At 62.3% G+C, this 57,671-nt stretch carries 50 protein-coding genes and 1 pseudogene (1 of these 51 running past the window's edge); 37 read left to right on the top strand and 14 right to left on the bottom strand.

Annotation, left to right across the window (positions count from 1 at the left end):
- On the top strand, positions 1-209 hold the final stretch of the coding sequence (locus GB927_RS00255) for a free L-methionine (R)-S-oxide reductase MsrC (protein ID WP_256114477.1). The gene continues 283 nt to the left of window position 1, outside the view; only the last 209 of its 492 coding nucleotides appear in the window; the start codon falls outside the window, past its left edge; it ends in the stop codon at positions 207-209.
- 9 nt (positions 210-218) lie between these two features.
- Here GB927_RS00255 and GB927_RS00250 read toward each other — a convergent pair whose 3' ends face one another.
- Genes GB927_RS00250 through GB927_RS00240 form a run of 3 tightly spaced genes read right to left on the bottom strand, consistent with a single transcriptional unit; the run spans position 219 to position 3,505 of the window.
- Positions 219-1,571: an aminotransferase class III-fold pyridoxal phosphate-dependent enzyme gene (locus GB927_RS00250; protein WP_256114475.1), complete on the bottom strand. Its 1,353-nt coding sequence runs from the start codon at positions 1,569-1,571 to the stop codon at positions 219-221.
- Between the two features lie 3 nt (positions 1,572-1,574).
- Positions 1,575-2,255, bottom strand: a complete 681-nt coding sequence (locus GB927_RS00245; RefSeq protein ID WP_256114474.1) for an HAD family hydrolase — start codon at positions 2,253-2,255, stop codon at positions 1,575-1,577.
- Positions 2,252-3,505, bottom strand: coding sequence for a Tm-1-like ATP-binding domain-containing protein (locus tag GB927_RS00240; RefSeq protein ID WP_256114473.1), 1,254 nt, complete (start codon positions 3,503-3,505; stop codon positions 2,252-2,254). Before GB927_RS00240 ends, GB927_RS00245 begins: the two co-directional genes overlap by 4 nt.
- Before the next feature lie 154 nt (positions 3,506-3,659).
- On the opposite strand from GB927_RS00240, the gene GB927_RS00235 reads away from it, so the two are divergent.
- From GB927_RS00235 to GB927_RS00220, 4 genes are read left to right on the top strand one after another with little or no spacing between them, the layout of a single operon-like run.
- A complete protein-coding gene (locus tag GB927_RS00235) occupies positions 3,660-4,598 on the top strand; it encodes a tripartite tricarboxylate transporter substrate binding protein (protein ID WP_256114472.1) in 939 nt (312 codons plus the stop codon).
- Positions 4,599-4,642: 44 nt separating this feature from the next.
- Positions 4,643-5,200 carry a tripartite tricarboxylate transporter TctB family protein gene (locus tag GB927_RS00230; protein WP_256114471.1) on the top strand — a complete coding sequence of 186 codons (558 nt, stop codon included), beginning with the start codon at positions 4,643-4,645 and terminating at the stop codon, positions 5,198-5,200.
- Positions 5,201-5,212: 12 nt separating this feature from the next.
- Positions 5,213-6,715 (top strand): tripartite tricarboxylate transporter permease, encoded by a 1,503-nt coding sequence (locus GB927_RS00225; RefSeq protein WP_256114470.1) that lies wholly within the window; start codon positions 5,213-5,215, stop codon positions 6,713-6,715.
- Between the two features lie 10 nt (positions 6,716-6,725).
- Complete coding sequence (locus GB927_RS00220; protein ID WP_256114469.1) at positions 6,726-8,213, top strand: aldehyde dehydrogenase; 1,488 nt, start codon at positions 6,726-6,728, stop codon at positions 8,211-8,213.
- Here GB927_RS00220 and GB927_RS00215 read toward each other — a convergent pair.
- Positions 8,185-8,958, bottom strand: coding sequence for an IclR family transcriptional regulator (locus GB927_RS00215; RefSeq protein WP_256114467.1), 774 nt, complete (start codon positions 8,956-8,958; stop codon positions 8,185-8,187). The two genes, GB927_RS00220 and GB927_RS00215, sit on opposite strands and share 29 nt — an antisense overlap.
- A 155-nt stretch (positions 8,959-9,113) precedes the next feature.
- Here GB927_RS00215 and GB927_RS00210 point away from each other — a divergent pair, with 155 nt between their 5' ends.
- The 3 genes from GB927_RS00210 to GB927_RS00200 are packed head-to-tail and all read left to right on the top strand — an operon-like array spanning position 9,114 to position 12,048.
- Entirely contained in the window at positions 9,114-10,478 is a 1,365-nt protein-coding gene (locus GB927_RS00210) for an aspartate aminotransferase family protein (protein ID WP_256114466.1), read from the top strand.
- 2 nt (positions 10,479-10,480) lie between these two features.
- On the top strand, positions 10,481-11,278 hold the full coding sequence (locus tag GB927_RS00205) for an SDR family NAD(P)-dependent oxidoreductase (RefSeq protein ID WP_256114465.1): 798 nt from the start codon (positions 10,481-10,483) through the stop codon (positions 11,276-11,278).
- A complete protein-coding gene (locus GB927_RS00200; RefSeq protein WP_256114463.1) occupies positions 11,275-12,048 on the top strand; it encodes an SDR family NAD(P)-dependent oxidoreductase in 774 nt (257 codons plus the stop codon). Before GB927_RS00205 ends, GB927_RS00200 begins: the two co-directional genes overlap by 4 nt.
- Positions 12,049-12,141: 93 nt before the next feature.
- On the opposite strand, the gene GB927_RS00195 is transcribed toward GB927_RS00200, so the two are convergent.
- The 4 genes from GB927_RS00195 to GB927_RS00180 all read right to left on the bottom strand — a co-directional run bounded on the left by GB927_RS00195 (position 12,142) and on the right by GB927_RS00180 (position 15,334).
- Positions 12,142-12,423 (bottom strand): amphi-Trp domain-containing protein, encoded by a 282-nt coding sequence (locus GB927_RS00195; protein WP_256114462.1) that lies wholly within the window; start codon positions 12,421-12,423, stop codon positions 12,142-12,144.
- A 133-nt stretch (positions 12,424-12,556) separates the two neighbouring features.
- Positions 12,557-13,729: a patatin-like phospholipase family protein gene (locus GB927_RS00190; protein ID WP_256114461.1), complete on the bottom strand. Its 1,173-nt coding sequence runs from the start codon at positions 13,727-13,729 to the stop codon at positions 12,557-12,559.
- An 11-nt stretch (positions 13,730-13,740) separates the two neighbouring features.
- Entirely contained in the window at positions 13,741-14,484 is a 744-nt protein-coding gene (locus GB927_RS00185; protein ID WP_256114460.1) for an acetoacetate decarboxylase, read from the bottom strand.
- 43 nt (positions 14,485-14,527) lie between these two features.
- On the bottom strand, positions 14,528-15,334 hold the full coding sequence (locus tag GB927_RS00180) for a 3-hydroxybutyrate dehydrogenase (RefSeq protein WP_256114458.1): 807 nt from the start codon (positions 15,332-15,334) through the stop codon (positions 14,528-14,530).
- 410 nt (positions 15,335-15,744) lie between these two features.
- Here GB927_RS00180 and pstS point away from each other — a divergent pair, with 410 nt between their 5' ends.
- From pstS to GB927_RS00120, 12 genes are all read left to right on the top strand, one after another.
- Complete coding sequence (pstS, locus tag GB927_RS00175; RefSeq protein WP_256114456.1) at positions 15,745-16,767, top strand: phosphate ABC transporter substrate-binding protein PstS; 1,023 nt, start codon at positions 15,745-15,747, stop codon at positions 16,765-16,767.
- A gap of 43 nt (positions 16,768-16,810) precedes the next feature.
- The gene (locus tag GB927_RS00170) at positions 16,811-18,541 is read left to right on the top strand and encodes a Na/Pi cotransporter family protein (RefSeq protein WP_256114454.1); all 1,731 of its coding nucleotides are present in this window, start codon (positions 16,811-16,813) and stop codon (positions 18,539-18,541) included.
- Positions 18,542-18,660: 119 nt separating this feature from the next.
- Positions 18,661-20,115: a CYTH and CHAD domain-containing protein gene (locus GB927_RS00165; RefSeq protein ID WP_256114453.1), complete on the top strand. Its 1,455-nt coding sequence runs from the start codon at positions 18,661-18,663 to the stop codon at positions 20,113-20,115.
- A gap of 32 nt (positions 20,116-20,147) precedes the next feature.
- Complete coding sequence (locus GB927_RS00160) at positions 20,148-21,113, top strand: magnesium and cobalt transport protein CorA (RefSeq protein WP_256114451.1); 966 nt, start codon at positions 20,148-20,150, stop codon at positions 21,111-21,113.
- 64 nt (positions 21,114-21,177) lie between these two features.
- On the top strand, positions 21,178-22,155 hold the full coding sequence (locus GB927_RS00155; RefSeq protein ID WP_256114450.1) for an ABC transporter substrate-binding protein: 978 nt from the start codon (positions 21,178-21,180) through the stop codon (positions 22,153-22,155).
- 19 nt (positions 22,156-22,174) lie between these two features.
- On the top strand, positions 22,175-23,869 hold the full coding sequence (locus GB927_RS00150; RefSeq protein ID WP_256114449.1) for an ABC transporter permease: 1,695 nt from the start codon (positions 22,175-22,177) through the stop codon (positions 23,867-23,869).
- Complete coding sequence (locus GB927_RS00145) at positions 23,857-24,882, top strand: ABC transporter ATP-binding protein (protein WP_256114448.1); 1,026 nt, start codon at positions 23,857-23,859, stop codon at positions 24,880-24,882. Before GB927_RS00150 ends, GB927_RS00145 begins: the two co-directional genes overlap by 13 nt.
- A 193-nt stretch (positions 24,883-25,075) precedes the next feature.
- Positions 25,076-27,763, top strand: coding sequence for an ATP-binding protein (locus tag GB927_RS00140; RefSeq protein WP_256115394.1), 2,688 nt, complete (start codon positions 25,076-25,078; stop codon positions 27,761-27,763).
- A gap of 81 nt (positions 27,764-27,844) precedes the next feature.
- The gene (locus GB927_RS00135; protein WP_256114447.1) at positions 27,845-28,387 is read left to right on the top strand and encodes a type 1 glutamine amidotransferase family protein; all 543 of its coding nucleotides are present in this window, start codon (positions 27,845-27,847) and stop codon (positions 28,385-28,387) included.
- A gap of 144 nt (positions 28,388-28,531) precedes the next feature.
- On the top strand, positions 28,532-29,512 hold the full coding sequence (locus tag GB927_RS00130) for an alpha/beta fold hydrolase (protein WP_439655460.1): 981 nt from the start codon (positions 28,532-28,534) through the stop codon (positions 29,510-29,512).
- Between the two features lie 77 nt (positions 29,513-29,589).
- Positions 29,590-30,390 carry an SDR family NAD(P)-dependent oxidoreductase gene (locus GB927_RS00125; protein ID WP_256114446.1) on the top strand — a complete coding sequence of 267 codons (801 nt, stop codon included), beginning with the start codon at positions 29,590-29,592 and terminating at the stop codon, positions 30,388-30,390.
- 43 nt (positions 30,391-30,433) lie between these two features.
- Entirely contained in the window at positions 30,434-31,375 is a 942-nt protein-coding gene (locus tag GB927_RS00120) for an MBL fold metallo-hydrolase (RefSeq protein ID WP_256114445.1), read from the top strand.
- Between the two features lie 10 nt (positions 31,376-31,385).
- On the opposite strand, the gene GB927_RS00115 is transcribed toward GB927_RS00120, so the two are convergent.
- The 3 genes from GB927_RS00115 to GB927_RS00105 form a co-directional block, all read right to left on the bottom strand.
- Positions 31,386-32,090 (bottom strand): DUF599 domain-containing protein, encoded by a 705-nt coding sequence (locus tag GB927_RS00115; RefSeq protein WP_256114444.1) that lies wholly within the window; start codon positions 32,088-32,090, stop codon positions 31,386-31,388.
- A gap of 110 nt (positions 32,091-32,200) precedes the next feature.
- Positions 32,201-32,920: a 2OG-Fe(II) oxygenase gene (locus tag GB927_RS00110; RefSeq protein ID WP_256114443.1), complete on the bottom strand. Its 720-nt coding sequence runs from the start codon at positions 32,918-32,920 to the stop codon at positions 32,201-32,203.
- Positions 32,917-33,471, bottom strand: coding sequence for a methylated-DNA--[protein]-cysteine S-methyltransferase (locus GB927_RS00105; protein ID WP_256114442.1), 555 nt, complete (start codon positions 33,469-33,471; stop codon positions 32,917-32,919). The genes GB927_RS00110 and GB927_RS00105 overlap by 4 nt, the downstream gene beginning before the upstream one ends.
- Before the next feature lie 273 nt (positions 33,472-33,744).
- On the opposite strand from GB927_RS00105, the gene GB927_RS00100 reads away from it, so the two are divergent.
- Positions 33,745-34,959 (top strand): MFS transporter, encoded by a 1,215-nt coding sequence (locus GB927_RS00100; protein ID WP_256114441.1) that lies wholly within the window; start codon positions 33,745-33,747, stop codon positions 34,957-34,959.
- Between the two features lie 54 nt (positions 34,960-35,013).
- Here the strand turns inward: GB927_RS00100 and GB927_RS00095 are convergent, their stop codons facing one another.
- Entirely contained in the window at positions 35,014-35,616 is a 603-nt protein-coding gene (locus GB927_RS00095) for a PAS and helix-turn-helix domain-containing protein (protein ID WP_256114440.1), read from the bottom strand.
- A gap of 77 nt (positions 35,617-35,693) precedes the next feature.
- Between GB927_RS00095 and GB927_RS00090 the strand changes: the two genes are divergently transcribed.
- The 8 genes from GB927_RS00090 to GB927_RS00055 all read left to right on the top strand — a co-directional run bounded on the left by GB927_RS00090 (position 35,694) and on the right by GB927_RS00055 (position 44,128).
- Positions 35,694-36,410 carry a CoA transferase subunit A gene (locus GB927_RS00090; protein ID WP_256114438.1) on the top strand — a complete coding sequence of 239 codons (717 nt, stop codon included), beginning with the start codon at positions 35,694-35,696 and terminating at the stop codon, positions 36,408-36,410.
- Complete coding sequence (locus GB927_RS00085; protein WP_256114437.1) at positions 36,410-37,057, top strand: 3-oxoacid CoA-transferase subunit B; 648 nt, start codon at positions 36,410-36,412, stop codon at positions 37,055-37,057. Before GB927_RS00090 ends, GB927_RS00085 begins: the two co-directional genes overlap by 1 nt.
- Before the next feature lie 695 nt (positions 37,058-37,752).
- Complete coding sequence (gene repA / locus GB927_RS00080; protein WP_256114436.1) at positions 37,753-38,976, top strand: plasmid partitioning protein RepA; 1,224 nt, start codon at positions 37,753-37,755, stop codon at positions 38,974-38,976.
- Complete coding sequence (repB, locus tag GB927_RS00075) at positions 38,973-40,001, top strand: plasmid partitioning protein RepB (protein ID WP_256114435.1); 1,029 nt, start codon at positions 38,973-38,975, stop codon at positions 39,999-40,001. The genes repA and repB overlap by 4 nt, the downstream gene beginning before the upstream one ends.
- 198 nt (positions 40,002-40,199) lie before the next feature.
- Entirely contained in the window at positions 40,200-41,414 is a 1,215-nt protein-coding gene (repC, locus tag GB927_RS00070) for a plasmid replication protein RepC (protein WP_256114434.1), read from the top strand.
- A 115-nt stretch (positions 41,415-41,529) separates the two neighbouring features.
- Positions 41,530-42,656 (top strand): IS3 family transposase gene (locus GB927_RS00065; protein ID WP_256114433.1). Its coding sequence is split into 2 segments (ribosomal slippage): positions 41,530-41,758 and positions 41,758-42,656, totalling 1,128 coding nucleotides; the frame shifts between segments, so codons are not numbered across the junction.
- 738 nt (positions 42,657-43,394) lie between these two features.
- On the top strand, positions 43,395-43,865 hold the full coding sequence (locus GB927_RS34350; RefSeq protein WP_256114432.1) for a hypothetical protein: 471 nt from the start codon (positions 43,395-43,397) through the stop codon (positions 43,863-43,865).
- The gene (locus GB927_RS00055; RefSeq protein ID WP_256114431.1) at positions 43,808-44,128 is read left to right on the top strand and encodes a hypothetical protein; all 321 of its coding nucleotides are present in this window, start codon (positions 43,808-43,810) and stop codon (positions 44,126-44,128) included. Before GB927_RS34350 ends, GB927_RS00055 begins: the two co-directional genes overlap by 58 nt.
- A 3,190-nt stretch (positions 44,129-47,318) precedes the next feature.
- Here GB927_RS00055 and GB927_RS00050 read toward each other — a convergent pair.
- Positions 47,319-47,501: a hypothetical protein gene (locus GB927_RS00050; RefSeq protein WP_256114430.1), complete on the bottom strand. Its 183-nt coding sequence runs from the start codon at positions 47,499-47,501 to the stop codon at positions 47,319-47,321.
- A gap of 205 nt (positions 47,502-47,706) precedes the next feature.
- Between GB927_RS00050 and GB927_RS00045 the strand changes: the two genes are divergently transcribed.
- The 5 genes from GB927_RS00045 (at position 47,707) to GB927_RS00025 (ending at position 54,503) form a co-directional block, all read left to right on the top strand.
- Entirely contained in the window at positions 47,707-48,807 is a 1,101-nt protein-coding gene (locus GB927_RS00045; RefSeq protein WP_256114429.1) for a Bug family tripartite tricarboxylate transporter substrate binding protein, read from the top strand.
- 83 nt (positions 48,808-48,890) lie between these two features.
- Positions 48,891-50,864, top strand: coding sequence for a tripartite tricarboxylate transporter permease (locus GB927_RS00040; protein WP_256114428.1), 1,974 nt, complete (start codon positions 48,891-48,893; stop codon positions 50,862-50,864).
- Positions 50,865-50,871: 7 nt separating this feature from the next.
- The gene (locus GB927_RS00035) at positions 50,872-51,912 is read left to right on the top strand and encodes an AbrB family transcriptional regulator (protein ID WP_256114426.1); all 1,041 of its coding nucleotides are present in this window, start codon (positions 50,872-50,874) and stop codon (positions 51,910-51,912) included.
- Between the two features lie 117 nt (positions 51,913-52,029).
- Positions 52,030-53,556 (top strand): FAD-dependent tricarballylate dehydrogenase TcuA, encoded by a 1,527-nt coding sequence (tcuA, locus tag GB927_RS00030; RefSeq protein WP_256114425.1) that lies wholly within the window; start codon positions 52,030-52,032, stop codon positions 53,554-53,556.
- Between the two features lie 62 nt (positions 53,557-53,618).
- Entirely contained in the window at positions 53,619-54,503 is an 885-nt protein-coding gene (locus tag GB927_RS00025; protein ID WP_256114424.1) for an IclR family transcriptional regulator, read from the top strand.
- Positions 54,504-54,548: 45 nt separating this feature from the next.
- Here the strand turns inward: GB927_RS00025 and GB927_RS00020 are convergent, their stop codons facing one another.
- Positions 54,549-55,541 carry an isocitrate lyase/PEP mutase family protein gene (locus tag GB927_RS00020; protein ID WP_256114423.1) on the bottom strand — a complete coding sequence of 331 codons (993 nt, stop codon included), beginning with the start codon at positions 55,539-55,541 and terminating at the stop codon, positions 54,549-54,551.
- A gap of 141 nt (positions 55,542-55,682) precedes the next feature.
- Between GB927_RS00020 and GB927_RS00015 the strand changes: the two genes are divergently transcribed.
- From GB927_RS00015 to GB927_RS00005, 3 genes and pseudogenes are all read left to right on the top strand, one after another.
- Complete coding sequence (locus tag GB927_RS00015) at positions 55,683-56,945, top strand: 3-isopropylmalate dehydratase large subunit (protein WP_256114422.1); 1,263 nt, start codon at positions 55,683-55,685, stop codon at positions 56,943-56,945.
- Complete coding sequence (locus tag GB927_RS00010; protein ID WP_256114421.1) at positions 56,942-57,457, top strand: LeuD/DmdB family oxidoreductase small subunit; 516 nt, start codon at positions 56,942-56,944, stop codon at positions 57,455-57,457. Before GB927_RS00015 ends, GB927_RS00010 begins: the two co-directional genes overlap by 4 nt.
- A 24-nt stretch (positions 57,458-57,481) precedes the next feature.
- Positions 57,482-57,671, top strand: a pseudogene (locus GB927_RS00005) (hypothetical protein); the annotation flags it as partial.

Genomic DNA, 57,671 nt, shown 5'->3' with positions numbered 1-57,671 from the left:
GCCAGCTCGTGCCGGACGTGCACGCCTTCCCCGGCCACATCGCCTGCGATGCCGCCTCGCGCGCCGAACTCGTCGTGCCGCTCGCCCGGGACGGTCGGGTTTTTGGCGTGCTCGATCTCGACAGCCCGCTGCCGGGCCGCTTCACAGAGGAAGACCAGGCTGGCTTCGAGGCGCTTGCCGCTATTTACGTCAACGCCAGCGATCTCTGACGGCAGGACTTAGCCCGCCGCCGCCAGCCCCGCATCCAGCCCCTCGGCGATTGTGGCGATGTCCTTCGCCGTCACGATCAGCGGCGGGGAGAGGATGATCATGTTGCCGGACACGCGCAGCATGACGCCGGCGTCGTAGGCGGCATCGGCGATCCTTGCCATGGTCTTCTTGTCGACCGGCCTTTTCGTCGCGCGGTCGGCGACGATTTCGAGCGCCGCCATCAGCCCTTTGCCGCGCACGTCGCCGACAGCCGCGTGTTTCGTCTTGAGGGCTTCCAGTGCCGTCGCCAGTTCCGCGCCACGCGCGGCGGCGTTTTCGTTCAGTGCGAGGCGCTTGGTTTCAGCGAGCGCGGCGAGGCCAGCGGCGCAGCCGACGGGGTGGCCGGAATAGGTGTAGCCGTGGCCGATCGCGCCAAAGCTGGTCTTGTCGGCCTCGAAGACCTCGGCCACCTTGGCGGAGATCAGCGTGGCGCCGAGCGGGAAATAGCCCGACGTGATGGCCTTGGCGATGGTCATGAAATCCGGCTTGACGCCCGTCAGCCGCGAACCCGACCAGGCGCCGGTACGCCCGAACCCGGTCACCACCTCGTCGGCGATCAGCAGGATCTCGTGGCGGTCGCATATGTCGCGCACCAACGGCATGAAGCCCTCATGCGGGACGATGACGCCGCCCGCGCCGAGGATGGGCTCCATGATGAAGGCGGCGATGGTGTCGGCGCCCTGGAAGGCGATCTCTTCCTCGATGGCGCGGGCGCAAAGGGCCGCGAGTTTTGCCGGGTCCGTTTCGTCAAAGGGATTGCGGTAGGTCCAGGGGGCGGGCGTGTGGAAAACGCCGGGCATCAAGGGCTCGTAGTTGCGGCGGAAATTGGCATTGCCGTTGACCGAGGCGCCGCCGAAATGCGTGCCGTGATAGCCCTTCTTCAACGCGAGGAATTTGGTGCGGTCGGCCTGGCCGCGGATCTTCCAATATTGCCGCGCGAGGCGCAGCGCCGTCTCCACCGAATCCGAGCCGCCCGACGTGAAGAAGCTGCGCACCATGCCCTCCGGCTCGAACCATTGCGCCAGTTCGTAGGCGAGCTCGATGGAAGGGCCGGTGGAGGTGCCGCGGAAGCCGGAATAATAGGGCAGGGCGTCGAGCTGCCTTGCGATCGCCTGCTTGATGGGGTCGCAGCTATAGCCGAGATTGACGTTCCACAGGCCGCCGACGGCATCGAGCACGGTGCGGCCGTCGATATCCGTCACCATCGCGCCTTCGCCCTGCATGATGACGCGCGGCGGCGAAGCGCGCATTTCTGCCGGATGTGCCATCGGGTGCCAGATCGGCTTTGCATTGTTCTCGCTGAGGAAATTGATGTCGCGCATGGCTCAGATACTCTCGTGGCGGATTTCGGGTGAAGGCAGGCCGAACGGGGCGAGCGCTGCGGCATAGGAACGGGCGGGCTCTGCGACGTCGAACCATACCGTGCGCATGCCGGCGGCGACAGCGCCGTCCACATTGCGCTTCTGGTCGTCGACGAAGACGCAGGCTTCGGCGGGGAGGTCTAGTGTCTCGCAGACGGCGGCATAGGCGCGCGGGTCCGGCTTGAGGATGCCGGTATAGGTGGCATCGACGATGGTTTCGAACAACGAGAGCAGCGGCAGGCGTTGCCGGAAATCCTCGCCGTAGAACAGGTCGAGTTCGTTGGAGAGGATGGCGAGGCGGATGCCGTTTTCGTGTGCCGTGCGGATGGCCTGCACGGCCTCCGGGCGTATGACGGCCTCAGGATCGGCACCGCGGGCGCGGCGCACGAAGGTCGACATGTCGTTCCAGTCCTCGCCGACCAGCCGGCCGACCTCGTTTGTGCGGGTCTTCCAATAGTCGCGCTCGCTGATCTCGTCGGCCTGCATGGCGCGCCAGAGCGGATCGGATGCCGGATCGAACGGTCCGCGCCAGGCGAGCGTGCCGGGCGGCAGGCCAAGCGCCTGTTCGCTGAGCGAATGTGTCTCGAACAGCGTCTTGGTGACGACGCCGCCGAAATCGAGCACCAGTGCGGCCGGTTTCGTCATCCGGCTACCCCCGGACGAATAATGCCCTCGGCCACCCAGCAGTCGAAGATTTCCAGCGCCTTGGCGCAGAAGGCATCGTCATTGATGTGGCCGGCGATCTCGTGCAGCTCGACGCTCTCGGGCATGGTTTCGCGCATCTCCTCGATAAAGGCGGCGAGCGCGTCGGGCTCGTGCAGCGGTTCGCCCTCCTGGTCCCATTGCTGGAGGCCGCCGGCAGGCAGGATGAAGGCGGTGGCGCCGCTCGCGGTCGCCAGCTTGCCGGCGATGGCGCGGGCGATTTCCCGGCGTGTCTCGCCGTCTGAGGTGACCGAGGCGAGCAGGCGGTTGTGCGCGTGGTATGGACGCTCGGCGAAACGCGCCGGCACCGGCTGCCAGGTCGGGAAGTCCACCATGTCGATGGCACCGGGCGCGACGATCTGCGGAATGCCGCTGCGGCCGGCATTTTCCAGGCGGTCGGGGCCGGAATTCACCACCGAGCCCATATGCTGGTTGGCGACTTCCTGCAGGGAGAAATCGAGCACCGCGGCAAAGCCGCGTTGTGCGGCGATCGCCTCTAAAGCTCGGCCGCCCATGCCAGTGGTGTGGAACACGACGACCTCATAGCCGCGCCGCTCCAGCGCCGGCTTCAGCGTCACCATGTATTTCAGGCAGCTTTTGCCGAGCGAACTCATGCCGACGATCGGCCGCTCCGCCTGCGGACGTACCACGGCCCTTGCGGCGCCAACCACCGCGCCGCAGGCCTGCGAGAGCACGGCCTTGCATGTGCTGTTCAGGCCGTAAAGGCCGCCCGCCCACAGGATCATCATCAGGTCGGTCGCGATGCGGTCAGGCGGCACCAGATGGGAGTAGGCGATGGTCGAGACGACGAATTTCGGCACGCCGAGCGGCAGGGCCAGCGCCACGTCAAGGGCGAGATCGGTGCCCATCGTGCCGCCGAGCGCGATGATGCCGTCGATCTCGCCGCGGTCGTATAGGCTGCGGGCGAGCTGCGAAGCGCCGAGCGCCATCAGCGTCATGGCGCTGTTCTCGTCGCCGCTCTTGGCAATGGCATCGATGGTCGTGCCGGCGGCTTCTGCGACGGCATGACGGTCATGTTCGGGCCGGTAGGGCGGGTCGCCGAGCACGCTGACATCCATCATGACCGCGCGGCCGTCGACGGCTTCGATGCGCTCGCGCATGAAGGTCAATTCGTCGGCCTTGGTGTCTCCGGTGCCGATCACCAGGATGCGTGGACGTCCCTCTCTGACCATGCCGATGCCTCCTCCAAGGCGCCACTTACTTCACATGTGAATTAACTTGACAGCAAGCCGGTTCGTTTGCAAGTCTATAGTCAAAATGATGGTTCAATAAATGAACCGATGGGAACGCGGATATCCTGTCCGCACTGTATGGGAGAAAAGCAGCATGACTCGATTTCTCACCCTCGCACTCGCCACGACGACACTCGCCGCCGCCCTGGCAATGCCGGCGTACGCGGAATATCCCGAGCGCCCGGTCACCTTCATCGTTCCCTGGCCTCCGGGCGACCTGGAAGATCAGTTGACCCGCATCATCGCCGACACGTTTACCGCCAGTGCCGGCGCGCCGGCCAAGGTTGTCAACCGGCCGGGCGGCGGTGCGGTCGAAGGCGCGACGGCCGTCGCCCAGTCGGATCCGGATGGTTACACGGTTGGCTCGCTGGTCATCGACGTGCCGACCATGCATGTCATCCAGGGCAACGCGCCCTATGGCCGCGACGCCTTCGAGCCGGTCGGCATCTTCCTGACCTATCCCTTCGCGCTCGTCGCCAAAAAGGATGCGCCCTATGACGATCTTGCCGGCCTTGCCGCCTATGCCAAGGCGAACCCGATCAAGCTCGGCCATTTCGGCTACGACCTGATCCCCACCATGGCGACCTTCGCAGCCGCCAAGAAGCTCGGTTTCACCTTCGGCGCCGACGCGTCGTTCAACTCGCTCGATTGCTCGACACTCGCCAATGGTGACGCCGACGTGATGAACACGACCATGGCGACGGTGCTGTCCTGCCTCGACGACGTCAAGGTGCTGGCGACCTATACGGACGCGCCGCTCTCCATCAAGCCGGAGGCGAAACTGCTGTCCGAGCAGGTGCCGGGCCTGAATATCACGCTGTGGAACGGCCTTTTCGTGCCGAAGGGCACGCCGCAGGAGATCAAGGACAAGATCGCGACCATCGCCGAAGAGGCGATGAAGAGCGACCGGGCCAAGGCCGTCTCCGAGGCCACGGGCGCCGGCGTCTACTGGATGAATGCGGCGGATGCCGCCGCGCGCATCGACAAGGACTATGCCGCCGCCGAAGAACTGGTGAAGGATCTGAAGAAGTAGGCCGGCCCTTCCAATCCATCTGAAAAGCGCGGGGGACAACGACCATGGACGAGCAGGGCCAGAACCAGGAATTTCCGCCGGGCGAAGCGGTGGCGGCGGTGGGGCTTGCCTGCCTCGTCATCGCCGTGGGGCTTGTGCTCCTTCTGCCCTTCGCCACCCATGTGCAGCCGGCCGACAAGGCCTGGTTCCTTTCGCCGCGCAACATTCCCATCCTCGGTATCGCCATGATCGGCCTGCCGGGGCTGGTGCTGACGCAGCGGCTCCTGCGCGGCTGGCGGCTTTCGCCCGATCCGCATGCCTATCTCGGCCGCGCGCGCTCGGCGTTCGGCGATCTGCTGCCGGCCTTCGGCTACACCGCTCTATTCTGCCTCTACATGGCGGCGATCCCGATCCTCGGTTTTGCGATCTCCACCCTGCTGTTCGGCCAAGCCTGCCTATGGGCCTCCGGCCTTCGCAGCCGGCGCTGGATGGCGTGGAACCTCGCCTTCACCGTGGTGATCGTGGTGCTGCTGCGCGGCGTCATGGGCCTGTGGTTCCCTCACGCGTCGATCTTCACCTGGCTTCCGGGCGGCATCGGCAACCTCATCGGCCCCTATTTGTAGGAACCCGCCGCCATGGACTCCATCATTCTCGGCTTCGAGAACATCGCGCATTTCAACGTCCTCCTGGCGCTGGTCGCGGGCGCCTTCATCGGCATCCTGATCGGCGCGGTCCCCGGCCTGGAGCCTGCCGGCGCCATGGCGATCCTGCTGCCCTTCACGCTCGGCATGGAGCCGCTTGCCGGCGTCACCCTGCTGCTCGGCACCTATGGCGGCGCGTGGTATGGCGGTGCGATACCGGCCATCCTGATCAAGGTGCCCGGAACGCCTGTCAACGTGCTGACGACCTATGACGGCTACCCCATGGCGCAGCGCGGCGAGGCGCACCGCGCGCTGTCGCTCGCTTATTCCTCCTCCTTCATCGGCGGCACGATCAGCGTGCTGGCGCTGGTGGTACTGGCGCCTTACCTCGCTACCATCGCCACCCATTTCGGCGCCGTTGAATATGCCATGGTGGCGCTCGTCGCGATCGTCTCGGTGCTCTTGGCGCACCAGTCGCAGGGGCTTATGGCGGTCATCTCGCTCGGCTTCGGCATCCTGCTCGGTACGGTCGGCTTCGAGCGCTTCTTCAACACACAGCGCTTCACCTTCGGCGAACCGTTCCTGATGGGCGGTATTCCCCTTGTGCCGGCAGTGATCGGGCTCTTCGCCATGTCGCAGGCCTTCGTGCTGCTACGCACGCCGGGCTACAAGCGGGCGGCGTCCTCCGCCGTCTATCACAACCGGTTTCGCGGCCTGCTCGAAGCATTGCGCTATCCGCGCACGCTGGGGCGCTCCGCCGGGCTCGGCGTCACGATGGGCCTGCTGCCCGGTGTGGGCGAGTTCGGCGCGCAGTTCCTCTCCTATTCGCTGGCCAAGCGCGCCTCGAAGACGCCTGAACAGTTCGGCAAGGGCTCTCCCGAAGGGCTGATCGCGTCCGAAGCCTCGATCAGCGCCTGCACCTCCACAACGCTGGTGCCGCTGCTGGCGCTCGGCATCCCGGTCGATCCGCTGATGGCGATGATCCTCTCGGTCTTCATGATCCACAATTACATTCCGGGTCCGCAACTGTTCGCCCAGCATCCGGAATTCATCTCCGGCCTCTATATCTCGCTGTTATTGCTCAATATCGTCATCCTGGGCATCCTGCTCTTCGCGACGAAACCGATCATGAAGCTCGCGCGCATCGAGCCGCGTTTCATCGGCATGACCGTTCTCGTGCTCTCGCTGGTCGGCTGCTACACGCAGAACTACCGCATCTCGGACGCGCTGATCGCCGTCTTCTTCGCCATCGTCGGCAAGATCATGCTGCGCAACGACATTCCGGGCTTTCCCCTCGTCATCGGCCTCGTTCTCGGCCCGCTGTTCGAAAACCGCATGATGCAGTCGCTGGCGCTGTCCAACGGGGACCTGAGCATCTTCATCACCCGCCCGATCGCCGCTGTGCTGCTCGTCATCTCACTGCTCGGCCTCACCATCTTCGCCATCGGCCTGTGGCGCGCGCGCCCCGTGGTGGCTGCCGCGCCCGCCAATCCATAGGACAAGACCCATGAACCAAGCCGAGATCGATGCGCTGCGCGGCAGACCCGTCGCCCCGCAGGGCCTGTTTATCGCCGGAGCCTGGACGGAGCCGTTGAGCGGCGGGCATCTCGACGTGCTCTCGCCGATCGACGGCACGGTGCTCACCACCATCGCCGACGCTGGTCCCGAGGATGTCGACCGCGCCGTCCGCGCCGCCCGCATCGCCTTCAAAAGGGGTTCTTGGTCGCGCATGGCGCCGGCCGGGCGCAAGAAAGTGCTCTTGAAACTCGCCGACCTCATCGAGGCGCATGCGCTGGAACTCGCGGTGCTCGGCGTGCGCGACAACGGCACCGAGATTTCCATGGCCTACAAGGCGGAGCCGCTCTCGGCCGCCGGCACCTTCCGCTATTATGCGGAGGCGATCGACAAGGTCTATGGCGAGATCGCCCCCACGCAGGCCGACGTGCTGGGGCTCATCCACCGCGAGCCGCTCGGCGTGGTCGCGGCCATCGTGCCGTGGAATTTCCCGATGATGATCGGCGCCTGGAAGGTGGCGCCGGCACTCGCCGCCGGCAATTCGGTCGTGCTGAAGCCAGCCGAGGTGGCGTCGTTGACGCTCCTTCGCCTCGGGGAGCTTGCGGCGGAAGCCGGCCTTCCGGAGGGCGTGTTCAACGTGGTCACCGGGCGGGGCAGCGTCACCGGCGAGGCGCTCGGCCTGCATATGGATGTCGATGCTATTGCTTTTACCGGTTCGGGCGGTGTCGGGCGCCGGCTGCTCGAATATTCCGCCCGCTCGAACCTCAAGCGCGTGCATCTCGAACTCGGCGGCAAGTCGCCGAACATCGTCTTCGCCGATGCGCCGGATCTCGACCAGGCGGCAAAAATCTCGGCCTTCGGCATCTTCCGCAATTCCGGCCAGGTCTGCGTCGCGGGCTCGCGTCTCCTGGTGCAGGCCTCGGTCTATGACCGGTTCATCGAGAGGCTGGTGGCGGTGACACGCGGCATGAGGGTCGGCGACCCGCTCGACCTCGCCTCGGATGCCGGGGCCGTCAGCAGCGCCGAACAGCTTGCCAAAAATCTCGGCCATGTCAGGGCTGCGGAAGAAGACGGCGCGCGACTTGTCACCGGCGGCAAGCGAGTGAGGGAGGAGACCGGCGGCTACTACATGGCGCCGACCATTTTCGACGAAGTGACGCCGGCGATGCGGCTTGCGCGCGAGGAGGTGTTCGGCCCCGTGCTCGCCGTCTCGCGCTTCGAGGACGAGGCGGAGGCGGTCCGGCTTGCCAATGCCACCGTCTACGGTCTGGCGTCGGCGGTGTGGACGACGAACCTCGCAACCGCCCACCGCATGGTGCGCGCGGTCCGCGCCGGCGTCGTGCATGTCAACACCTATGGCGGAGCCGATATCACCGTGCCGCTCGGCGGCTTCGGCCAGTCCGGCTTCGGCCGCGACAAGTCCCTGCATGCCTTCGACAAATATACCGATCTCAAGACGGCCTGGATCTCGCTCGGGTGAGGGGCTCGCCATTGAGACGCGCCGCGATCTCGCATGCCGCCCGCATAACCGCCTCGCCCTGGGCGGCTGCGACCGTATCGTCGACCCGCGACAGCGGTGCCGCGACCGACAGCGCCCCCACCGCATGACCATCCGGGCCGAGCACCGGCGCGGCAATGCTGTGCACGCCCTCGGAATAGCCCTGCGCGCTGACGGAATAGCCGCGTTCCGCGGCAAGCCGCACCTGTTCGGCGACTTTTTCCCGCGCTGTGAGCGTGTGGGGGGTGAATGCCTCCAGGCGTTTTGCCAGATAGGCCGCAACGAAATCCGGCGTCGTGAAGGCGAGGAAGGCGATGCCCGAGGCGGTGCCGTGCAGCGGCAGGATCTGGCCGGCATCGACATTGACGCGGTTCGCCTGCGCGGAAAGCTCGACACCGACGGTGAACAGTGCGCCGCCGCTGAATTCGGACAGATGCACGGTCTCGCCGGTCGCCGCAGCGAGGTCCTGCAGAACCGGCGTGGCGATGCGCGCGAAGGGGAAATTCGCATCGCGGATGCGGGCGAGCCGCGAGAGACCGGCGCCGAGCCGATAGTGGCGGGTGCCGGCCGCCTGCTCGACCAGCCGGTGCTCGGCGAGCGCCACCAGCAGGCGTCGCGTCGTCGCCTTGTTGAGGTTTGCGCGGCGGGCGAGCTCGGACAGGCCGATTTCCGGCTCGGCCATGCTGAAAAGCTCCAGCAGCGACGCGGCTTTTCCAACAGTGCTCATGCGGCATCCTCTCTGGCATCGACAAGATAGTTCGCATGTGAAGTATCTTGACAGCTCGGGTCCAGCCCGGCAATCTGGTTTTATATACAAAATGATGGTTCATATAATGAACCATCTGGAGGCGACTTTCAACCGCTGACAGGAGGAGATCGGCCATGACGGTGATCGACCGATTGCTCGACCGCGAGCAGGACCGCTTCAAGCGTGAGCATCCGCGTTCCTTCGCCGATTGGCAGGAGGGGCAGCGCCATTTCCTCTACGGCGGGCCGTCCCACTGGATGCGCCGTTGGGCCGGCGGATTTCCCATTTACGTCGATGAGGCGAGCGGCGCCCATATCCGCGATGTCGACGGCCGAGACTATGTCGATTTCTGCCTCGGCGATACCGGCGGCATGTGCGGCCACGCGCCGGAGGCGGTGACGAATGCCGCCATGCGCCAGCTTCGCCGCGGCGTCACCACGATGCTGCCGACGGAAGACAGCCTGTGGGTCGGCGCGGAACTGACCCGCCGCTTCGGCCTGCCGTACTGGACGCTGACCACCTCGGCCACCGACGCGAACCGCGGCGCCATCCGCATCGCCCGCATGATCACCGGCCGGCCGAAGGTGCTTGTCTTTTCCGGCTGTTATCATGGCGGCGTGGAGGAGGCGCATGTCGAACTTCGCGACGGCCGCGTCGGTATGCGCAACATGATCCACCCGAACGGCGTCGATCATTCCGCCGTTTCGAAGGTGGTGGAGTTCAACGACGTGGAGGCGCTGGAACGCGCGCTTTCGGACCACGACGTCGCCTGCGTGTTGACCGAACCGCTGATGACGAATTTCGGCATGATTCCGGTTGCGGACGGGTTTCTTGAGGCTTTGCGGGACCTTACCCGGCGCACCGGCACGGTGCTGATCATCGACGAGACGCACACGATTTCCAGCGGTCCCGGCGGCTATGCGCGCCTCAACGGCCTGGAGCCGGACATGCTGGTGGCGGGCAAGGCGATTGCCGGCGGCATACCGGCGGGCATTTTCGGCGTCTCGCAGGAGATCGCCGAGCGGCTCTGGGTGATCGTGCCGAAGGTCGACCCGCGCGTGCGCCAGTCCGCCCATCTCGGCATCGGCGGCACGCTGGCCGGCAATGCGCTCGCCATCGCCACCATGCGCGCGGTGCTGGAAGAGGTGCTGACGCCGGAGAATTTCGAGCGGATGATCGCCAATGCCTCGCGGCTGGCGGAGGGTGCCCGCGCCATCATCGCGGAAAACCGTCTGCCCTGGCACGTCACGCAGATCGGCGCGCGGGTGGAAATCATGTTCATGCCCGAGCCGCCACGCAACGGCGCAGACGTCATCGCCGCCCGGCGCGGCGATCTGGAGACGCTGCTGCACGCCTTCTACATGAACGAGGGCATCCTGGTGACGCCCTTCCACACGATGTTCCTGATGTGCCCGCCAACGACCACCGAGGATGTCGACCGCCACACCGCGGTGTTCGGCCGCTTCGTGGCGCTGCTGCGCGAAGCGGGGGTGGTTTGACCATGGGGCGGCCCTTCGATCTCTCGGGCAGGGTGGCGCTCATCACCGGCGGCGGGCGCGGCATCGGCGCGGCGATCGTCACGCGGCTCGCCGAAGCTGGCGCCAAGGTCGTCATTGCCAATCGCACGGTCGAGGCGGGAAAGGCGCTTGCGGCCGATCTCTTGGCACGCGGGCTTGCGGCTAGCGCCGTGCCGCTCGGAGATATCGGCCGGAGCGGTGTTGCCCGACTAATCACCGAGACGGCGGAGGAGGCGGGCCGCCTCGATATCGTCGTGCACAATGCCGGCGGCTGCCCTTGGGCCAATATCGCGGATCTCGACGAAGACAAGCTGGAAGCGGCACTGTCGCTCAACCTGAAGGCCTGCTTCTGGCTGGCGCAGGCGGCGGCACCCGTCATGCGCGCCAACGGTTTCGGCCGCATCCTCGTCACCTCGTCCGTCTCGGCGCGAATGGCCATGGCCGGGGGCGCGCATTATTCGGCGGCGAAGGCTGGGGTGAATGCCTTTATCCGTGGGGCTGCCTTCGAGCTGGCGCGTGACGGCATCACCGTCAACGGTGTCGAGCCCGGCTTCATAGAGAAGCCGGGACGCGGCACGATGAGCCAGCCCGAGACGATGAGGAAGGTAAGCCGCTTCATCCCCATGGGCCGCTATGGCGAGGCCGACGACATTGCCTGCGCCATGCTTTACCTCGCTTCCGAACAAGCGAAATATGTGACCGGCCAGACGATCGTCGTCGATGGCGGCTCAAGCCTGCCGGAAACCGGCTTCGCCGTCGAACGACACTGGGGGCTCGAATGAGCGGCCGGCTGCAAGGCCGCAAGGCGCTGGTGACAGGCGCCGCGACCGGCATGGGCCGCGCTACGGCTGAGCGATTTTCCCGCGAGGGCGCGAACGTTGTGCTGTTCGGTCTCGGCGGTGCCGCACTCGACGCGGCAGCCGAGGCTTGCGGCGGCGTGGCGGTGCATGGCGACGTTACCGATGCCGGGGATATTGCGGCCGCGATTGCGGCTTGCGGCGACCGGCTCGACATTCTCGTCAACGCCGCCGGCATCCTCATTCCCGATGAGCCGGAGAGTCTCACTGACGAGGTGTGGCAAAAGACCTTCGCGATCAATGTGACAGGCGCGATGATGGCCTGCCGGGCGGCGTTGCCGCTCTTGAAACGGCAAGGCGGCGCAATCGTCAACATCGCCTCCGTCGGTGCCTTCAACGCCGGCGGCCAGAACGCCGCCTATTCGGCGAGCAAGGCCGCGCTGGTTTCTTACACCCGCAGCCTCGCCTATGCGCACGGGCCGGACGGCATCCGCGCGAACGCGGTCGCGCCGGGCTGGGTGCGCACGCCGATGAGCGAAGAGGAAATGCGGGAGGCGGCACGGCTGAACGGCACGACGGCAGAGGCGGAATTTGCCGCGCTAACCGGCCGCATCGCACTGAGGCGCGTCGCCGAGCCGGCGGAAATCGCCGTCTGCTGCCTGTTCCTGGCCTCCGACGAGGCTTCCTTCGTCACCGGCGCCGTGCTGGTGGCGGACGGTGGTGGGCGGGCGCCGGTGCAGAACCGGGCGGTGTGAAGCCGGTCGGCTTCGCGGGCAGAAGCTCTGCGGCGGAGGCTTCGCCGCAGAACCCGGCAGCCCCAAGGCTACCCCTGTGCCGGCCGATGCGGTTTAAGCGGCGGCTTCTTCTTCTTTTTCTTCGGCGTCGTCCTGCTCGTCGTCTTCGCCTTCGGCTTCACCGGCTTCCCAGGTCAGCTGGAATTCGATTTCGGCGCGGCCGTCTTCGATCTCGAAGGCGATCGAGGCAATGGCGTGCTCGGGAACGAGGACTTCTTCTTCGTCGATCTGGATCGAGAAACGCTCGTTCGATTCCAGCGTGTCTGCCAGCCGGCGGAGTTCTGCGACGAACTCCATCAGCGAATAATCCTTCTCGATTTCACGGTTGGCTTCCATGTCTCTCTCCTGTTTAAGAGTTGGCCTCTTCATAGAAACGTGAAATTGTAATGCCGTGATGACCGTATAATATTAAGTCTATGACAGTGAAATCTTGTGTTTTATTTTAGCGCAATAGTATTTCCCGTATAGATCAGCTTGGGTCGTCCCGATGCACATCATGCACGGTCATGCCGACGGATTCCGGTGGTTTTTCCAGCCAGCGGCGGTGTTTCAGCGTCTTGCGCGTGTCCTGGTAGCCGGAATCCCAGTGTTCGCGCATCGAGGTGCCGGAGAATTCGTAGTCCTTGGCATCGCTCTCGTAGATCTTCTGCTGGTAGATCAGGTGTACGATGTTGATCTGCGGCACGTCTTCCATGGCGGCGAGGAATTCCCGGTCTGCATCCGTCAGCGCTTCCGGCGGCGCGCGCAGCAGCGCCTGGTGCAGTTTCAGGCGCAGATTGTGGATGCGCCGGAACGTGTCGGTGTTGTTGCGGGTGCGGCTGGAATACATGATGTCCTTGTGCCGGGCGAGCACATCCGCCATGTCGCGGGGCAGGATGCCGCGTGCACTGAACAGGTCGACCTGGAAGACCAGCGTGTCGCGCACGTCCTCCTGTTCGAGCAGGTATTGCAGCGGCGTGTTGGAGACGATGCCGCCGTCCCAGTAATACTCGTTCTCGATGAGGACCGCGGGGAAGGCGGGCGGCAGCGCGCCCGAGGCCATGACGTGCTCGGCCCCGAGCACCTCGATATGGCTGTCGAAATAGCGGTAGTTGCCGGTCTGCACATTGACCGCGCCGACGCTGAGCCGCTGGCGGCGGTCGTTCAGCACATCCCAGTTGATCAGGCGGTCGAGCGTCGACTTGAGTTCTGCCGTATCGTAGAAGCTGGTGGCCGTGGAGGCGCCGGGCGGCTGGAACCAGGGATTGATGCGGTGCGGCGCGAAGAAGCCGGGCAGGCCCGATGTCATCGTCATCATGGCGCTTGCCTGGTTGCGCAGCTTGCGGAAGACGTCGCCTTCCGGCGTGAAATGCCAGACCTTGCGGGCGGAGATCGTCTCCCAGAAGTCGCGCAGCCGGTCGAGCCTATTGCCCTTGGTGTTGCCGGCGATGATCGCGGCATTCACGGCGCCGATCGAGACGCCGGACAGCCAGTTCGCCTCGATGCCGGCCTCGTCGAGCGCCTGGAACACGCCAGCCTGGTAGGCACCGAGCGCGCCGCCGCCCTGGAAGACGAGGCCGACCGCCGGATAGCCGCCGACGATGTCGGCGATATCCGGCGTTTCGGATTTGCGCTTGGGCTGCAACCTGACCTGTTCGTCCATGATCCTGTCCTTCACTCCGGTTCGCCCATGTAATCATGCACCACCTCGCCAAGCCCCAGCGTGAGGTCGGCGACAAAATGCACGGCCGAGACGATCTCCAGCACCGGCAGGCGGGCGACATCGGCAATGACGTGGCGGAAGAGCTGCAGGTCGGCCGGGCCGGTCCATGCACCCTTCACGGTTATGTCTTCGAGATGATAGCGCACCAGCTCGCAGATGCGTGGGCTCGCGTCGACATGCGGGATGATCTTGACGAGGAAATTCGGCTTGGCAAGCGAATGGGCGATCTCGCCGGCATCCACCGAGCGGTGCTTGTAGCCCATGGACGCGCTGGCGCAGAGCACCGAGCCGTAATGCAGGGTGCCGACGATCACCTCGCCCTCATGTACGAGCTTCGGAAAAGCGAGCTTCTTCGGAAAACCCCAGATCTCGCGACCGCCGGCAATCGGCGCGTCGTCGTCGAGATACATGGCGTGCACATAGACGCCCTCTTCGCCTTCAAAGCGGACGGGGATCACCTGTCCGGATTCCGTATAGTCGCCGAAACCGGTCGAGTCCGGCATCTTGATGAACTCGTATTTGACGATCGGATCGACGATTTCCAGCGGCTCTGGCACGACGGCGCGCAGCGCTTCCGGGTCCGTGCGGTAGCTGATGATGACATATTCCCGGTCGATGAAGCGGTAAGGCCCCGGCGGATAGGCGGGGTTGGTCAGCGGCATGGCATAGGCGTTGCGAACGTCTTCGGCTTTCATCTTTTCCGTTCCTGATCGTGAGAAATCCGGCTTGCCGGTCGTATCAATGCGCCGTCCAGCCGCCATCGAGGGAAAGGATCGCGCCGGTCATCGAGGCCGCCTCGGCGCTCGTCAGGAACAGTGCGAGGCCAGCAACCTGCTCGACCGTGACGAACTCCTTCGTCGGCTGCGCTTCGAGCAGCACGTCGTGGATGACCTGCTCCTTGGTGAGGCCGCGCGCCGCCATCGTGTCGGGGATCTGCTTTTCGACCAGCGGCGTCCAGACGTAACCGGGGCAGATGGCGTTGACGGTGACGCCCTTGGTGGCGGCTTCGAGCGCCACGGTCTTGGTGAGGCCGGCAATGCCGTGTTTGGCCGCGACATAGGCGGATTTGTAGGGCGAGGCGACGAGCGCATGGGCGGAGGCGATGTTGATGATGCGGCCGTAGCCGCGCTCTTTCATTGCCGGAAGCGCTGCCTTGATCGAGTGGAAGGCGGCGATCAGGTTGATCTGGATGATCGCCTGCCACTTCTCGTCCGGAAAGTCCTCGATGGGGGCGACGTGCTGGATGCCCGCATTGTTGACGAGGATGTCGCAGCTGCCGAAGGTTTCGAGCGCCAGCGCGACCATTTCGGCAATTTCGGCGCCGGAGAGCATGTTGGCCGGGGAATAGACGCAGCGCACGCCAAAGTCCGCTTCGATCGCCGCGCGTTCCGTCTCGATCGCCGCCACATCGCCGAGCCCGTTGATGACGACATTGGCGCCGGCTGCGGCAAAGCGGCGGGCGATGGCAAGCCCGATGCCGCTCGTGGAGCCGGTGACGATGGCGGTTCGGGTGTCGAGGGCTTTCGGCTGTGTCGCGTCGTTCATCGGGTTCTCCATCGTCGCGTGGGAGCAGGTCCGCTCTTGCTGCGTGGTTTTGGATCACACCGACATTTCACTGAGATGACAGCGGGTTTTTCGGCAATTGTGACGGAGATTTCCCAATGCCGCCAATATTGTCATCCGCGCGTCAAGCAAGGTTACTAGTAAAGAAATGTCGAATACGCCGACGATAATTTGACGTCTTGATCTTTAGCGCGTTTCCGCGCCCGGCAGTCTGCAAGGACGCGCCGGGGCAGCAACGCTTTGTCTTGGTAGTGCGTATTCATGAGGGGCGATTCATGATGAATTTTCTCAGGCCTCCCGCCTGCAATGCCTGGTGCAGGGTCGGATTGGAGTTTTGTTTAGACGCAATTCCGAACGCAAAACCGCTTCGCACTTTTGCTGGAATAGCTTTGGTGCTCGGCGCCTTCACACTTTTCTCCGCAAACGCCCAAGCCGAACCGATCCGCGGCGCCGGCTCCACCTTTGCAGCACCGATCATCCATCTCTGGTCGCGCGACTATGAGGCACTCCGCACGGATGGCGGCGAGTTCACCTCGCCGGACTGGCGCGTCGATTACGAGCCGGTCGGCTCGCTTGCGGGCGTCATGCGCCTCGACCAGCCGGAGACGGATTTTGCCGCGACCGATGCACCCTTGACGACGGAGGAACTGGCGAAGCGGGGGCTCGCGCAGTTCCCGGTCGTCATGGGCGGCATCGTCGTCGTCGCAAACCTGGACAATGTCGGGGCAGGGGAACTGCGCCTCACCGGTCCGGTCATCGCCGATATCTATCTCGGCAAGGTCACCAAATGGTCCGATCCGGCCATCAAGGCGATCAATCCCGATCTTGCGCTTCCCGATGCGACGATCGAGGTGCTGCGCCGCGAGGACGGTTCCGGCTCCACCTTCACCTTCACGAGCTTCCTGTCCAAGGTCAGCCCGGAATGGAAGGAAAAGGTCGGCGCCGACACGCTTGTCAAATGGCCGATGGGCCGTGGCGAAAAGGGCACCGGCGGTCTGGCAAGCCTGACCACGGCGACCAAGAACAGCATCTCCTATCTCGAATATGGCCAGGTCGTCCGGCTCGGTCTTCCCTTCGCAGCCCTCCAGAACCAGTCCGGCGCCTTCATCCGCCCGGCACCGGAAGCCTTCGAGGCAGGCCTTGCGACGGTCGCCTGGGATGGTGCGAAAGGCTTTTCGGCCGACACGACCAATCTCGCGGGTGAAAAAGCCTATCCGATGGCGGTGGTGACCTATGCGGTCGTGTCGAAGGATCGCGGCGAGGGACGCATCAACCGGGTGCTCGATCTCTTCCGCGTCGCCTTCAGCCGCGGTGCGGACGAGGCGAGCGCGCTCGGCTACATCCCCGTGCCGTCAGCGCTGGCCGGCCAGATCGAAGCGTACTGGACCGCGAACCTGGGCGCCGTGAACAACTAGGCCTCGGCACGCCGTATTTGCTCCAATAGAAACGAGTATTCCCATGGAAATAGATATCTTCAAGGACGTTCTGGTGCCGGTCATCGGCGGGTTGGGCATCTTCATGCTCGGCCTGGAATTCATGGCCAACGGCATTCAGGCCCTCTCCGTCAATAAAATGCGCGAATTCCTCGCCAAAGCGGCCGGCACGCCGGTCAAGGGCGTGCTCGCCGGCACCTTCATCACCGGCGTCATCCAGTCGTCAACCGCGATGACCGTCATGGTGGTCGGCCTCGTCAATGCCGGGGTCGTGGGCTTGCGGCCCGCCATCAGCGTCATCATGGGCGCCAATATCGGCACGACACTCGGCAACGGCCTCATCGCGCTGCCGCTCGGCCCGCTCGGCCTGATCCTCGGCGGTATCTTCGCGTTAATCTATTGCTTCGCGAAGAACGAGAAGGTGCGCAACATCGCGCTCGCCTGCATGGGCTTCGCGCTGATCTTCTACGGCCTCAACCTGATGACCGGCGGCCTGCGTCCGCTGCGCAACCTGCCGGAGGTCATGGAACTCCTGCAGACGCTGAAGGCCGACTCCTATTTCAACCTCATCAAGTGCGTGCTGATCGCCGCTGGCGTGACCGCAATGATCCACTCGTCGTCTGCGACGATCGGTATCGTCATGGGCCTTGGTGCTGCCGGCATCCTCGACTGGACGACCGCCGTCGCCTTCTCGCTCGGCGCCGACCTCGGCACCACGATCACCTCGTGGATGGCTTCGCTCAACCTCTCCAAGAATGCCAAGCGCGCCGCCTACGCCCACATCTCCTTCAACATCATCGGCGTCTGCATCACCGTTCCCTTGTTCTTCGTCTCCATCGGCATCCTGGAATGGGCCATGCAGTGGTTCGGCGGCGACCCGGCCGTTCCGGTGCTGGTCGACGGCAAGGAAACCTTCCCGCTCGTGCCGGTGGCCGTCGGCCTCTACTCGACCTTCTTCAACGTCTTCAACACGCTTCTCCTCTTCCCCTTCATCGGCGTGTTCGAGCGCGTGCTGTCGCGCGTCGGCCGCACCGACGAGGAGGACATCGAGGACTATTCGACCCCGCGCTTCCTCGATCGCAAGCTCGCCAACGACTTCGCCCAGGCCGTGCCGGCGATCCAGAAGGAAACCGCGCGCCACCTCCAGGCGGGTGCGATGTTCCTCAACATCGCCCGCGGCGACAAGAAGGCACCGTCCGATCCGGGCGAGCACTATCTCGCGACCGATATCCTCAGCCGCGACATCCGCCTCTACACGTCGAACCTGATGAAGGAAGACTTGCCCTATGACCAGCTCGACCTTATCGCGAGCCTGATCGAGGAGGCCGACTTCACCGCCGCGCTGACGGAATCGATGCATCAGGTCGCCCGTCGCGTCAGACGTGAAAAGTTCGGCGCCGAAGCCCAGCCGATCGTCGATGCCGCGCTCAACAAGCTCGACGCGACGCTGCGCAGCATCATGCCGGATTACGGTCTGGCCGATCCGCAGATGCCGGCAGGCCACGTCAACCATCCGGCCGTCGAGGAGTTGCGTGCGCGCACCCTCTCGCTCGGTCCGAATGCGGGTGCCGCCGAACGGGGTACGATCCTCGCTCTCCTCGGCTCCATCGAGCGTGCGGAAATCCTGATCCAGCGCATCGATGCCGAACGCAAGTCGGTCAACCGGCAGAGCGTGCTGGCCCGTGCGTCCGTTCGCAAGGAAGCCCGCGACCAGTCGATGGGCTCGGGCGGCTTCAGCCCGGTTCCCGCCGAGTGATTTATGAGGAGGCGCCGCGGCTCGGTCGCGGCGCCTCTTGTCTTGCATGGCTTCCGGGTTGATCTTGTCCACGGGTGCGGTAGCTCTTGCGTCGGCCGGTTTAGTCTGGAGAACGGCATTTGGGACAGGAAATCGAACTGAAGCTCGATCTTGCGTCGGACGCGGCGGATGATTTTCTGGCATCCGGGCTTCTGCCTGGCGAACCGTTGTTGATCGAGCAGCGCGCCGTCTATTTCGATACACCGGGCGATGACCTGCGCGCCGCCGGCTTTTCCCTGCGCATTCGCAACGACGCCGAAGGGCGCGTGCAGATCGTCAAGGCGGTCGGCGCCAGTGCGGCCAGCCTCTTTGCCCGCCCGAAATGGGAGCAGAAGGTCGAGGGTGATCAACCCGTGCTCGACGACACGACACCGATCCGCGCCTTCCTCGGCCGGCGCATCGATGCGCTGGAGCCGGCCTTCGAGGTCGCCGTCGAGCGGCGCCTCTGGTCGGTGGAGTGGGAGGATGCCCGCATCGAGGTGGCGCTGGACCGTGGTGATATCATTGCCGGCGACCGCCGCACGCCGATCAGCGAAATCGAGCTGGAACTGGTGGAAGGCACGCCGGAAGCGCTGTTTTCCTTCGCCCGCAAGCTTGATGCCGTCGCCCCTGTCCGGCTCGGCGTGCTGAGCAAGGCGGAGCGCGGCTACCGGCTGCTCGCCCCGGCGGCGCGTGCCGTCAAGTCGCAGCCCATTGCGCTCACCGTCGATATGACCGTTCCCGGCATCTTCCGGGTGATTGCCGATGCGTGCCTGCGCCAATTCCGCTTGAACGAGATGCTGCTCGATATCCGCGGCGAGGAGGCCGTGCATCAGGCGCGTATCGCGCTGCGCCGGCTGCGCTCGGCGCTTTCGGTGTTCAAGGCGGTTCTGGGGGATGACGCCTTTCCGCAGCTGAAGGACGAGCTAAAATGGCTCGCCGGCCTTCTCGGCGAGGTGCGGGATATCGACGTGCTGATTGCCCGCTGCAAGGACGACGCGCTCGGCGAAAGACTGGTACAGGCCCGCCAACGCGCCTTCGACGAGGCGATGGCAGCGCTCGCCTCCGAGCGTGCGCGAAAACTGATGCTCGATTTTTCCTACTGGCTTGCCTGCGGCGATTGGCTCAGCCTTGCCCACACCCGTGAAATCCGCGAGCGGCCGGTCGGCGATTTTGCGGCAGGCGCACTCGACAGGTTGCGCCGGAAGGTCAAGAAGGGCGGCCGCGATCTCGTCGATCTCGACGATGAGGCCCGCCATGAGGTGCGCAAGGACGCCAAGAAATTGCGTTATGCCACAGAGTTCTTCGCCTCGCTGTTCGACCGCAAGCGCCAGAAGCGCCGCCATGGCCGTTTCCTTGCTGCGCTGGAAGGACTTCAAGACCAGCTCGGCACGCTGAACGACGCGGCCGCGATGCCGGAGGTGCTGGCACGGCTCGGCTTCGACGGCGATGCGGCGACGTTTTTTCCCTCCAATGCCATCGAGAACAGGCAGGCCGTGATCAAGGCGGCGGATGCGCATGACGCGCTCATCGACACCAAGCGTTTCTGGCGCTAAAGCCGCAGTCTTTCTGCCCGCAAGGAGCCCCCATGACCGTCGTTGCCTCCTATCTCTACCGCGACGGACGGCGCCTGCAGGAAGTCCCGCTCGAAACCGTCGCGATACCGACCGAGAAGACCGATTTCATCTGGATCGGTCTGCATGAGCCGACGGTCGAGGAACTCTCCGTGCTGAAGGAACGGTTCGGCTTGCACGAACTCTCGGTCAGCGACGCGCTGAACCCGTTGCAGACCCCGAAGCTCAGCGCCTATGACGACCAGATCTTCGTGCTGACCCAGACCGCGAAGCTCGACAGCGACCGCATCACCTATGGCCGCACGGCGATCTTCGTCGGTGACCGCTACATCATCACCGTGCGCCACGGCTCGGAGCGCGGGCATGGCGAGTTGCGCGGCCGGCTGGAGACCTCGCCGCACACGCTGCGCCACGGCACCGACTATATCCTGCATGCCATCATCGATTTCGTCGTCGACGGCTACCTGCCGATCGTGCGCACGATCGAGGATTCCGTGCTCGACATGGAACGCAAGATGCTGGATTCCTTCCTCGACCGCGCCCAGATCAAGCGCATCTTCCGGCTGCGCCGCGAGGTCATTCTGTTCCAGCGGGTGCTGGATGCCATGCTGGATCTCTGCGGCAAGCTCGTTCATCTTGATCTGCCGTGCCTGGATGTCGAGGCGAAACCCTATTTCCGCGACGCGCTGCAACACATGCACCGCGTCGAGCAGATGGTGGGCGGCCTGCGCGACGTCATCACCTCGGTCTTCGAGGCGAGCAATCTTCTGGAACAGCAGCGCCAGGGCGTGATTACCCGCCAGCTCGCCTCCTGGGCCGCGATCCTCGCCGTGCCGACGGCGATCGCGGGTCTCTACGGCATGAATTTCGACAATATGCCGGAGCTGAAGACCGAATACGGCTATTTTGTCGTGCTCGGGGTCATCACCGTCTTCTGCGTGGGGCTCTACTGGCGGTTCAAGCGCGCCAAGTGGCTGTAGGAGTGTCACACAGGTGTCAAGCGAGGGGGGTAGGGAGCGATGACTTTCCCGGAAGGATGCTCCCATGAAAAATCTCGTTTCCGCCGTCGCCCTCCTCGCAGCTGGCTTTGCCGCCCTCCCGGCCTCTGCCGCAAACCTCGTGCTCTATACCAGCCAGCCGAACGAGGACGCGCAGGCGACCGTCGACGGCTTCATGGCTGCCAATCCCGACATCAAGGTGGATTGGGTGCGCGACGGCACGCCGAAGATCATGGCTAAACTCCAGGCCGAGATCGCGGCCGGCAACCCGGTTGCCGACGTGCTGCTGATCGCCGACACCGTCACGCTCGAGCGCCTCAAGCAGGACGGCAAGCTGCTCGCCTACAAGTCGCCGGAAGCCGCGAACTATGACGCCGCCCTCTACGACAAGGACGGCCACTACTATTCGACCAAGCTGATCACCACCGGCATCGTCTACAACACGTCGGCCGGCCTCAAGCCCGCCAGCTGGCAGGACCTTGCCAAGCCGGAAGCCAAGGGCCTCGTCACCATGCCGAGCCCGCTGACCTCTGGCGCCGCCCTCATCCACGCCCAGACGCTGACGGCCGTCGACGGCCTCGGCTGGGACTACTACAAGGCGCTCGCCGAAAACGGCACGACGGCGGCCGGCGGCAACGGCGCGATCCTCAAGGCCGTCGCCTCGGGCGAAAAGGCCTATGGCATGGTCGTCGATTACATGCCGATCCGCGAGAAGGCGAAGGGCGCGCCGGTCGAGTTCGTCTTCCCGAGCGAAGGCGTTTCCGCCGTCACCGAGCCGGTCGGCATTCTCGCTTCTTCGAAGAACGTCGAGGCCGCCCAGAAGTTCGTCGACTACGTTCTGTCGGTCGAGGGCCAGGAAGGCTTCGTCAAGCTCGGCTATATCCCGGCCCGCAACGGCGTTGCCATGCCGGAAGGTTTTCCGGCGCGCGACACCATCCGCGTGCTGCCGCTCGATGCCGCCACGGCGCTGAAGAACACCGATGCCGACCTGAAGACCTTCTCCGGTTATTTCAGCTCCAATTAAGGCTCGAAGCGGCCTTAACATGCACGGTTACGTTCGCCCGGGAAACAGCCAGCCAGCCTGGCTGTTTCCTTTCATCGTCAGCGTGGTTGTCGTCCTCAGCGTGCTGCCGCTCGCCCGCCTTGCCGTGACCGGTATTACGGCCTTCGCCGATGGCGGGGCCGTCGCGGTGCTGACGGATCGCGCGCTCTGGCAGGCGACCTATTACACGCTGGTGACCGCCGTTCTCGGAACCCTCATCTCGGTCCTGATCGGCTCGCTCTTCGCCTTCCTGCTGACGCTCACCGACATACCGGCCAAGGGGCCGCTCAGCTTCCTCTTCGTGCTGCCGATGATGATCCCGCCGCAGGTGACGGCGCTTGCCTGGGTGCAGATGTCCGGCCCCTCCAGCCCGCTCTTGAAAGCGCTTGGCATCGCCCCGCCGCTCGGCTCGCCACAGCCGCTTTATTCGCTGGGCGGTATCGCACTGCTTTATGGCGTGCAGCATGCGCCGCTCGTCTATCTTGCGCTCAGGGCCGGGCTGCTCGGCGTGCCGCGCGACGGCATCGAGGCGGCGCGGCTCTCCGGCGCCCCGGCCTTGCGCACGTTCCGCGATATCGTTCTGCCGCTGGCGCTGCCCGGCATGATCGCGGGTGCGGCCATCGCCTTCGTGTCATGCATCGGCAATTTCGGCATTCCAGCGATCCTCGGCATACCGGCCTCTATCTACACGCTCGCGACACTGATTTTCACCAAGTTCGCCGCCTTCACCGACCGCACGTTTGGCGAGGTCGCCGTACTCTCCGGCGTCATCGCGCTCATCTCCGTGGCGGGGCTGGCGGTGCAGGAGCGTGCCCTCGGCGGCCGCGACTACCGCATTCTCGGACAGGCGGGCGCTGCGACGAGTTTTCAGGTCGGCTGGTGGAGGTTCTTGTTCGTGCCAGTGCTGCTGATCGTCCTCTTCTTCATGCTCGTAGCACCGTTCTTCGCGCTGCTGGCGGGTGCGCTGGTGCCGGCCTATGGCGTGCCGCTGACGCTCGAGACCATGTCGTTCAACGCCTTCCAAGAGGTCCTGTTGCGCCAGACGGTGACGCGCACGGCCTTTGCCAATTCGCTCTTCCTCGCCACCGTCACCGCAGTCGGCCTACTCTGCCTCTCGGTGCTCGCCGGCTACGTACTGACGCGGCGGCGGGATGTTTTTGCCCGCATCGTCGCGAGCCTCATCGAAATCCCCTATGCGTTGCCGGGCATCATCGTCGCCGTCGCCTTCATCCTCGTCTTCGCGGCACCGCTGCCGGTTTTCAACGTCACGCTTTACGGCACGATCTGGATCATTCTGCTCGCCTATTTCGCAAGCTTCTTCGCCGTCAGCCTGAAACCTGTGGTGAGCGCCTACCGCCAACTCGACCCCGCGCTGGAAGAGGCGGCGCGGCTTGCTGGCGCCGGCTTCTTCCGGCGTCTCAAGGATATTCTCGTGCCGCTCGTGGCGCCCGCCGCTGGCGCCTCCGTCATCCTGGTCTTCCTCATCGCCTGCAACGAACTCACCGTCTCCGCCCTTCTCTGGTCGGCCGGCACTCAGACGCTTGGCGTCGTCATCTACAATCTCGATGACAGCGGCGGGTCCGATCTCGCTTCGGCGCTCTCCGTGCTCGTCGTCCTTATGGTCGTCGTCATGATGCTGCTCTTGGAATGGCTGGCGAAGCGCCTGCCGAAGGGAGTGGTGCCGTGGCGAAGCTGATCCTCAACCACGTCAGCAAGCAGTTCGGCACCGGGCGGCCTGCTGTGGCCGGCCTGTCGCTTGATGTGCGCGAGGGCGGCTTTCTCGCGCTGCTCGGCCCGTCCGGCTGCGGCAAGACAACGGTGCTGCGCATGATCGCCGGCTTCGAGGCACCGAGCGACGGGGCGATCTTCCTTGGCGAGCGCTTGCTTGCGAATGCGGCGCAATCCCTGCCGCCGGAACGGCGCAATATGGCGATGGTCTTCCAGTCCTACGCGCTCTGGCCACATATGAGCGTCGCCGACAATGTCGGTTATCCGCTGAAGGTGCGCGGTGTCTCGCGGGAGACCTACCGCAACCGCATCCGCGAGGCGCTGGATACGGTGCGGCTCGCCGACCATGCGGAACGCCGGCCGGCAGAACTTTCCGGCGGCCAGCGGCAGCGGGTGGCGCTGGCGCGTTGCCTCGTCACCGAGCCGGATGTCGTGCTGCTCGACGAGCCGCTCGCCAATCTCGACCGGCATCTGCGCCAGGAGATGGAGGAAACTTTTCGCGAGTTCCACCAGCGCTCCGGCGCCACGATGGTCTATGTCACGCACGACCAGAGCGAAGCCATGGCGCTGGCGACGGACGTCGCCGTCATGTCGCAGGGAAAGCTGCTGCAGGTGGCGCCGCCGGAAGAGATTTACGCCCGCCCCGAAGGCCGCCTCGTCGGCAGCCTGATCGGCCGGGGCTCGGTGCTCTCGCTCAATCTGCCGGGCGGCCTGCCGCGAAAGCTCACATGGGAAGAGCTGCGTCCAGTGCTCGCTTCCCCGGCGCTTGGATCGACCGCGGATATCCTCGTGCGGCCGGAGGATATTGCGCTTTCGGGGGAGGGCATCGCGACGCGGGTGCGCTCCTCGCTTTACGAAGGCGAGCGCTACAGCCTGATCCTGGAACTCGAAGACGGCCAGATCCTGCGCACCTTCAGTCGGCACCGGCCACAGGTCGGCGACGTCGTGCATGTGACGATCCACTCGGCCTGGCGGCTTTAGCGCTGGCCGGCAGTGCGAAGACGTGAGGCTAATACCACCATGAGAGGCCGACGCGAAGGCGGTTGCAACCGGCTTGCGTTTTTGCCGGCCTTCGCTCAAGTTCCGCATCCGAAGCCATGACGCAGGCGGTGGCATGGCGTCGTGTTTCCGGTATGCGGACGGATGGTGGGAAGTGATCAATGCCGTGAGCGACATGCAATTCGGACCGTTCACGATCGCGCCGGGCCGGCGGGCGCTGCTGCGGGATGGAAAGCTCGTGCCGCTCGGCAGCCGTGCCGCCGATATTCTCATCTTCCTCGCCTCCCATCCGGGTGAACTGAAGACCAATGCGGAGATCGTGCGGCACGTCTGGCCGAACACGTTTGTCGAGGAGGCCAATCTTAGGGTCCATATTTCCGCACTCCGCAAGGCGCTGGATGATACCCAAAAGGAACCGAAGTTCATCACGAATGTGCCGGGGCGGGGGTATACGTTCATCGCCGATCTGGCTTCGCCCACCTCGCCACCGCCAAAACCCGCGCCTGTGCCGGCAGGCCTTCCCGCCGGGCCGCGCATCTTTGGCCGCGAACAGTCGATTGCCCTGATCTCATCGCAGCTCGTGCGGTCCCGCCTGCTGACGATCGTCGGGCCGGGCGGCATCGGTAAGTCCACCGTCGCCCGGGCCGTGGCGGCGGGCGAGGGACTGGCGGGAGAGGTCTTGTGGGTCGATCTTTCCGAGGTCGCACAGTCCGGGCTGGTCGCGACTTCGATTGCCTCGGCGCTTGGAACCCTCTCGCGGACGGAGGATCTTGCCGGGGATATCGCGCGCCACCTCGCCGAGCGCGATATCCTGCTGGTGCTCGATAGCTGCGAGCAGGTGGTCGACGGCACTGCTGCCCTTGCGGAGGCCATTTTGCGCGGCGCGCCGGCCACCCGCATGCTGGCGACGAGCCGCGAGCCGCTGCGGGCGGATGGCGAACGCGTGCATCGGCTGCCGGCGCTCGAGCTACCTTCGACGGCTGGCCGCGCGCGGGACGCGATGATTTCGCCGGCGGTGCAATTGTTCGTCGAGCGTGCCGATGCCTGCCTCGGCAGCTACGAATTGTCCGACGCGGACGCGCCCCATGTCGTTGATATCTGCGCGAGGCTCGATGGCATCGCGTTGGCGATCGAGCTTGCGGCCGGGCGGCTGGAGACGATCAGCATTCCGGGCCTCGCGTCGTCCCTCTCCGACTGTTTTCGCGTGCTGACGCGTGGCCGGCGCACCGCTTTGCCGCGGCACCAGACGCTGCGGGCCACGCTCGACTGGAGCTACACCATCCTGTCGGCGCAGGAAAAGACGGCGCTGACGGAACTCTCGGTCCTACGCGGCTGGTTTAGCGGCGATGCCGGCATGGCCGTGCTTTCGGGAACCGAGGCGGAGGATGACCTGGCCTCCCTCGTGGCCAAGTCTCTCGTGGCCGCAGATACCCAGGCAATGGGCACGCGCTATCGCCTGCTCGACACGACGCGCATCTATGCCGCCGAGAAGCTCGCTGCTGGCAACGGGACGGACGCGGCGATGGCGCGGCTCGCGGCCTATCTTCAGAGGCGTTTCGAGCGGGCCGAGCAGGAGCTGTATTCTGCCGCCGTGGCGGAGTGGTCGGAGGATTTCGCGTCGCAGATGGCGAACCTGCGCGCCGCACTCGACTGGGCTTTTTCGCCGGCCGGCGATCCGCTGCTCGGCGTGCGGCTGACGGTGGCGAGCCTGCCGCTGTTCTTCCGCCTGTCGCTGCTCGATGAATGCCTGGTGGCCGTCACGCGGGCGATCGCTTATCTCGAAGACCGGCCCGGCCTGGACGAGCGCAGCCGCATGAAGCTCTATGCGGCGCTCGGCTGGCCGCAGATGCGCGCCACCGATGCGCCCGAGCACGGCATCGCGGCCTGGTCGACGACGCTCAGGATCGCCGAGGAGATCGGCGACGCCGACCATCAGTTGCGGGCGACCTGGGCACTATGGGTCGATGCTATCAACCGCGCCGAACCGCGGCTCGGGATGACGTTTGCCGAGAAATTCGGCGTGCTCGCCCACGCATCGGCAGATCCGATGGACGCGATCATCGGCAAGCGGATGCGTGGCGCTACGCTCCACTGGCTGGGCCGCCACCAGGAATCCCGCGACGAACTGCGGCAGATGCTGCGCGACTATACGAGCCTACGGGCAGGTCAACATTCGATCCGCTTCCAGTTCGACCAGCGTGTCACCGCTCGCATCATCCTCGCCCGGGCGATGTGGCTGCTGGGAAACGAGGACGGCGCGCTGCGGGAGGTGCAGGAGACCGTCGACTACGCCAGCGAGATCCGCCACACGCTCTCGCTTTCCAACGTGCTGGCAGAAGCGGCATGCCCGCTCGCGCTGCTGTCGGGCAGGGACGATCTCGCGGTCGGTTACATCGCGTCGTTGCGGGAGCACACCAAGGCGCTGTCGCTGGATGTATGGCACGCCTATGCCGATTGTTTCGAGGCGGAACTCGTGCTGCGGGCAGGGCAGGCGGAGGAGAGCAGCCGACAGCTTCGCGCCGCGATGGCAACCCTTGAAGGTGCAGGCTTTACCCTGTTCCAGACCTACTTCCAGTCCGTTGCCGCCCTGGCCTTGAGTGAACAGGCCCAGTATGCGGAAGCCGTGCGGCTTGTGGAGACGGCGCTCGAACATTGCCGCCGGTCCGGCGAGCGCTGGTGCCTGCCGGAGCTTTTCCGGGTGAAGGCGCGCGTTGTGTTTGCTGCGGGTGGGGAAGGGGCGCTTGCCCGTGCCACGGAAATTCTCGACCTCGCCGCAGCCACGGCCAGCGAGGACGATGCGGTCGCCTGGACGCACCGCATCGATCGGGATCGGCGTGCGCTCCACGCCGCCATCGGCGACTGAGCGGATTTGCACCGATTTACAACTCTCAACTCGTTCTCCCGCCGTGAAGTCGCGATGATGCGGCGAGAATGGGAGAGTGGAATGACCGAAATGCCCTTCATCCCGCGTTTTGTGATCCTGATCGTGGAGGATGAGGAAGAGCGGCCGGATGTCGGCCTGCCGTGGATTGCGCCGGCCTATTATGCCTTCCGGGACATGGGCGTCGAGGTGGCCATCGCCACACTGCTCGGCGGTCCGCCGATCCTCACGACCCTGCGGGCGACGGCAGACGAAAGTTTCGCGGTGGAGCGGTTCAAGGCGGACAGGAACGCCCGCGACGAACTTGCCGACACGCTGAGCCTCGACCAGATCGTCGTGGAAGACTTCGACGCGGCCTTTTGCCTCGGCTTTTCGGGTCAGATCTGGGAGGTAGACGGCGCGGTTTCCGCTTTCGTGCGTGCCTTCCTGTCCGCGGGAAAGCCGGTTGCCCTCGTTCCCGGCAAATACGCAATGGTCACGCCCGAAGGTGCGGGCGCCGGGCTGCTGATACTCGGCGATAGCGAGGCCTCGCCGCTCCATGCAGCGCGCGCCCTGGTCCATCTGGTCTGCGAGATGCACGCCGCCCCTGACATTCAACGGCTTTAAGGAAGCCGGGAACGACGCTAGACTGCGCTTACTGCACGTCGCCTTTGCATCGATTTACGACGCTTTACTCGTGTTGCGGCTTCGTCTGCGTCACCTTGATTTTCGTCAACGAGACGCGGGCAAAGTCCGCACAGGAGGGAAGCCATGAATGAATGGGCCACCACCTTTCCGGTCGCAGCCACGCGCCGCGACCTTCTTCTTGGAGCCGCAGCCACCATCGCGGCGCTTGCACTTCCGACATATGCCGACGCGCAGACATCGAACACCAATCAGGACGAAACGAAGGACACCGCCATGCCTTTCATCAAAATCGCCGACGACGTCGAAATCTATTACAAGGACTGGGGTCCGAAGGACGCGCAGCCCGTGGTCTTCCATCACGGCTGGCCGCTTTCGGCGGACGACTGGGACAACCAGATGATGTTCTTCCTCGAAAACGGCTACCGCGTCATTGCCCATGACCGCCGGGGCCATGGCCGCTCCAGCCAGACCTGGACCGGCAACGAGATGGATACCTACGCCGCCGACGTTGCGGCGCTCACCGATGCACTCGACCTCAAGGACGCCATCCATGTCGGCCATTCGACGGGCGGCGGCGAAGTCGTGCACTATGTCGCCCGCGCTAAGAAGGGACGCGTCGCCAAGGCGGTCATCATCGGCGCGGTTCCGCCGATCATGGTGAAGTCCGAGACGAATCCGGGCGGGCTGCCGATCGAGGTTTTCGACGGTTTTCGCGCCGCACTCGTCGCCAACCGCGCCCAGTTCTTCCTGGATGTACCCTCCGGCCCGTTCTACGGCTTCAACCGGCCCGGCGCAAAGGTCTCCGAGGGCGTCATCAACAATTGGTGGCGGCAGGGCATGATGGGCGGCGCCAAGGCCCATTACGATTGCATAAAGGCATTCTCCGAGACCGATTTCACGGAGGATCTCAAAGCGATCGACCTGCCCGTACTCGTCATGCACGGCGAGGATGACCAGATCGTGCCGATTGCCGACTCCGCGCCGCTCTCAGCAAAACTGCTGAAGAACAGCACGCTCAAGACCTACAAGGACCTGCCGCACGGCATGTGCACGACCCATCCGGAGATCATCAATCCCGATCTGCTGGCATTCATCAAGAGCTAGTCCGACCGGCTGCCGTGCACGCCGGGCCATCGGTCCGGCGTGCACTTTCCAACAATACAAGGAAGAGGAGATTTCGAATGCCAAGGAAAACCGCAATGGTGACCGGAGCCTCCTCGGGGATCGGCGCCATCTATGCCGATCGCCTCGCCGGGCGTGGCTTCGACCTGTTGACCGTCGCCCGCGACCGCGGTCGTCTGGAGGAGCAAGCGGCGCGCCTTGCCGCAAGCCATGGCGTTCAGGTGTCGCCGCTTCCGGCGGACCTTTCCGGGCGCGAAGGGCTGGAGCCGGTGCTTGCGAAACTTCGGGAAGATGCGGGGATCACCATGCTCGTCAACTGTGCGGGGAGCGGCCCGAAAGGCCCGGTGCTGCAATCCGACGCCACGGGCCTTGCCGCCATGGTTCATCTCAATGTCGATGTTCTGCATGCCCTGACGGTGGAGGCGGCGAAGGCTTTTGCGGCGCGCGGCGAGGGGGCGATCATCAACATTGCCTCGGTCGTGGCGCTGATGCCCGAGCGGTTCAACGCGACCTATGTTGCCAGCAAGGCCTTCGTGCTCGCCTTTACCCAGGCGATGGCCGAGGAACTGAAAGGGCAGGGCACGCAGATCCAGGCGGTGCTGCCCGGTTTCACGCGCACGGAAATCTTCGAGCGCGCTGGCATCGACATCAACGTCATCCCCGCCGACATGATCATGGGGGCGGAAGAGATGGTGGATGCCGCATTGGCGGGTTTCGATCGGGGAGAACTCATCACCATCCCGTCGCTCGCCGATGATGGGCTCTGGCAGGCTTTGGAAACTGCCCGCCATGTGCTCGGCCCGCACCTGTCGTTGAAACACGCGGCGCCGCGATACGGCATCCCTGCCGAAGCGGTTTGACGTAGCGGAACGGATCACGACGATTTTTCAAAGGAGATTTGTCATGTCCGCCTTCGAGTTTGGAAATATCCAGGCCACCCGCAGGCAGGTGCTCGCCGGCGCGGCAGCAGCGAGCGTTTCGCTCGCCCTGCCGCGGAATGTCCTTGCCGCTCCGGTCCATACATTCTCGCACGGCGCATTCGACATCTCGGTCGTCAGCGACGGCTTCATCATCCTGCCGCCCGAGGTTCTCCTGCCTGACGCGTCGGCCGGGGAGCGCGCCGATTTCCTGAAGCGTCTCGGCGGCGACGCGAAGGGCGCCGCGGTGCAGGCGAATATTCCGCTGATTCGGCACGGGCAGGATCTCATCCTGATCGACACTGGTTCGGGAACCAATTTCCAGCCGAGCGCGGGACGCCTGGCGGAAAACCTGAAGACACTCGGCGTGCTGCCGGAGCAGATCACTAAAGTCGTGTTCACCCATGTGCATCCCGATCATTCCGGCGCGACGACCACGGCCGATGGCAAGGTGCTTTTTCCGAACGCGCACTATTATGTCAGCGAGGCGGAATGGGCCTTCTGGATGGCCGACGATTTCGAAGCCCGCCAGCCATCGGCGCTTCATGGATTTGCGAAGGGTGCAAGGCGCGACCTTTCCGCCGTTGAAGATCGCCTGACGCGGGTGAAGCCGGGCGATGAAATCCTGTCCGGCATGGCCATGGTATCGACGCCGGGCCATACGCCCGGCCATATGTCGGTGGAGATCGCCGGCGACGGAAACCTGCTGGTCACGGGCGATGCCTGCACCAGCGATACCATCTTCTTCGAGCGGCCTGACTGGCATTTCGGTTTCGACACCGAGCCGGACATCGCCTTGAAGAGCAGGCAGATGTTGCTCGACCGCGCATCTTCGGAAAAGGTGAAGATGCTGGGCTATCATTGGACTTATCCGGGCGTCGGATTTGCCGAGCCTGCCGGGCAGGCCTACCGGTTTGTCCCGGCATAATGCCAAGCGGTCAGGATTTGCCTTTCTGCGCCTCGATGAGATCGTGGATGCGGCTCAGGCCATGGGCGGTGCGGGAGGACGTATGCCGCCATACCATGAGGGATGCAGATAACAGCGTGCCCACGCAGAACACCCACGGCCCCAGGAACCAGAGGATGGCGGCGAAGGTGAAATAATAGGACCGCACGCCTTTGGAAAACGTCCGCAGCGCCGGATTGACGACGGAGGTCAGCGCATCCGTCCACGCATCGAGGTCGCGGTCTTCGTTCTTGGACGGGCTGCTGCCGATTGCCGCCAGGCAGTAATTCAACTGGCGGACGGCCCAGACGAAATCCGAAAGCCCGCGCAGCAGCGTCCCGAACACCAGCAGGATTTTCGTCTGGAGAAGCCAGGCCGGCGTGTCGCCCGCAAAGGTCGCGATCAATCCCGTCTTGCTGAACGATGCGGGATCGATAGACAACGAGCCCACCACCGCCATGATGACCAGCAGGTTGGCCGAGGCAAAGAAGGAGGCCGAGTTGATCGTGTGCCCGAGGATGGCGGCATCCCCGATGAAGTTGGTATCGCGGGTCAGCACCTCCCGCATCCAGGCCCGCCGGATCGCCTCCATGTTGCGCGGAATGCTGTTCTTGCGCTTGGTATATTCCAGCCACGGCTCCAGGGAGACCCAGACCAGCAAGAAAAACGCGATCGCGCCTATGTCCTCGAGCGGCATCTTTGGTCGGTCGTTGCCGCCCCCTGTTTCCCCGGCGCCGACTGTGGCAAAGAATTGCCGATTGCTCAATCCTCGCTCCACAGTTCGGCGGGCAGGGCGGCGGACTGCCGTCAACGGGCGTCGTGGAAGATGATGCCGAGGGTGTGGCGTTTGCCGGAACGCACGCGGCTGACGCCGTGCCGGAGATTGACGCGGTAATTCCCCTTCGTTCCCTGCACCGGGCGGTTATGCACCGCAAAGGCCACCGCGTCGCCCTGGCGCAGCGGCACGACCTCCACCCGGCTCTGCATGCGCGGTCGCTGTTCGGTCAGCGCGAATTCGCCGCCGGTAAAGTCGCTGCCGGGCTCCGAAAGCAGGATCGCCACCTGGATCGGAAAAGCGAGATCGCCGTAGAGATCCTGGTGCAGGCAGTTGAAATCACCCGGCACATATTGCAGCAGCAACGGCGTCGGCCGCACCTGGCCGGCGTCATGGCACTGTTGAAGGAACGGTGCGTGCTCGCCGGGATAACGCTCCGCGATCCCCATGCGCTCGTTCCAGACATTGGCGACGCTCGCAAGGTGGGGATAGAGCGCCGTGCGCAGGCTGCCGAGAAGGTCGGGCAGGGGATATTTGAAATAGCGGTATTCGCCCTTGCCGAAACCGTGCCGCGCCATGACGATGTGGCTGCGGAAATGGCTTTCATCGGGATAGAGCGCCGCAATCCCGCGGCACTCCTCCAGTGTCAGCAGCTTTGGAAGGACCGCACAGCCGAAACCATCCAGCTCGCCGGCAAGCGCTTTCCAATCATAGGCGGCGACCCGTGCTTCGGCAGACGTCGCGACACTCATGCCATGGCCTCCTTCCGGAGGAGTTCGCGCTTGCGCTCGATGCCCCAGCGGTAGCCGGCGAGTTCGCCGTTTGCACGCAGGACCCGGTGGCACGGAATGGCGAGCGCAATCGGATTGGCGGCGCAGGCAGCGCCGACGGCCCGCGGGCTTGCGAGCGGGCTGATCCAGCCGGCCAGCTCCCGATAGCTCACCGTACGGCCGACGGGAATCGTCCGCAGCCTTTCCCACACACGCCGCTGAAACGGCGTCCCGCGCATGTCGAGCGCGAGAGGGAGACCCACAGCAGGCTCCGCGATGAAACGCAGCGCCGCCTCCATGGCCTCTTTCACCGCAGCTTCGCCCGGGACAAGCGTCGCCTGCGGGAAGCGACGGGCGAGATCCGCCATCAGGTCTTCGGTACTGTCGCCGATGAGGATCGCGCAAACGCCCTTGTTGCTCTGCGCCAGCAAAACCTTGCCGAGCGTGCAATCGGCGACGGCGAAGGAAAGAATGTCGGCCGTCTTCACCCTTGGTGCGGCCCGTAACGCCTTGTTGGCGATCATAAGGTTCATCGTCGTAACTCCTTGTTTGTCTTGGAGATCGACACTAGGCCGCACGATGCCGCACCAAACTCCGATCCTTGCTGTCAAATTGAGAAATTCCGCCAACGTGTGGCGAAGCGTTGGGCAGGCCGGGTATAGATAGGCTGTTGCATCTCATATGCCGCGCTGAGAATAGGGCATACCCTGATACAGACAGAAATCGTGTAATCTATCTTATGGAACTAATTGATTTCACGCTCTCAGGCACTTGAGGCTGCGGCAAATACGTTTCACACACGACGCATGACATCCTCGATCAGTTTTCGCGAACGCATCGCGCTCTATGCGCTTCTGACCTCACTGACATCCCTCAGCATCGATGCGCTGTTGCCGGGGTTGCGGGAGATTGGCGCGGATGTCGGTGTCGCGCCGCCGCTTTCGACCCAGCACGTCATATCGCTTTTCATCTTCGGCATGGCGTTCGGTGAACTGCTGCTCGGTCCGCTGTCCGATGCGATCGGACGGAAGAAGGCGCTTGTACTGGGTCTGTGTGTCTATGCCGCCGGAACCGTCATCGCCACGCTCGCGGGAACGCTGGAGATGGTGATCCTTGGCCGGTTCCTTCAGGGCGTCGGCGTCTCCGGGCCGAAGATCGCGACACGGGCCATGATCCGCGACCAATTCGAGGGCGATGCGATGGCCCGCGTCATGTCCTTCATGTTCTCCCTGTTCATTCTCGTGCCGATGCTGGCGCCGGCTCTCGCGCAGGGCCTGATCGCCCTTGCCGGCTGGCGCAGCGTCTTTGTGGCTTATCTGGTCATTGCGGGTCTTCTTGGCCTGTGGCTGCTGGTTCGCCAACCGGAAACTTTGCCCGCAGAAAACCGCATTCCGTTTCGGCTAGGCCTGCTGCTCCTGAATGGCCGCCGCATCCTTTCCAACCGTCGTGTGACGTTGCTGATCGTGGCGACCGGGCTCGTTTTCGGTGCACAGCTCCTATACCTCAGCACGGCGGCCGATCTGTTCTTTGACGCCTATGCAATCCGGGAAACCTTTCCCTTCTATTTTGCGGCGCTGGCCACGGCGGTGGGGCTTGCGTCATTCACCAATGCCAGGCTCGTGCAGCGGTTCGGCATGGATAGAATGGCGCGCGCCGCCTTCCTGGGATTGGCGTCGACCGGCTTTCTGATGCTGGTTGCATCCACGCCGTGCGGAGGCCGCCTGCCGCTTGCCGCTTTCATGGCATTCGGGTTTGCAGCCTTCTTCGCCATCGGCATCCTCTTCGGCAACCTGAATGCCATGGTCATGCGCTCTCTTGGCCAGGTTGCCGGTTTGGGCGCCTCGTTGCTGGCCTCCGGATCGAGCCTCGTTGCAACTCTGTTCGCTGTCGGCATGGGCAGTTTGTATGACGGCACGACTATCAATTTGTCCGCAGGCTTCTTTCTCGCCGGCGTCAGCTCGCTCATTCTGGCGCAAGTGGCGCAAGGCGGCGATGTATCACCCGTCGAGGCGGCTCGATAAACGGAAGCGAAAGGCAACCCGATTGGCCATGATGGCGCCGCCCCAACTTGCCCCCTACCCTGCCCCATCCGGGCCTGGCGCGTGGGCGAACCAGGAGGTCAGTTGGGCGGAATTGGTGCAGCCGGTGATCTTCATCAGCCGGGCGCGGTGGGATTCGACGGTGCGGACCGACAGGTCCAGTTCGTCCGCGATGCGCGCATTGGTTTTTCCCTGCGACACCAGCGTCAGGATCTGGCGCTGGCGCTCCGTCAGGGAAAGCTGCGGGCTGGTCGTCGGGCGGTTGAGCCGCTGGAAACAATAGAGCGCGTGGGCGAAAGGGTCGTCGTGCTGAAAGCTCTTGCCGGTGACCTGGCACCAGAAACGCTGCCCGGTAACCGACATCATGATCCGCTCGTCATAATAGCTGCGCCCCCCCGGCAGGTGTTCCAGCCACATTTTTCCGGTATGGATAAAGTCGGCGATCTTCGGATAAAGCACCGCGAAACTCCGGTCGATCAGGTCCGGGCGGGCATAGCCGAAGAGTTCGGCGAAGGCGTCGTTGCAATCGCGGATGATACGGTGGGTCGCGTAGACCATCGGCACGGGAATTTCGTTCAGGGAGAAGCGTAGGTCCCCTTCCCTGCCGAAGCCTTCGATTGAACCGGCACGTCGCGTCATGCCGTATAAATACGGCTAACGCCTGCCGACGTTCAAGCCGTAATGTCTCGCCTGGAACGTTTTCTATGGGAGGAACCATGCGGAAAATCCACGACGATGCGACAGCGGCCCTGGCGGGGCTGCTCAAGGACGGCATGACCATCATGGCCGGCGGTTTCGGGCTTTGCGGCATTCCCGAAGCGCTGATCGAGGCGGTTCGTGAGTCCGGCGTGCGCGGCCTGACGGTCATTTCCAACAATGCAGGCGTCGATGGTATCGGCCTCGGCCGGCTGCTGGAAACCCGCCAGATCGACAAGATGATCTCGTCCTATGTCGGCGAGAACGCGCTCTTCGCGCAGCAATATCTCGCGAAGGAACTGGAGATCGAGTTCAACCCGCAGGGCACGCTCGCCGAGCGCATCCGCGCCGGCGGCGCTGGCATTCCCGCCTTTTTCACCCGCACCGGCGTCGGTACGGCGGTCGGCGAAGGCAAGGAAGTGCGTGAATTCGACGGGCAGCTCTATCTCATGGAGACGGCGCTCTTCGCCGACCTCGCCATCGTGCACGCCTGGCGCGGCGATACGGACGGAAACCTCGTCTATCGCAAGACCGCGCGCAACTTCAATCCGGTCATGGCAACGGCGGCGCACACGACGGTGGCGCAGGTCGAGAAGATCGTCGAGCCGGGCAGTATCGATCCCGACCACGTACATACGCCAGGCATCTATGTCTCGCGCATGATCGAGGTAGCAAACGCTGAAAAGCGGATCGAGAAACGAACGGTTACGCCGCGGCAGTCGGTGGAGGCAGTCTGATGGCCTGGACACGGGACGACATGGCGGCGCGCGCCGCGAAGGAATTGCAGGACGGTTTTTACGTCAATCTGGGCATCGGCATTCCCACGCTGGTGGCAAACTACATCCCGGCCGGCATCCACGTCACGCTGCAAAGCGAGAACGGCATGCTGGGCATGGGTCCCTTCCCCTTCGAGGGCGAGGAAGATGCGGACCTGATCAATGCCGGCAAGCAGACGATCAGTGAACTGCCGGGCAGCAGCTTTTTTTCCAGTGCTGAAAGCTTTGCGATGATCCGGGGCGGCCATATCGACCTCTCCGTTCTGGGCGCGATGCAGGTGGCGGAAAACGGCGACCTTGCCAACTGGATGATCCCCGGCAAGATGGTCAAGGGCATGGGCGGCGCGATGGATCTCGTCGCCGGCGTCAAGCGGGTCGTGGTCGTCATGGAGCACGAGGCGCGCGGCGAATCCAAGGTTCTCAAGCGCTGCGACCTCCCGCTGACCGGAAGCCGCGTCGTCAACCTGCTGATCACCGACCTCGCCGTCTTCGAACCGGCGATCCGTGGCGAAGAGGCTATGCGCCTGGTGGAGCTCGCGCCAGGCGTGACGGTCGACGAATTGCGTGCCCGCACGCAGGCGGAATTCCGCGTCGCGCTCGGCGGGTAGTGCGGCCGGACGTTCATTTTATAATTCAAGCTATTAGAGGGCCGGAACATAACGTGTTCCGGCCCTCTCCTATTAGTTCCCGTCGTCGAACATCACGCCGGTGGCATATTTTCGAATCTCGGCAGCGCCGGATCGAGAAAATCCCAAGCATGGCCAGCAGTTGTGCATGACACCAGTTGCGGCTGATCGCGGCTTGGGTCGTCGAGGCTTGCCGGCATGACGATGAACACAGCTGGCATATCGGGAAATGTCATGGAAACGGACGAACCGCGATCAGGTGCGACTGGTGTCCGGTGCCGCTATCACGCTGACATTGCCGGCACTGGCAGTCGACCCGCGGGCGTCATTTGCCCCTGCGTGGAACGACGATGATTTGCCAATTTCAACAGGCTTGTCGCGGACAGGAGGTTCCGGTGATTCTGATTCCCGATTCTCTCGCGCGGCGGCATTTGAGCCCGTAGGCCTCCACCTGGCAGGACTACCTGTGTCAAAAGTGTGGAGAGTTACAAACGGAAGCTCGCACTACTTTTGCGAGAAAGACAATAATATCAGTTGATTAACACCTATCCGCGACCGAAGATCGCCCATTCGGTTCGATTGTCAACCGCCAACACATGGACGGGCTTATAGAATCGTGTTCTATCTCTTGGCGAGTGCCGGCCGGTAAACCGGCGATAGGCCGCCAAGAGGGAAAAATGGCGATAGCGCAACAGGTAGAAACAGTGGTTCCTTCCAAGGAAGATGCAGGAAGCAAGATCACGCGCCATGCCACGCTGTTGTCCGGACAGCTCCAGCAGCTGAGAACGCGTATGTATCCGCCGAAGTCGGAAAAGATTCTTCGGCAATTTTTGACGAATGAAGTCTCCAAGCTCACATCGATACCCGATTCGACGCTGAAGTTGATGTCGAGCGAAGGCCGCGGTCCCGTGCCGAGCCGGCTGGAGAACAATCATCGGGTCTATACGCTCCAGCAAATCAACGAGTTGCGGGAACTGTTCGCAAAGCAGAAGCCGGCGGACGCCCTGCGGTTCCTGCCGCGCCGCCGGCCGGGAGAACACCTCCAGGTGCTCGCCATCGCCAACTTCAAGGGCGGCAGCGCCAAGACGACGACCTGCGTTCATCTCGCGCATTTTCTCGCCCTGCAAGGCTACCGCGTTCTCGCGCTCGACCTCGATCCGCAGGCGTCGCTGTCGGCGATGTTCGGTTCGCAGCCGGAGGTCGATGTCGGCGCCAACGAGACGATCTATGCGGCGCTTCGATACGACGATGCCGAACGGCGGCCGATACGCGACATCATCCGCAAAACCTATTTCGACGGCATCGACCTCATTCCCGGCAATCTGGAAGTGATGGAGTATGAGCATGAGACCCCGCGGGTCCTTGCCAACAGGTCGAGTTCCGGCGCGATCTTCTTCGAGCGGCTGAAACTCTGCCTCGCCGAGGTGGAGGCCGACTACGATGTCGTCATCCTGGACACCCCTCCCTCGCTTGGCTTCCTGACGCTGAGCGCGATCTACGCGGCGACGAGCATGATCATCACCGTGCATCCGGCCATGCTGGACGTCGCGTCGATGAGCCAGTTCCTTCTCATGATGGGCGACCTTATCAGCGTCTTGACCGACAGCGGCGCGCAGCTCGATCAGGATTTCATTCGTTATCTTGTGACGCGGCACGATCCGAACGATGCGCCGCAGTCGCAGGTGGTCGCGATGCTGCGCCATCTGTTCGGGGCGGATGTCCTGCTGCCGACAGCGGTGGAAAGCACGGCCGTCGAGGCGGCGGGGCTTGGCAAACGCTCGCTGTACGAACTCGAAATGGGCCAGATCGGCCGCGAGACGCACAAGCGGGCCCGCGAGGCGGTGGACGCCGTCAATGAGGCGATCGTTCGCCTGATCAACACGAGTTGGGGGCGTGGATGAGCAAGACACCACGGAAATCCATCGTTGCAAGCTTCGGCCTGCTTTCGGCTGAACTGGAGAGCGAGGAGCCCGCGGCACCCGAGCCTGTGGCAGCGCCCTCCCCTGCCCCAACGACACGCGTCGCCGCCGGCGTCATCGGTGCGGCCCATCGGGCGATCGATGACATCCGGGCGGAACGTGATCGCTTGCGGGCGATCGTCGAGGCGGGCGGAGCGTCGATCCACGACCTCGACCCCAAGATCATCGACCCCTCCCCTTTTCCGGATCGATTGCCGGACGACGACGCGAGCGATTTCCAGACGCTGAAGCGCTCGATCGAGACGGAAGGCCAGAAGGTCCCCGTGCAGGTTCGAAAACACCCTTCGGCTGCCGGACGCTACCAGATCGTCTATGGGCACCGGAGATGGCGTGCTGCCTTGGAGCTCGGCCAACCGGTTCGGGCGATCGAAGTCGATATGACCGATCACGACCTGGTTGTCGCCCAGGGTATCGAGAATGCCAGCCGGCAGGACCTGTCATGGATCGAGCGTGCGCTGTTTGCATCGCGCATGGACGATGCCGGCATCCGGCCGCGCGATATCTATGCCGCGCTTTCGATCGAGGATGCCGAACTCGCCCGCATGCGAAGCGTCTACCGCTCGGTTCCGGGCGATGTTATCGAAGCGATCGGCCGCGCGCCGAAAATCGGCAGGCCGCGCTGGCTGGATTTGGCCAAGACGATTTCAGGCAGCTCTGGCGCCCTTGAAGCTGTGCGCCGCGCTTTGTCGAAGGCAAGCGACCGCATCGAGAACTCCGACCAGCGCTTCCAGCAGGCGTTGAATGCGGTGAAGTCGAGCCCAAGCCCGCGCGGTGGCGCCGTTACCCTCTCCGACAACGAAGGCAAGGCGCTCGGCGCCTATATTGCCTCGGCCAAGGATGTCCGGATTTCCGGCGAGGGCGAACTGGGCGCCGCGTTCTTGAAATTTATCCAGGAGGAGCTGCCGGCACTTGCCGAGCGTTTCTCCCGTCAGCGGAACAAGGGGTAATCCTGACATTTGTCAGGTTGCCCGGATATGGAAGAAAGGAAGCGTCGCAAAAGAAAAAGGCCCCCCAAACGTTGCCGTCGTGGAAGCCTCTCTCTGATTTAGCACTTCGAGACTCGCATTTCCACGAATCTTAGTCAAGCGTCTTTGGCACCGTTTTTGGTGAGCGGATTTCTTTTGCCTTGTCGAAGGTGAGAGAAAATGCAGAGTGGAAATGTAACGACGCCCTTCGGGCGGCGGCCGATTTCGCTTGCCTTGGTCAGGCAGCAAGTCGCAACGGCCGAGATCCCCGCGGGCAAGCGGGCTGACAAATGGAAAGTCTTTCGGGACGCGTCCGAAGCCCGTGTGCTTCTCGGGCTGCAAGACCGTAGCCTGGCCGTACTCGACGCCTTGCTGAGCTTCTATCCGGAGAACGAACTGCGCCAGGACGCGCAACTCGTCGTCTTCCCATCGAACGCACAGCTGAGCATCCGCGCCCACGGGATGGCGGGCGCAACGCTGCGCAGGCACCTTGCCTTTCTGGTCGAGTCAGGCCTGGTCATCCGCAAGGACAGCGCCAACGGCAAGCGCTACGCCCGCAAGGATAGGAGCGGGACGATCGAATCCGCCTTTGGCTTCGATATATCCCCTCTCCTGCTGCGCGCCGAGGAACTCGCGGAGATGGCACAGAAGGTCGCCGCTGAGCGCGCCGCCTTCCGCCGCGCAAAGGAGGAGCTCACCATCCGCCGCCGCGACGTACGCAAGTTGATTAGCGCCGCGATAGAGGAGGGGGCTCCAGGCGACTGGGCGGCGATCGAAGACATCTATATCAGCCTCATAAGCCAAATTTCCCGTGCCCCGACGATGGCGGACGCGATCAAAATTAGCGCAGAATTGACGCTCCTGCAGGAGAAGGTCGTCAACATGCTGGAAAACTTCGACAATTCGAAGAAGACGAGCAGCAATGCCGCTCAAAGTGGGCAGCATATACAGAATTCAAAAACCGAATCCATACGTGAACTTGAACCAAGCTCAGAAACCGAGCTGGGGGCGATCCCGAGCAAAAACCTGAAGCCAAATGCACAACCACCCCTCCCCTTCCCTTTGGGATTGGTCTTAAAGGCCTGTCAGGAGATCAGCGCATACGGACCCGCCGGCACGATTGGCAACTGGCGCGACATGATGTCTGCAGCGATCGTTGCCCGCTCGATGCTGGGAATAAGCCCGTCGGCCTACGAGGAAGCATGCGAGGTCATGGGATCCGAAAACGCCGCAGTCACCCTCGCCTGCATCCTCGAACGAGCTGGCCACATCAATTCACCCGGCGGATACCTGCGCAACCTAACCTCCCGCGCCCGCCGCGGAGAATTTTCACTCGGCCCGGTTTTGATGGCGCTGTTGAGATCTGGCGGTGAGGGCGCACGGGAGGCTGGGTGAATGTGTGAAGGGGCTCCCGAAAAGAGAGCCCTCCCCTTCCCTCCGAGACAATAAGTTGAATAGCCCCTAGATTTGTAGACGCCTTCTTTCCTAATTTTGAGGCAGGAAGAGCATCATGAGCAAATCGAATTTCAGCGAAGAATTTAAGCGTGACGCTGTTCGCCAGATCACGGAGCGAGGCTATCCGGTTGCGGAGGTTTCGCAGCGGCTCGGGGTGAGCCAGCATTCCCTCTACGAATGGAAGAAGAAGTTTGCATCGTCGAACGCCAAGGGCAACGACGAGGCCGAGGAGATCAGGCGGTTGAAGAAGGAACTGGCTCGCGTCACCGAGGAGCGAGACATCCTAAAAAAAGCGGCCGCGTATTTCGCCAGGGATGCAAAGTGAAGTACGCGTTCATTGCCTTGCATCGCTTGCAGTTTTCAGTGCGGACGATGTGCCGTCTTCTGCGGGTTCATCCCAGCGGATTTTACACCTGGCTGAAGAGCCCGCTGAGCATGCGGGCCAGCGAGGACAAGCGACAGACCGATCTACTCCTGAAGGCATGGGAAGAGAGCGGCAAGGTCTACGGTTATCGCAAGCTGCACGACGATCTTCTCGATCAGGGAGAGATGTGCTGCCCGAACCGGGTCGCGCGTCTGACGCGTCTCGCCGGGATCAAGGCGCAGATCGGTTACAAACGCCGTCCCGGCATCTATGGCGGCAGACCGTCTGTCGTCGTCGATAATACGCTCGACCGGCAATTCGACGTGACGGATCCAGACACTGCCTGGGTGACGGACATCACCTACATTCGAACCTGCGCGGGCTTCGTCTATCTCGCCGTTGTCATCGACCTCTATTCGCGTCGTGTGATCGGTTGGGCACTACAGAGCCGCCAAACCACCGATGTTGTATTGCAGGCTCTACTGATGGCGGTGTGGAGGCGAAAGCCGAAGGACAAGGTGCTGATCCATTCAGATCAGGGTTCGCAGTTCACCAGCATGGACTGGGCATCGTTCCTCAGGTACCACAATCTGGTTCACTCGATGAGCCGACGCGGCAACTGCCACGACAATGCGGTGGCCGAGAGCTTCTTCAATCTTCTGAAGCGAGAAAGGATACGTCGCAGGCTTTACCGTTCACGCGATGAAGCGCGCCAGGATGTGTTCGATTACATCGAGATGTTCTACAACCCGAAACGCAAGCACGTCAGAAACAGAATGCTGTCGCCCGTTGAGTTCGAAAGGCAGCAGAAAATCTAACCCAAGGGTGTCTACAAAACTCGGGGCTATTCATGGCTGTTCTCTTGAAGCTCTCCTGCCCCTTCGTCATTTTGACAATCTACTCGTCTGTAAACCGTGCACGGTTTATTCCGTCCTTCTGCTTGACGCGGCGAACTCTACCAAAATTTTGGGGAAGTTCTGGGGCTCGGGTTACAGAGTACGTATCCAGCCAGCACATGCTCAGTGAATTAGAGTATTCTACAATACAGTATGAAGACATGTCCTAATGAGACACATTCCCCTATCAAATTCAAAAATTGGGGAGCGTCAATTGAATGGCCATGAAACTCGAAACCATCTCCCATCGTCTTGAATGTCGCTTGCGACGCGGCCCCTCGCCGCTTGAAGCAACAAAATAAGGGACATCCGGGAGCTCTAGATGACGAGTCGAGCTCGCTCCACCGGCGATATGTTGAGCCGGGGACCGGCGCGCTATTTAAAAAAAGGTGACTGCCGGCTTCTGATCCATTTCACAGCTTTTTGGGGAATTTGCCCATTGCGAGACTTTCCGAAATGCCGAACGAGGTCTTTTGATTAAACGTTCGCAATCGCGTTTGGTGTACCAAGCCAAATCCCGTGCCATTATTCGCGGAGAAAAGGCGCGCAAGGCTATTCCATTCCATTCCACGCCGCGCGGAGTGGGTGACCCTTTGCATTGACTAGCCGCGCAGGAGGACTGGCGGCTGGAGGGCGATGTTCAGGAAAGGCTGACGGGTGATGATAGCGCTCCACGTTCAGGAGGGCTTTGAAATGGTGTGTCGGCATTGTGGGAGTTGCGACATCAGTCGCAGCGGCAGGCATGGGGGCGTGCAGCGCTTCCATTGCCGGTCCTGCCAGTGTTATTCGCTCGAGTGGACGCCGAATTTCAGCGCCGCGACCAAGGCGCTGGCCCTCGGCATGCACCTCCACAATGTCGGCATCCGCAAGATCGCCCGCTTTACCGGTGCTGCTGCCCCCGTTATCACCTGGGTCCGCAAAGCCCATGACGCCATGGTGGCGAAGAACGCGCTGTCGCCGATCTACGACACCGGACCCGACATCATCGAGATGGACGAAATCTGCACGTTCGTCAAAAAAAACAGCACCGGGCGGTCATCTGGACTGCTTATAGCCGGCACCAGCGCCGTGCCGTGGCCTATCACATCGGGGACAACGGCGTCTCCATTGCTCTCGCCCTCTACACGTTGATCAAGCTGGCTGTTGGCGACATCGCGACGGTCTTCACCGATGCGAACTCCTGCTATCAGCTAGCCTTCGAGCGGAATGGCGGGCCTGAGCGGCACGAACAGACCAAGGCGCGGACCCATTTGATTAAATCGGCAAATTCATCCATTCGCGACAACCTCGCCCGCCTCAATCGCCGATCCAAGCGCTATTCCAAAACCATTCAGATGCTCGACATCACCCTCGACCTGTTCTTCAACAGGCATCTCATCCGAAACAGTCGATAGTAATCAATGCCCCCTGAGGGGGGCAGATACGTCATGCGTTAACATACGCAGCCCTGCCCCTGCCCCTGCCCCTGCCTCTGCTTTCGCGGCGATCGCTCGGGTCGTGGGTCTTGTTCCCCGTTTACTGCTTTGGTCAGGATTTGGGCTCGCGGCAAGTCCAACAATGCTTTGTACCGTCCTCAGTGCGGATTCACTGGCGCGGCCTCGATGATCTTATGGATAACGTTGCATTATGAGGTGGAGAAGAAGATTTCAATGCGCCGACGGTACCCAGCAGGGCTGCATATTCGACTCGCAGATAAAGAGATCGAGAAGCCGGAGCGGCTTCATCATGCTTCGGCCGAATGATCCAGATAGCCACCTCTTTAAAAATTCCGTTCGATATCGCACAGTATTCCCGGATAGTTCGCTCCATGGCCAATCTGTTTGCCATTTTAACGGCTTAGCCGCGTGATCTGTCGGCCTTGAGCCAGTTCGTTTTATCTTGCTAGGATTTCGTTGCTCCTATTGAGCGCTTACCTCACGCTCATGATCCACCCCGCGCGTCTGGCGTCAGATCGGTGAAACTTCTTGACGATTTTTCTGCCTCTTGTCATTTTTCATGATCTTCTTGTCACAGCGAATCCCAATTCGAAAAGATCTGCTTTACAGGAGCTTAAGCAATGTGCGCGGCTGTGCCGTGTAGAGCCAACTTGAGAGTGGACGACGTCCATGGGTGGAAGCCTCGACAACTCTAGGGCTCATACTCAAGTGATGCTAATATGTCGTGCGCATTTGTTGTGCCACCACTCCGAAGGCCATGATTTCGGCCGCGCGTATCTCAATGTGCACGTTATCAGATTTTATTAGCCGGCTAAGACCCTTTAGCTAATTTGGCTCTTCTACAGCCATCGGGAGTTGTGCAGTTCATGCGCAGCCGTGAACCGCTATTTTTGGATCGGCAAGCGCAAAATATTCCGTCCCTACTTGATCGAGCGTGTTGTTTTTGGCGCTAACAGCAAAAGGCGGCGGTGGTAAGCCGAGCCTTGAGCTTTCTGAGCAGTGAAAAAAACCCTGACAGCTGTCAGGGTCTGAAGCCAGGTTCGCGGTGTCGAAAACAAATAGTTCACGCTCGTTTCCCAACGTGAAATCTCGCGATGCGTTCTCGCGACTACAATCGCATACAGAGAGATAAATCGGTGGACGAGGAGGTGCGCAAGACCACTATGTTCTAAAACGGCGTTCGATCTTCGAGCGATCTGAACGATCTATTACTTTAAAGATCACCGGCGACTTCTAGGTCTCGCTGCCCAAAAGTATAAAAGGTGGGGCATTCGTGCCTCGAACTAGAAACCACGGTCACAAAGGGCGCAAAAAATCTAAACACACTCGGATCGTATTTAAATTTTTGGAAGGCTGTCGTGGCGTTCTGAGCGTTGGAAACTGCAATCGTTAGAAACAGCACGCGGCGATACGGGATTGAGTGAAGACAGCGTGAATGGGGACAAAAATTTGACTTCAACGCGGTTGGTTATACCTCATTCCGACTCAAGCTAGCGCGTGATGCCGGCGCTTAATTATTTCTCGTCCGCGCCCTTTGAGATTTGGGCCTTTTCATCGCCATGACTTCTGCCGTCCTTTGAGTGCACATTTGGCCATCGTAGGTTCGGTCTTCCGTACGTAGTGAAGTATTAACAGTGCCATGTCGAAGCAGGGAGTGCCCGCCATCGCATAAAAATGACCACAAATTCTATTCTCGCCGGAAATGAGCGCGGCATGCAATGTAGTCGCTTTCTGTTAGCGGCCGCGCATCATTGTTGTGTCACAGGGCTGCCAAGAGAACCGGCTAGATACGTCGTTTCAATTCGCCATCATGTTGCGAAGATCAAGATCTCCGGTCTCGGTTCGATCAATTAAGCCGATCGGAACTTGCAATATTCGTGCTCTAACTGGTTTATGTCTTCGCAAATTGGACGGCCTCGAATAAACTCGCTCTTCGTCGCGAAAAGAGGGGTCTCCGGATCTAACGGTATCGATTAGCATCACAGACGCGTGAAAAAGATACCGCTCTGAGAATGTATTTCCCAGATAAATAGCAGGGCAGTAGGTACATCGGCAACACGCTCCTTTTTACTGGTACGGTCTCCATGCGAATTTTGCGCTTGTCATAGCCGGGTGTTAGAGGCGCATCCCAAAATTGTTCGCGCCTCTCCTTTATAGGGCACTTATCTTGGCCAAGCATTTAGACACCTCACCGTGAGGGGAAATTAGTGAATCATGTGCAGCGGAGGTTAGCTCGATCTCGGAAGGATAGACCTCATTCTGTTCGTCTCAGAGAAGAAGTGAGATAGTGTGCAAGGGCGTTTCACGTTGGCCAGAGATGGAGGGTTTGGGCTGCCGCAGCACCTAGTTATATACGGGCAACTAATATGTGGCTCAGGCGCGAGGAACACGACCAGCTGAAGTCGGCTCCTACGTCGCCGCTAGAAGACCTCTTGATCCGCGAGTGGAGAAAAATGTACGAGCTATTGCTCAAGGGGTCTGAGTTGGGAGGCCAACAGATTGGCTTCTATAAGCATGGCTAAGGCGAGAGACGCCATAACGTATTACAATAGTCCGCTCAATCGTAGCGGCTTGTTCACAGGAAATGAATAGTAGCTTAAACCGGTTTGTTTTTTGCCGCGTCTCTCGAAAGACGCTTTGGTCATCCATTTTTCCGCCAGTGAGGCTCAAGCCATATCCAGGTGAAGAAAGGAAGCGATGGCATAGGTCCGACAAGGTTATCGGGGCGGGAAGTCGAGGAGTGAATGACAGATCTCGAATGTCATTTCTGAAAGATCTGCAAATTGAGCGTGACTACTGCGCGCATCCAAAGATGCGCGTACTCTATAATTTCACTCGATCGCTCTGCATGAAGCAGCAAGTCTTTTTCTCTCAGTATGCCTTGACCTCCATCTGAAATAGAAAGCGGGCATTGGTTTGTCGACGGCTTTAAACAAGGGGGGCGGTTCTTTCGCCGCATATCCAATGTGTATTGTCGTCTCACAGCGTGGATATCGAAGCAATCGTTCGCTATTGAATTCTGCGGGTGGGCGTCCACATGAGTATTCGGAGCGGTGCTTTCTGGCTTGTTTCCAGCGATAGGCGTCGTTAGCCCATTGAAGACTGAAAATTATACGCTCGCGAAATTATCGATCGTTATCTTCTTACTCTAGCCCGTGCGGTTTTTTTGGAAAAAATGCAGTATATTCGCACGTGCCTTCGTATTTTCGGTGGTCGATTGACGTTGTTCTGCAATAAGGCCGGCGGTGTTTTCGGCCATTTTTGAAGCTAAATAGGCCCCAAAAGACTTCTTAATCGGTCGCCTAGCAATCTTCTGCTCAGTTGTCGCCATCAGTATCCCATCACTCAAAGCGTCGAATGCCGCGCGGCTCTGATCTGCCTCAAGGACGTTCCGTGTGCAATCGCAGTGTCGATTTTGCTCAGCGTCGGCTCGCCCGAGCAAAGCATTTGCACGGCGCTGAACTCTGTGCTTATATATGAAATACCGTTTCACTAGATGAGACATACGGTATTGCGCGATCAGGAGGAGGATACGCATGCTTTTTAAGACGTGGAAATATGCGCTGCTTGTTACAGCCGGCTTGGTCTGCTGTACGGGCTTTGCCGGTTCGGCTGTGGCCGAAACCGACTTCGCCGGTCAGAGGATCACGGTCACCGTGCCCTATGCGGCAGGCGGTGGGGCGGATCTCTATGCGCGGTTCCTGACACCGCTGATTGCCGAGCGCTTGCCCGGGCAGCCGACGATAGTGATCAAGAATGTCGAAGGGGCAGGCGCGATTGCCGGCAGCAACCAGTTCGAGCAACGCGCCAAGAAGGACGGCACGGATATCATCGCAGCCAGCGCGTCCGTGATGCTGAACTTCACCTTCAAGGACCAGCGCGCGCAATACAATCTCGACAAATGGATCCCGATTATCAGCTCCGCCCAGGGCACCGTAGTCTATATGAGCAGTGCCCTCGGCATCAAGACGGCAGACGAACTGCCCCAGCTCGAAGGCAAGGACGTCACGCTCGGCGCCAACAATCCGACCGGCGGCGACATGCGCGTTCTCATGGCAATGGACCTTCTCGGTGTGAAAGTGCGTCCGGTTTTCGGCCTCAACCGTGGCGACGCTTTTCCGGCCTTCGAGCGCGGTGAACTCAACCTCGATTTCGCGATCAACAATGCCTACCAGAAGCTCGCCAAGCCATTGGTCGACAGCGGGGAGGTTGTGCCGCTCTTCACGCTCGGTTTTGCGGACGACAACGGGAAGGTCGTGCGCGACCCCGCCAATCCGGATCTACCGCATTTCCTGGAGGTCTACGAAAAGCTGAAGGGCGAGCCGTTGTCCGGCCCGGCGCGCAAGGCATGGGATTCCGTGTTCAACCTCAACGTGATGGCGACCAGGGCGATCCTGCTGCCGGAAGGCACACCGGATGAGGTCGTGACGACTTATGAAGGCGCTGTGAGCAAGCTGCTTGCCGACTTCGAAGCCGATCCGGCGCTCAAGAAGAAGGCAACCGACCTGCTTGGGGAAGAGCCTCAGGCGACGGGGGAGGCGGCAACCCGCAACGTTCGCAGCGCCGTCGTCTTCGACGATGAAGCGCTCGGCTGGCTGCGGTCCTGGCTGAAGCAGCGTTTTGACGCGTCTCTATAATCTGGCGCGATCGAAGGCGTGATCTCCACGTCTTCGATCCTTGTTTTTGCGGGCGCAGCTGACGCGTCGATTTGAGGAATATCATGGAAGTCATAGTTCAGTCGCTGGGGGAGCTGCTGTCGCTGCACCACCTTGCCTATCTGTTGATCGGTGTCGGCATGGGCATGGTGGTCGGCGTTCTGCCCGGCATGGGTGGCGTGGCCGGCATGGCGCTGCTTCTTCCCTTCGTCTATGGCATGGAGCAGACTTCCGCCCTTGCGCTGATGATCGGTATGTTGGCAACGACGGCGACAGGCGACACCTTTCCGTCCATCCTCATGGGCATACCCGGTGGGTCATCCTCCGCGACCGTGCTTGATGGCTTCCCGCTGGCGCGTCAGGGCCATGCGGCGAGGGCGCTGAGTGCATCCTTTTCCGCCTCGCTCATCGGGGGTCTGTTCGGCGCCGTTGTGCTGACGGGCTGTGTCTTCATCGCCAAGCCTTTGATCCTCGGCGTGGGCATGGGAGAACAGTTGTTGCTGATCCTCCTCGCCTTATCGATGGTGGGCTCGCTGACGGGCGCCAGTCTCTTCAAGGGACTTGCCGCCTGTTCCGTCGGCCTCCTGCTCGGCAGCATCGGCAGTGCGCCGGCCACCGGTGAACTGCGCTACACGTTTTCCACGGTCTATCTGAGCGACGGCATTCCGCTCGTCGTGCTGGCGCTCGGCATATTCGCCTTTCCAGAGATCGTCGACTTGATGCGGCAGCGCTCGACGATCGCCAAGGATGCGCGGCTCGGCAGCGGCTTCATGGAGGGCATCTTCGACACAATACGCAACTGGTGGCTGGTCCTTCGCGTCTCGGTGTTGGGCGCGATCGTCGGCATCCTGCCGGGTGTCGGCGCCTCCACTGCTGACTGGCTTGCCTATGGCCATGTCGTGCAATCCTCGCGGGACCGTTCGAAATTTGGCAAGGGCGACATTCGCGGCGTGATCGCGCCCGAAGCCGCCAACAATGCGGTGCGCGGTGGTGACCTCGTGCCGACCCTGTTCTTTGGCATACCGGGTTCCGGGTCTATGGCGCTGCTGCTTGGCGCGTTCATTCTGATCGGGCTTGAGCCCGGTGCGCGCATGGTGGGCGCCGACCTGCACCTGACCTTCGTCATCATCTGGTCGCTGGCGCTTGGAAACGTCTTCGCGGGCATCCTCTGCGTCATGCTGGCCGGGCCGATTGCTCGCCTGACTGTCATTCGCTACGCGTTGATGGCGCCGCTGATCGTTGTCGTAATGGTGTTCACCGCCTATCAGGCGACGAAGAGCTGGGGCGACATCGTCACTCTTCTGACGCTGACGGTCTTCGGCTGCTACATGAAGCGGTTCGACTGGCCGCGTCCGGCGTTGGTCGTCGGGTTCGTCCTTTCGCGCCCGCTCGAAGCCAATATCTATCAGACGGCGCAGGTCTATGGCCTGTCCTTCCTCGAGCGGCCTCAGTCCATTGCCATCGCGCTCATGGTGCTCGCCTCGCTCGCCGTCGGCATCCGCATCATGATGAAGTCGTCGCCGGATGATCCCGCGGATGCGGAAGGAGACGCGGTGACATCGCGCGTACCCCAGATCGCATTCTCGGCCGCGCTGGCACTTGTGACACTATGGGCGCTCTTTGCGATCCGCGACAAAAGCTATCTCACTTATCTCTATCCCGCCTCTGTGGGCGTCATCACGATTATCCTGACCGGCATGGTGATTGCACACCAAGCCTTCGCGCCTCTGGCAAATCCCGTCCTCGGCGATATCGACCAGACGAATAGGACCGTCTTCAGCGAGCGGCCGAGCAAATACGTCTACTTCGCCTGGTTTGCGCTGTTTGCCGGGCTTATCTACGTCTTGGGCTTTACGCTGGCATCGGCGGTCTTCGTCTTTGCCTTCCTCTATGTCGAGTGCGGTCGTCCCTTGCGCCGAAACGCGATCATCACCCTGTGTACGATCCTGACCCTCGCGGTGCTCGCCTATGTGCTTTATCTCGACTATCCGGAGGGTCTAATCCCGCTCTGGCTGGACTTCCCGGACTGGCTGATGTGAGCGGCGCGTGGTCGCGCAGCTTTTGAAATTCCTGCTGGCGGTGGGGATAGGCGCCGCCGGCGGGATGGCTTTCTCCCTTATCGGTACGCCGCTCCCTTTCATGCTCGGCGCGATGACGGCGACAACGATCGCCAGTTTCTGCAAGCTGCCGCTCGCCATGCCGAAATTAGCGCGCAACTGCTTAGCGACCGTTCTCGGCGTCATGTTCGGCAGCGTGCTGGATGTCTCGGGCATACCGACGGGCAGCGCGCTGGTCGTTCTGGCGCTCCTCGTGGTTCTCTACCTCGCCAGCATGGTGGGGCTCGGCTGGCTCTTTTTTCGGCGGGCTGGCTTTGATTCTGTCACGAGCTATTTTGCCGCCGTGCCGGGCAATCTGTCGGAAATCGTCGTTCTGGCGGAGGATTGCGGGGCGGATGTGAAGAAGGTCGTCTTGGTACACTCCGCGCGCCTTGCCGTCACGGTCACGGCCATTTCCCTCTCGCTTCGCTATCTTCTCGGCCTGGAGGTCGTGGCCCTGACGCCCAAGCCCGGACTGCCGCCCGGATGGCTGGACCTCGCCATTCTGGTCGGATGCGCGATCGTTGGCTCGTTGGCAGGCAAACTGCTGCGCATACCAGCACCGTTCCTCATCGGTCCGCTCATCGCCAGCATCATTGTGCACGCCATTCCGTTGACACAGAGCGCCCCGCCTGCGGCCATGGTGGCCGGCGCCCAGGCCGTTCTGGGAACATTCATCGGGGTCCGCTTTGCGGGCGTGCGCTTGAACGAGGTTTTCGGCACGCTTGCGATCTCACTCATATGGGCGCTCTCCGCGCTTCTTCTCGTCGCAGCTTTTGCCGCGGGCGTCTCTTATCTTCTCGGCGAGGCTTTCGACGCGATGCTGTTGGCGTTTTCGCCCGGGGGCGTCGCGGAGGTTTCGGCGCTCGCCGTCGCGGCTCATATCAGCCTGGGCTTCGTTGCCACGATACAGATCATCCGCATGAGTTGCCTCGTCGTCATCGGGCCGATCGTCGTCCGGCGGTTGTTCGGCAGCAAAGTGACGCATTGATGTTTCGTACAATGAAATGATGTTTCATAATATTGACAATGCTGGCTAGGGTCGGCATGGTGCATTCAAAGCCGTCCGACGATGGAGCGGCGTCTCAACCGGAGGAGCGAATTTTCAATGAGTGGCAAGCAATACGATGTGATCGTTGTCGGCGGCGGAAACGCGGCTCTGTCCGCAGCACTCTCGGCCGTTGAAGGCGGAGCAAGCGTTCTCGTGCTCGAGCGCGCGCCGGAGCACAAGCGCGGAGGCAATTCCGCCTTTACGGGCGGCGGCTTCCGCATGGTCCACCACGGTGCTGCCGACATCAAGAAGATCGTTCCCGACTTGTCGGACGAGGACATCGCAAAAACGGATTTCGGCGAATATACCGCAGAGAACTATTTCGACGATCTGGGCCGCATTACGCAATATCACATCGACCCGGAACTCGCCGACATCATCGTCAACAACAGCACCGACACTGTTCACTGGCTCATGCAGCAGGGCGTGAAATTTGTGCCGAACTACGGACGCCAGGCCTTCAACCACAACGGCCGGTTCAAGTTCTTCGGTGGCGTGGTCATCTATGCCAATGGCGGTGGTGCCGGTCTCGTCGAGGCCGAAATTCGTGCCGCGGAGAAGCGTGGCGTCGAAATCCGCTACGGCACGCGAGCTGTCTCGCTCCTGCGCAACGGCGCAGCCGTCGGCGGCGTTCGGGTCATCGTGGATGGCATCGAGGAAGACATCCACGCCACGGCCGTGGTTCTCGCTTGCGGCGGCTTCGAGGCCAACCGCGAATGGCGTGCCCGCTATCTCGGCCCGGGCTGGGAAATGGCCAAGGTTCGCGGAACCCGCTACAATACGGGTGACGGCATCAAGATGGCGCTCGACTTCGGCGCGCAGTCCTACGGCCAGTGGTCTGGCTGCCACTCAGTTTCCTGGGAGCGTTATGCGAACGATTTCGGCGATGTCGATGGCCAGCATTCCGCGGGCTATCGCCACAGCTACCCCTACAGCATCATGGTCAATGCCGAGGGCAAACGCTTCTTGGACGAGGGGGCTGACTTCCGCAACTACACCTATGCCAAGTATGGCAGGATCGTGCTCCAGCAGCCCGGCAGCTATGCGTGGCAGGTGTTCGATGCCCAGGTCGCGCATCTCATTCGCGATGAATACAAGATGCGCGGCGCCACCAAGGTGAAGGCCGATACCCTCGAGGAACTGGCCGACAAGATGGGGGACGTCGACTATCACGGCTTCCTCAACACCGTCCGTGAGTACAATGACTCCATTAAGAAGGATGTCGACTTCGATCCGAACATCAAGGATGGAAAGTCGACGGTAGGGCTCGCGGTCACCAAGTCGAATTGGGCCAACACGATCGAGAAAGGTCCATTCGAGGCCTACTCGGTCGGCTGCGGCATCACGTTCACGTTCGGTGGCCTGAAGATCAATACGGAGGCGCAGGTTCTCGATATCGAAGATCAGCCACTCTCCGGCGTTTTTGCCGCCGGTGAACTGGTGGGCGGGCTTTACTACTTCAACTATCCCGGCAGCACGGGCCTGATGGCGGGTGCGGTTTTCGGGCGCATTGCGGGGCGAAGTGCTGCCGCCTATGTCAACACGAAGGCCGCCAAGCAGGCAGAACAAGCCGTTGCGGGCTGAGGCTGGACGCTGAAACGGTTTGCCATTACGGTGTCATTTCACGATATGAAATGGGTTCCCATATGGACGAAACAGTTTCCGGACGTCGAAGAGGGGGCCGCGGATCACACGCGGCCACCCCATCTGAGGACACAAACGAAGCATCTGCTTCCGCCACGGAAGAGGCCACCAAGAAGGGTGGTGCCTACTCCATCACCGTCTTGAACCGGGCGGTGGAGATCATGGGTGTCTTTAGTTCGGGCCAGCCATCTCGAGGCCTCAAGGATATCTCCAAGGCGACGGGTCTGCCGAAATCCACCGTGTTCCGCATCCTCTCCACCCTCGTCGAACACGAGTTCTGCGAGATGGACCCGAACACGGGCGAGTACAGTCTGGGCTTCGCCCTCGTGCGCCTTGCCGACATTCGCCGCCGGCAGGCCAACCTGCATGCCTTGGCCGCCCCCGTCATGCGCGACATCCGTAACGCACTGAACGAGACCATCGTGCTCTCCGTGCGCTCTGGCGATACGCGCGTTCACATCGATTCCCTCGAAGGGCTGCATCCGATGCGCCGCAGCGCCGATCTCGGCGTGCATTCTCCGCTTTATGCCGGTGCGTCCAGCAAAGTGCTTCTTGCCGGGCTGGATGACGCAGAAATCGAAGACTATCTCGCCCGCGTCGAGCTACAGCAGATCCAGGAAAATACGATCACGCGGCGGGAGGACCTGCTCAAGGAAATCGCCCTTATCCGAGAGCTCGGCTATGCCGAAAGCCGCGGCGAGCTGATCGCAGGCGGCGGCGCGATCGCCGTGCCTATTAAGAATTATGAAGGCCGCACCGTAGCGGCAATCGACGTGCTGACGCCGGCCTATCGCTACACACCCGAACACAGGGAGCGATGCATCGGCTTGATGCTGCACGGTGCGCGGCAGATATCGGAGCGCCTGGGATACAAGCCGCCGGCGTGAACTCCGCCGGCAAGCAAGCGCCCGGTGCGGCGGGCCATGGCCGCCTCAGCCGTCGCGGCCTTCGGCAGGCACTCCACGAAAATAGCGCTCTTCAAGGGCCTGCTGGCGTGTGGCCCCTTCGCCCTCCGGTCCGACAAAGGGGATCGGATAGGGATTGGCCTTGCGGCTATCGGCGAAACGTTCCCAGGCCGCGATGCCGTCGCTCTGGAATTCCTGCATGAAGTCCCAGACGGCGGCCCACGCAATATGATGCGTGAAGCTCGGCAGCCAGGCGAGATTGACACCGAGGTCCTTGTGCTCGTCGAGCGACAGGTAACGTGGCAGCTTGCCCTTCATGAACGAAAATGGCCCTTTCACCGCGGCGCGGGCATGGCGGATCTCATCGACCGAGTGCGGTGATTCGAGCTGTACCCAGTCGACGCCGGCTTCTTCGCGGTAGGCCCGCAGGCGGTCGAGTGTCTTGGGAAGATCGAACCCAACAGCGTCGCGCGCATAGCATTGCGCCATCACCACGAAGTTCGGATCGATCTCGTTCTTCATGTCGACGGCGGCGCGATAGCGGGCGATGACCTGGTCGAGCGGCGCGACTTCGATACCGGCGTCGCCCGTCCTGCGCTTGCCCTCGATCGGCTGGTCGTCGATGCGGATTCCTGCGATTCCTGCCCTTATGCATTCGCGCACCATGCGGCGCACGGCCATGATGCCGCCATGCCCGGTGTCGCCGTCCATGATGATCGGAAAATTCACCGACTGTGCGATCCAGCCGGAGATCGTGACGCATTCCATCATGGTTGCCGTGCCGACATCGGCAAGCCCGGTATAGGCACCGACGACGCTTCCGGTCCCGACGAAGCCCACCTCGCACCCGGCTTTCTCCATGATGCGGGCTAGGTGGGCGCTCGGCGGGTGAAGGACCGAAACTACGCGTTCCTGTTGCTCCATCAGCTGGCGCAGCCGCACTGCAGGCGCGCCCGTCTCGGCTCGCTTCGATTCGTCTTCGCGGTTTTCGGGCATTCCGCCGGTGTCTTCCTGCTGCACGGGGTGATCCTTTGTTCTCTCATGGCACGGCGATGACGCCTGTTGACACTATTTCCCAAACAGACTTATCTTGCAATATAAAATGAAATGATGTTTCATAGAATGAGACGAACGGAAGCCGACAACGGCTGAAAGGTTGCCATGCATGCGCTTGCCAAGATAATTGCCGCCCACGCGGGCCGGGACAGCGTTCAGGTCGGAGAGATCGTGAATGTCGAGCCTGACCTGATCATGCTGAACGATCGCGGCGCAGCACGCGCCCGTGCGTTGCTTGCGGAAATGGGCGGCGACAAGGTTTTCGACCCGGAACGGGTCGTTGTCGTTTTCGACCACCATTACCCCGCGATCCGCCCGCAGGATGCAGAGGCCCAGAAGGTGACGCGGGTCTGGACAAAGGCTCAGGCCATATCGAAATTCCATGCCGGAGAAGGCATTGGCCACGTGCTTTTCCCGGAGAAGGGGTATGCGCGGCCCGGTAGCCTCATTTTCGGGACCGATTCCCATACGGTCACAAATGGCGCCCTCGGTTGCTTCTCGACCGGACTCGGGCATTCCGACATCGCCTCGGGCCTGGCGCTCGGATACAATTGGCTCCGTGTTCCCGAAGTGCTGCGTGTCGTGCTGCATGGCGAACTGAAGCCATGGGTGACCGCAAAGGACATCGTGCTCAAAATCGCCCAGGACTATGGCGAGGACGCCGCCGTCTACCAGGCGGTCGAGTTCACTGGCCCGCTCGTCCGCTCGCTGTGCATGGACGAGCGCCTCGTTTTGACGAATATGGTGATCGATTTCGGCGCGAAGGCCGGATACATCCAGCCCGACGAGATCACGTTCGACTATCTCCGGTCGCGTCAGGTGACATCCGGCTGGACGGTCTACGAGACGGACGGGGAGGCGGATTACGCCCGCACCATCGAGATCGACGTGACGGAGTTGGACTCGCTGGTGGCGCTACCGCACGACCTCTCCAATGTCGTGACGGCAGGCGAGGCGGCCCATATCGAGGTCGACGAAGCCATCTTCGGAACCTGCACCGGCGGCAGGATCAACGACTTCCGTCTGGCGGCGGAGATCATGCGCGGTAGGCACGTCGCGGACAATTGCCGGATGATGGTCAATCCCGGTTCGGCGGACGTTTTCCAGCAGGCCATGCGCGAAGGTCTCATCCAGATCATGGTGGAGGCAGGTGCCGTGATCGGCGTGCCCGGATGCGGGCCCTGCACAGGCTGTCACCAGGGCATGATGGCGGCTGGTGAAATGGGCATTACTTCCGCCAGCCGCAATTTCCGCGGTCGCATGGGTAGCCCGGACTCCAGCCTCATCGTGGCCTCTCCCGCCACGGTGGCCGCGTCCGCAATCGCCGGCCACGTGGTCTCCCCGAGCGAATTTCTGGTGAAGCAATGAAGATACGCGGCAGAACCTGGACCTTTGGTGTGAACGTGAACACCGACCTGATCTTTCCGAAACCTCATTTTCGGCCGGCCTATGAACCGGGCGAAATGGCCTCCCATTTGATGGCGGGAATCGATGAGGGCTTCGCATCGAAGGTCCGCCCAGGCGACATCATTGTCGGCGGCTTGAACTTTGGCTGCGGATCAAGCCGCGAGGAAGCCGCGGGCGCAATGCGCGAGGCGGGCATCGCAGCCGTTGTGGCGCCCAGCTTCGGCCGGCTCTTCATGCGCAACGGCATCAATTTCGGCATCCCGATCGTGGCACTCGCCGATATCGACCGGCACGTGACCGAGGGTGACGAGCTGGAAATCGATCTCGACATCAGCAGCCTGCGGAACCTCGCTACCGGCTATCACGCGAGCCTTGCGCCAATGGCGCCGGAATCCCTGCGCATGATGCAGGAGGGCGGCATAAAGGCCTATACGAGGCGCATTCTCGCCGAACGGCGCGCCGCCGGCGCCTAAACCCTGAAACGATCGATGACAGGAATGGCCAGGACGCCGACGATCGGCGCCGTGCCATCGCGCCTGCATCGCCAGTCGGAGAAAATTGCCATGAAGATCTTGGTCCCTGTAAAGCGGGTCGTTGATTACAACGTCAAAATTCGCGTGAAGGCGGATGGCTCGGGTGTCGAGCTTTCGAATGTGAAGATGTCGATGAACCCGTTCGACGAGATTT

Origin of the sequence: Shinella lacus (assembly GCF_010994755.1) — a bacterium.
GTDB lineage: Bacteria > Pseudomonadota > Alphaproteobacteria > Rhizobiales > Rhizobiaceae > Shinella > Shinella lacus.
Note: the sequence above shows the minus strand (reverse complement) of the source record. Positions and strands in the feature narration are given on the sequence as shown.

Bases quoted from the DNA above. Each gene is read 5' to 3' on its own strand.
- GB927_RS00190 (WP_256114461.1), bottom strand. From the start codon at position 13,729: ATGGACGAACAGGTCAGGTTGCAGCCCAAGCGCAAATCCGAAACGCCG.
- repC (WP_256114434.1), top strand. From the start codon at position 40,200: ATGCAGAGTGGAAATGTAACGACGCCCTTCGGGCGGCGGCCGATTTCG.
- GB927_RS00170 (WP_256114454.1), top strand. From the start codon at position 16,811: ATGGAAATAGATATCTTCAAGGACGTTCTGGTGCCGGTCATCGGCGGG.
- GB927_RS00040 (WP_256114428.1), top strand. From the start codon at position 48,891: ATGGAAGTCATAGTTCAGTCGCTGGGGGAGCTGCTGTCGCTGCACCAC.
- GB927_RS00150 (WP_256114449.1), top strand. From the start codon at position 22,175: ATGCACGGTTACGTTCGCCCGGGAAACAGCCAGCCAGCCTGGCTGTTT.
- GB927_RS00050 (WP_256114430.1), bottom strand. From the start codon at position 47,501: ATGGCGACAACTGAGCAGAAGATTGCTAGGCGACCGATTAAGAAGTCT.
- GB927_RS00090 (WP_256114438.1), top strand. From the start codon at position 35,694: ATGCGGAAAATCCACGACGATGCGACAGCGGCCCTGGCGGGGCTGCTC.
- GB927_RS00205 (WP_256114465.1), top strand. From the start codon at position 10,481: ATGGGGCGGCCCTTCGATCTCTCGGGCAGGGTGGCGCTCATCACCGGC.
- GB927_RS00095 (WP_256114440.1), bottom strand. From the start codon at position 35,616: ATGACGCGACGTGCCGGTTCAATCGAAGGCTTCGGCAGGGAAGGGGAC.
- GB927_RS00230 (WP_256114471.1), top strand. From the start codon at position 4,643: ATGGACGAGCAGGGCCAGAACCAGGAATTTCCGCCGGGCGAAGCGGTG.
- GB927_RS34350 (WP_256114432.1), top strand. From the start codon at position 43,395: ATGATAGCGCTCCACGTTCAGGAGGGCTTTGAAATGGTGTGTCGGCAT.
- GB927_RS00140 (WP_256115394.1), top strand. From the start codon at position 25,076: ATGCAATTCGGACCGTTCACGATCGCGCCGGGCCGGCGGGCGCTGCTG.
- tcuA (WP_256114425.1), top strand. From the start codon at position 52,030: ATGAGTGGCAAGCAATACGATGTGATCGTTGTCGGCGGCGGAAACGCG.
- GB927_RS00215 (WP_256114467.1), bottom strand. From the start codon at position 8,958: ATGAGCACTGTTGGAAAAGCCGCGTCGCTGCTGGAGCTTTTCAGCATG.
- GB927_RS00160 (WP_256114451.1), top strand. From the start codon at position 20,148: ATGACCGTCGTTGCCTCCTATCTCTACCGCGACGGACGGCGCCTGCAG.
- GB927_RS00135 (WP_256114447.1), top strand. From the start codon at position 27,845: ATGACCGAAATGCCCTTCATCCCGCGTTTTGTGATCCTGATCGTGGAG.
- GB927_RS00235 (WP_256114472.1), top strand. From the start codon at position 3,660: ATGACTCGATTTCTCACCCTCGCACTCGCCACGACGACACTCGCCGCC.
- GB927_RS00250 (WP_256114475.1), bottom strand. From the start codon at position 1,571: ATGCGCGACATCAATTTCCTCAGCGAGAACAATGCAAAGCCGATCTGG.
- GB927_RS00100 (WP_256114441.1), top strand. From the start codon at position 33,745: ATGACATCCTCGATCAGTTTTCGCGAACGCATCGCGCTCTATGCGCTT.
- GB927_RS00120 (WP_256114445.1), top strand. From the start codon at position 30,434: ATGTCCGCCTTCGAGTTTGGAAATATCCAGGCCACCCGCAGGCAGGTG.
- GB927_RS00110 (WP_256114443.1), bottom strand. From the start codon at position 32,920: ATGAGTGTCGCGACGTCTGCCGAAGCACGGGTCGCCGCCTATGATTGG.
- GB927_RS00240 (WP_256114473.1), bottom strand. From the start codon at position 3,505: ATGGTCAGAGAGGGACGTCCACGCATCCTGGTGATCGGCACCGGAGAC.
- GB927_RS00245 (WP_256114474.1), bottom strand. From the start codon at position 2,255: ATGACGAAACCGGCCGCACTGGTGCTCGATTTCGGCGGCGTCGTCACC.
- GB927_RS00015 (WP_256114422.1), top strand. From the start codon at position 55,683: ATGCATGCGCTTGCCAAGATAATTGCCGCCCACGCGGGCCGGGACAGC.
- GB927_RS00210 (WP_256114466.1), top strand. From the start codon at position 9,114: ATGACGGTGATCGACCGATTGCTCGACCGCGAGCAGGACCGCTTCAAG.
- GB927_RS00115 (WP_256114444.1), bottom strand. From the start codon at position 32,090: ATGCCGCTCGAGGACATAGGCGCGATCGCGTTTTTCTTGCTGGTCTGG.
- GB927_RS00225 (WP_256114470.1), top strand. From the start codon at position 5,213: ATGGACTCCATCATTCTCGGCTTCGAGAACATCGCGCATTTCAACGTC.
- repB (WP_256114435.1), top strand. From the start codon at position 38,973: ATGAGCAAGACACCACGGAAATCCATCGTTGCAAGCTTCGGCCTGCTT.
- GB927_RS00010 (WP_256114421.1), top strand. From the start codon at position 56,942: ATGAAGATACGCGGCAGAACCTGGACCTTTGGTGTGAACGTGAACACC.
- repA (WP_256114436.1), top strand. From the start codon at position 37,753: ATGGCGATAGCGCAACAGGTAGAAACAGTGGTTCCTTCCAAGGAAGAT.
- GB927_RS00105 (WP_256114442.1), bottom strand. From the start codon at position 33,471: ATGAACCTTATGATCGCCAACAAGGCGTTACGGGCCGCACCAAGGGTG.
- GB927_RS00185 (WP_256114460.1), bottom strand. From the start codon at position 14,484: ATGAAAGCCGAAGACGTTCGCAACGCCTATGCCATGCCGCTGACCAAC.
- GB927_RS00200 (WP_256114463.1), top strand. From the start codon at position 11,275: ATGAGCGGCCGGCTGCAAGGCCGCAAGGCGCTGGTGACAGGCGCCGCG.
- GB927_RS00130 (WP_439655460.1), top strand. From the start codon at position 28,532: ATGAATGAATGGGCCACCACCTTTCCGGTCGCAGCCACGCGCCGCGAC.
- GB927_RS00085 (WP_256114437.1), top strand. From the start codon at position 36,410: ATGGCCTGGACACGGGACGACATGGCGGCGCGCGCCGCGAAGGAATTG.
- GB927_RS00155 (WP_256114450.1), top strand. From the start codon at position 21,178: ATGAAAAATCTCGTTTCCGCCGTCGCCCTCCTCGCAGCTGGCTTTGCC.
- GB927_RS00220 (WP_256114469.1), top strand. From the start codon at position 6,726: ATGAACCAAGCCGAGATCGATGCGCTGCGCGGCAGACCCGTCGCCCCG.
- GB927_RS00025 (WP_256114424.1), top strand. From the start codon at position 53,619: ATGGACGAAACAGTTTCCGGACGTCGAAGAGGGGGCCGCGGATCACAC.
- GB927_RS00180 (WP_256114458.1), bottom strand. From the start codon at position 15,334: ATGAACGACGCGACACAGCCGAAAGCCCTCGACACCCGAACCGCCATC.
- GB927_RS00125 (WP_256114446.1), top strand. From the start codon at position 29,590: ATGCCAAGGAAAACCGCAATGGTGACCGGAGCCTCCTCGGGGATCGGC.
- GB927_RS00195 (WP_256114462.1), bottom strand. From the start codon at position 12,423: ATGGAAGCCAACCGTGAAATCGAGAAGGATTATTCGCTGATGGAGTTC.
- GB927_RS00045 (WP_256114429.1), top strand. From the start codon at position 47,707: ATGCTTTTTAAGACGTGGAAATATGCGCTGCTTGTTACAGCCGGCTTG.